41 protein-coding genes (1 of these 41 running past the window's edge) are annotated in these 42,544 nt (G+C 71.9%); 23 read left to right on the top strand and 18 right to left on the bottom strand.

Annotated features, from left to right (window positions below; all coding sequences use genetic code 11):
• Window positions 1–247 (top strand): hypothetical protein (locus tag ACLIBK_RS15640; RefSeq protein ID WP_415388208.1); only part of this gene is annotated, 247 nt, incomplete at its 5' end.
• A 589-nt stretch (window positions 248–836) separates the two neighbouring features.
• Here ACLIBK_RS15640 and ACLIBK_RS15635 read toward each other — a convergent pair.
• Window positions 837–2,153, bottom strand: a complete 1,317-nt coding sequence (locus tag ACLIBK_RS15635; protein ID WP_415388207.1) for a tyrosine-type recombinase/integrase — start codon at window positions 2,151–2,153, stop codon at window positions 837–839.
• Window positions 2,154–2,645: 492 nt separating this feature from the next.
• Here ACLIBK_RS15635 and ACLIBK_RS15630 point away from each other — a divergent pair, with 492 nt between their 5' ends.
• Entirely contained in the window at window positions 2,646–3,422 is a 777-nt protein-coding gene (locus ACLIBK_RS15630) for a CatB-related O-acetyltransferase (protein WP_415388206.1), read from the top strand.
• 310 nt (window positions 3,423–3,732) lie between these two features.
• Here the strand turns inward: ACLIBK_RS15630 and ACLIBK_RS15625 are convergent, their stop codons facing one another.
• A complete protein-coding gene (locus ACLIBK_RS15625) occupies window positions 3,733–5,100 on the bottom strand; it encodes an MFS transporter (RefSeq protein ID WP_415388205.1) in 1,368 nt (455 codons plus the stop codon).
• A gap of 391 nt (window positions 5,101–5,491) precedes the next feature.
• On the opposite strand from ACLIBK_RS15625, the gene ACLIBK_RS15620 reads away from it, so the two are divergent.
• Window positions 5,492–5,860 carry an SWIB/MDM2 domain-containing protein gene (locus ACLIBK_RS15620; RefSeq protein ID WP_415388204.1) on the top strand — a complete coding sequence of 123 codons (369 nt, stop codon included), beginning with the start codon at window positions 5,492–5,494 and terminating at the stop codon, window positions 5,858–5,860.
• Between the two features lie 207 nt (window positions 5,861–6,067).
• Here ACLIBK_RS15620 and ACLIBK_RS15615 read toward each other — a convergent pair whose 3' ends face one another.
• A complete protein-coding gene (locus ACLIBK_RS15615; protein ID WP_415388203.1) occupies window positions 6,068–6,889 on the bottom strand; it encodes an SDR family NAD(P)-dependent oxidoreductase in 822 nt (273 codons plus the stop codon).
• Window positions 6,886–8,148 (bottom strand): family 1 glycosylhydrolase, encoded by a 1,263-nt coding sequence (locus ACLIBK_RS15610; protein ID WP_415388202.1) that lies wholly within the window; start codon window positions 8,146–8,148, stop codon window positions 6,886–6,888. The genes ACLIBK_RS15615 and ACLIBK_RS15610 overlap by 4 nt, the downstream gene beginning before the upstream one ends.
• A 147-nt stretch (window positions 8,149–8,295) precedes the next feature.
• Here ACLIBK_RS15610 and ACLIBK_RS15605 point away from each other — a divergent pair, with 147 nt between their 5' ends.
• From ACLIBK_RS15605 to ACLIBK_RS15570, 8 genes are all read left to right on the top strand, one after another.
• Window positions 8,296–9,240 (top strand): 2-dehydro-3-deoxygalactonokinase, encoded by a 945-nt coding sequence (locus tag ACLIBK_RS15605; RefSeq protein WP_415388201.1) that lies wholly within the window; start codon window positions 8,296–8,298, stop codon window positions 9,238–9,240.
• Window positions 9,237–9,872: a 2-dehydro-3-deoxy-6-phosphogalactonate aldolase gene (locus ACLIBK_RS15600; RefSeq protein WP_415388200.1), complete on the top strand. Its 636-nt coding sequence runs from the start codon at window positions 9,237–9,239 to the stop codon at window positions 9,870–9,872. The genes ACLIBK_RS15605 and ACLIBK_RS15600 overlap by 4 nt, the downstream gene beginning before the upstream one ends.
• A gap of 28 nt (window positions 9,873–9,900) precedes the next feature.
• Entirely contained in the window at window positions 9,901–11,049 is a 1,149-nt protein-coding gene (gene dgoD / locus ACLIBK_RS15595; protein ID WP_415388199.1) for a galactonate dehydratase, read from the top strand.
• A gap of 241 nt (window positions 11,050–11,290) precedes the next feature.
• Complete coding sequence (locus ACLIBK_RS15590; protein ID WP_415388198.1) at window positions 11,291–13,084, top strand: SLC13 family permease; 1,794 nt, start codon at window positions 11,291–11,293, stop codon at window positions 13,082–13,084.
• 139 nt (window positions 13,085–13,223) lie between these two features.
• Window positions 13,224–13,379 carry a hypothetical protein gene (locus ACLIBK_RS15585; RefSeq protein WP_415388197.1) on the top strand — a complete coding sequence of 52 codons (156 nt, stop codon included), beginning with the start codon at window positions 13,224–13,226 and terminating at the stop codon, window positions 13,377–13,379.
• Window positions 13,372–14,295 carry a DMT family transporter gene (locus ACLIBK_RS15580; RefSeq protein WP_415388196.1) on the top strand — a complete coding sequence of 308 codons (924 nt, stop codon included), beginning with the start codon at window positions 13,372–13,374 and terminating at the stop codon, window positions 14,293–14,295. The genes ACLIBK_RS15585 and ACLIBK_RS15580 overlap by 8 nt, the downstream gene beginning before the upstream one ends.
• Entirely contained in the window at window positions 14,292–15,158 is an 867-nt protein-coding gene (locus ACLIBK_RS15575; protein WP_415388195.1) for a DMT family transporter, read from the top strand. Before ACLIBK_RS15580 ends, ACLIBK_RS15575 begins: the two co-directional genes overlap by 4 nt.
• Complete coding sequence (locus tag ACLIBK_RS15570) at window positions 15,155–16,033, top strand: MBL fold metallo-hydrolase (RefSeq protein ID WP_415388194.1); 879 nt, start codon at window positions 15,155–15,157, stop codon at window positions 16,031–16,033. The genes ACLIBK_RS15575 and ACLIBK_RS15570 overlap by 4 nt, the downstream gene beginning before the upstream one ends.
• Before the next feature lie 60 nt (window positions 16,034–16,093).
• On the opposite strand, the gene ACLIBK_RS15565 is transcribed toward ACLIBK_RS15570, so the two are convergent.
• The 5 genes from ACLIBK_RS15565 to ACLIBK_RS15545 form a co-directional block, all read right to left on the bottom strand.
• Window positions 16,094–16,495, bottom strand: coding sequence for a nuclear transport factor 2 family protein (locus ACLIBK_RS15565; RefSeq protein WP_415388193.1), 402 nt, complete (start codon window positions 16,493–16,495; stop codon window positions 16,094–16,096).
• 75 nt (window positions 16,496–16,570) lie between these two features.
• A complete protein-coding gene (locus ACLIBK_RS15560) occupies window positions 16,571–17,812 on the bottom strand; it encodes a pyridoxal phosphate-dependent aminotransferase (RefSeq protein ID WP_415388192.1) in 1,242 nt (413 codons plus the stop codon).
• Window positions 17,813–17,855: 43 nt separating this feature from the next.
• Complete coding sequence (gene fghA / locus ACLIBK_RS15555) at window positions 17,856–18,710, bottom strand: S-formylglutathione hydrolase (RefSeq protein WP_415388191.1); 855 nt, start codon at window positions 18,708–18,710, stop codon at window positions 17,856–17,858.
• Window positions 18,710–19,843 (bottom strand): S-(hydroxymethyl)glutathione dehydrogenase/class III alcohol dehydrogenase, encoded by a 1,134-nt coding sequence (locus tag ACLIBK_RS15550; protein WP_415388190.1) that lies wholly within the window; start codon window positions 19,841–19,843, stop codon window positions 18,710–18,712. Before ACLIBK_RS15550 ends, fghA begins: the two co-directional genes overlap by 1 nt.
• A gap of 13 nt (window positions 19,844–19,856) precedes the next feature.
• Window positions 19,857–20,525, bottom strand: coding sequence for an NUDIX hydrolase (locus ACLIBK_RS15545; RefSeq protein ID WP_415388189.1), 669 nt, complete (start codon window positions 20,523–20,525; stop codon window positions 19,857–19,859).
• Between the two features lie 264 nt (window positions 20,526–20,789).
• On the opposite strand from ACLIBK_RS15545, the gene ACLIBK_RS15540 reads away from it, so the two are divergent.
• The 8 genes from ACLIBK_RS15540 (at window position 20,790) to ACLIBK_RS15505 (ending at window position 27,443) form a co-directional block, all read left to right on the top strand.
• Entirely contained in the window at window positions 20,790–21,245 is a 456-nt protein-coding gene (locus ACLIBK_RS15540) for an SUF system Fe-S cluster assembly regulator (RefSeq protein WP_415388188.1), read from the top strand.
• Between the two features lie 11 nt (window positions 21,246–21,256).
• On the top strand, window positions 21,257–22,732 hold the full coding sequence (gene sufB, locus ACLIBK_RS15535) for a Fe-S cluster assembly protein SufB (protein ID WP_415388187.1): 1,476 nt from the start codon (window positions 21,257–21,259) through the stop codon (window positions 22,730–22,732).
• 5 nt (window positions 22,733–22,737) lie between these two features.
• On the top strand, window positions 22,738–23,487 hold the full coding sequence (gene sufC, locus ACLIBK_RS15530; protein ID WP_415388186.1) for a Fe-S cluster assembly ATPase SufC: 750 nt from the start codon (window positions 22,738–22,740) through the stop codon (window positions 23,485–23,487).
• Window positions 23,484–24,818, top strand: a complete 1,335-nt coding sequence (gene sufD, locus ACLIBK_RS15525) for a Fe-S cluster assembly protein SufD (protein ID WP_415388185.1) — start codon at window positions 23,484–23,486, stop codon at window positions 24,816–24,818. Before sufC ends, sufD begins: the two co-directional genes overlap by 4 nt.
• Window positions 24,818–26,062, top strand: coding sequence for an aminotransferase class V-fold PLP-dependent enzyme (locus ACLIBK_RS15520; RefSeq protein ID WP_415388184.1), 1,245 nt, complete (start codon window positions 24,818–24,820; stop codon window positions 26,060–26,062). Before sufD ends, ACLIBK_RS15520 begins: the two co-directional genes overlap by 1 nt.
• On the top strand, window positions 26,062–26,529 hold the full coding sequence (gene sufU, locus ACLIBK_RS15515; protein WP_415388183.1) for a Fe-S cluster assembly sulfur transfer protein SufU: 468 nt from the start codon (window positions 26,062–26,064) through the stop codon (window positions 26,527–26,529). Before ACLIBK_RS15520 ends, sufU begins: the two co-directional genes overlap by 1 nt.
• A gap of 136 nt (window positions 26,530–26,665) precedes the next feature.
• Entirely contained in the window at window positions 26,666–27,046 is a 381-nt protein-coding gene (locus ACLIBK_RS15510; RefSeq protein WP_415388211.1) for an SUF system Fe-S cluster assembly protein, read from the top strand.
• 13 nt (window positions 27,047–27,059) lie between these two features.
• On the top strand, window positions 27,060–27,443 hold the full coding sequence (locus ACLIBK_RS15505) for a HesB/IscA family protein (protein ID WP_415388182.1): 384 nt from the start codon (window positions 27,060–27,062) through the stop codon (window positions 27,441–27,443).
• Between the two features lie 39 nt (window positions 27,444–27,482).
• On the opposite strand, the gene ACLIBK_RS15500 is transcribed toward ACLIBK_RS15505, so the two are convergent.
• The 4 genes from ACLIBK_RS15500 to ACLIBK_RS15485 all read right to left on the bottom strand — a co-directional run bounded on the left by ACLIBK_RS15500 (window position 27,483) and on the right by ACLIBK_RS15485 (window position 33,622).
• Entirely contained in the window at window positions 27,483–28,466 is a 984-nt protein-coding gene (locus ACLIBK_RS15500) for an MBL fold metallo-hydrolase (protein WP_415388181.1), read from the bottom strand.
• Window positions 28,467–28,540: 74 nt separating this feature from the next.
• Window positions 28,541–29,917, bottom strand: coding sequence for a class I SAM-dependent RNA methyltransferase (locus ACLIBK_RS15495; protein WP_415388180.1), 1,377 nt, complete (start codon window positions 29,915–29,917; stop codon window positions 28,541–28,543).
• 31 nt (window positions 29,918–29,948) lie between these two features.
• Complete coding sequence (locus tag ACLIBK_RS15490; RefSeq protein WP_415388179.1) at window positions 29,949–31,184, bottom strand: acyl-CoA dehydrogenase; 1,236 nt, start codon at window positions 31,182–31,184, stop codon at window positions 29,949–29,951.
• A gap of 191 nt (window positions 31,185–31,375) precedes the next feature.
• Window positions 31,376–33,622, bottom strand: coding sequence for a DEAD/DEAH box helicase (locus ACLIBK_RS15485; RefSeq protein WP_415388178.1), 2,247 nt, complete (start codon window positions 33,620–33,622; stop codon window positions 31,376–31,378).
• Between the two features lie 218 nt (window positions 33,623–33,840).
• On the opposite strand from ACLIBK_RS15485, the gene ACLIBK_RS15480 reads away from it, so the two are divergent.
• Together ACLIBK_RS15480 and ACLIBK_RS15475 are read left to right on the top strand one after the other, a co-directional pair.
• On the top strand, window positions 33,841–34,569 hold the full coding sequence (locus ACLIBK_RS15480) for an alpha/beta fold hydrolase (RefSeq protein ID WP_415388177.1): 729 nt from the start codon (window positions 33,841–33,843) through the stop codon (window positions 34,567–34,569).
• Between the two features lie 127 nt (window positions 34,570–34,696).
• A complete protein-coding gene (locus ACLIBK_RS15475) occupies window positions 34,697–35,095 on the top strand; it encodes a methylglyoxal synthase (RefSeq protein ID WP_415388176.1) in 399 nt (132 codons plus the stop codon).
• Between the two features lie 30 nt (window positions 35,096–35,125).
• Here ACLIBK_RS15475 and parE read toward each other — a convergent pair whose 3' ends face one another.
• The 3 genes from parE to ACLIBK_RS15460 form a co-directional block, all read right to left on the bottom strand.
• Window positions 35,126–37,099, bottom strand: coding sequence for a DNA topoisomerase IV subunit B (gene parE, locus ACLIBK_RS15470; RefSeq protein ID WP_415388175.1), 1,974 nt, complete (start codon window positions 37,097–37,099; stop codon window positions 35,126–35,128).
• A gap of 109 nt (window positions 37,100–37,208) precedes the next feature.
• Window positions 37,209–37,757 (bottom strand): DNA starvation/stationary phase protection protein Dps, encoded by a 549-nt coding sequence (gene dps / locus ACLIBK_RS15465; protein WP_415388174.1) that lies wholly within the window; start codon window positions 37,755–37,757, stop codon window positions 37,209–37,211.
• A 91-nt stretch (window positions 37,758–37,848) separates the two neighbouring features.
• Entirely contained in the window at window positions 37,849–39,450 is a 1,602-nt protein-coding gene (locus tag ACLIBK_RS15460) for an MFS transporter (protein WP_415388173.1), read from the bottom strand.
• Window positions 39,451–39,499: 49 nt separating this feature from the next.
• Between ACLIBK_RS15460 and ACLIBK_RS15455 the strand changes: the two genes are divergently transcribed.
• Complete coding sequence (locus tag ACLIBK_RS15455; RefSeq protein WP_415388172.1) at window positions 39,500–39,841, top strand: Mpo1-like protein; 342 nt, start codon at window positions 39,500–39,502, stop codon at window positions 39,839–39,841.
• Between the two features lie 32 nt (window positions 39,842–39,873).
• Here the strand turns inward: ACLIBK_RS15455 and ACLIBK_RS15450 are convergent, their stop codons facing one another.
• A complete protein-coding gene (locus tag ACLIBK_RS15450) occupies window positions 39,874–40,539 on the bottom strand; it encodes a glutathione S-transferase family protein (RefSeq protein WP_415388171.1) in 666 nt (221 codons plus the stop codon).
• A 234-nt stretch (window positions 40,540–40,773) separates the two neighbouring features.
• Between ACLIBK_RS15450 and ACLIBK_RS15445 the strand changes: the two genes are divergently transcribed.
• Complete coding sequence (locus tag ACLIBK_RS15445) at window positions 40,774–41,991, top strand: polyhydroxyalkanoate depolymerase (RefSeq protein WP_415388170.1); 1,218 nt, start codon at window positions 40,774–40,776, stop codon at window positions 41,989–41,991.
• 37 nt (window positions 41,992–42,028) lie between these two features.
• On the opposite strand, the gene ACLIBK_RS15440 is transcribed toward ACLIBK_RS15445, so the two are convergent.
• Window positions 42,029–42,544 carry the 3' portion of a glutathione S-transferase family protein gene (locus ACLIBK_RS15440; protein WP_415388169.1) on the bottom strand. 108 nt of this gene lie beyond the right edge of the window, so the window shows 516 of its 624 coding nt (coding positions 109–624); its start codon lies beyond the right edge, outside the window; it ends in the stop codon at window positions 42,029–42,031.

Genomic DNA, 42,544 nt, shown 5'->3' with positions numbered 1-42,544 from the left:
TGCCATAGCGGCGCGCCTCCCCAAGAGCGACCTGGCGGAGGTTGCCGCCATGCTCGTGTTCGTGGCCAAAACCTCCGACGCAGCCCGAGACCTTGATGGCCTGCCGGCAGATACTCCGCATGTTTGGGAAGCCGGCTCGTACGCAGCCGATATGCTCGAACGTATTTCGAAATCCCGCAAACCTCGTGGGCGCAGGACATCCGAAGGTGACGGCGCCATTTCGGATGCCTGTCAGGATGTCGAGTAGCGGGCCGAAGGAGAGCTGAGCCACTTCTCAGAAGCCGGTGTAGCGAGCGAGGGCCGCCGCCAGTTCGGCAGCAGCCCTCCACTCACTTCCAAACCGACACAACACCACAAGCCAAGTTTTCTGCGGGTTACAGCCCGATTTCGAAGCGCCACACCGAAAATCCTGTTGCGGAACGAAAACGGCAAAAACCTAGGTAAGTTCTGGGTTGTGGCGTTGTGGCGGTCTGAAGCCCCCTCCCAGGGAAAAGAAGGGGTAGAGGAGGAGTCTAAGCACCTTTCGGGGCACCCCTCCGCCGGCGCGTTGGTGCTCCCATCCCGCTGCAGAACTGCCCCAAGGCCTCAATCAGCGGCCGGCGTTGCTCCAGCATGTCGGACCCGCGACAGGCCGCCCTCACCGGGTTCGCCGTCTCGTGCGCCAGCCCCCCCTCCGCCCGTAAGCCCGCCCCTGTCCGACCTGTCCGACCTGGTTTGCGCGAGGTCGGACAGCGGTTTTTGGCAGTTTTCCGCGGGCTGCCCGACCTGTCCGACCTGTCCGACCGGATTTGACGTGTAGCCGGTGCTGCACCGTCTTCCGGGCGACCGGTGGGCGGCTACGCCTCCCTTGCCCGCCGCAGCCGCGACACGTTCGCGGGAAGGGCAGGGGTCGCGCACCAAGCCTCCCATGCCTCCATCATGGTCCGGCGCCGGTCGAAGAGATCGCTCCGGGCATAGGCCGCTTCGGTCTTGTCGCGGACCACATGCGCTAGCGCCGCCTCGGCCAGATCCACAGGCTGCCCCGTCTCTCCCGCCCAGTCCCGGAAGGTGCTGCGGAAGCCGTGCCGGGTGACGGCGTCTCCCTTCGCATCCCGCCAACGCGGCGGCTGGTCCGGCTCTCCCTCGCTCATCCCGCGAATCAGCATAGCCATGGCCATGTTGGACAGGGGCTTCCCCCTCTTTACGCCCGGGAAAACGAAGGCCTGGGAGCCCTCCTCCTGGCCCGTGGGCGCCAGGGTGCGCAGCAGTGCCACCGCAGCTGGGGTGAGGGGCTTCCGGTGTGGGCGCTTGGCCTTCATCCGCTCGGCCGGCACGGTCCAGGTTCCCGCGTCCAGGTCCATCTCGGCCCAGCGCGCTCCAATCACCTCGCCGGTTCGGGCGGCTGTCAGGATCGCCAGTTCCAGGGCGCGGGCGGCCAGGCCTTCCTTACCCCTGAGAGCCACCATGAAGGCCGGCACCTGTTGCCAGGGAAGGGCCGGGTGGTGGCGCCTACCCTTGATCCCGCCAGGAACGCCAGCCGTCAGCAGCGCGGAAAGGCCGTCGCGCATGGAGGCTGGGTTGTCGCCGTCCCGCAGCCCTGCCGCCTTGGCGTAGCGAAACACCCGGTCCATCCGCTGCACCACGCGCTGGGCGGTCTCGCGCTTGGTGTTCCAAATCGGCCGCAGGGCATCGGCCACCTCCATGCGGGTGATGCTGGCGACCGGGCGACTGCCGAGGGACGGATAAGCGTAGGTGGCCAGGGTGCTGCGCCACTGCGCCCTGTGCTTGGGGTTGGAGAGCCCCTGCAGGTGCGTGTCCATGTAGCGGTCGGCCACGGCCTGGAAGCTGTTGGCCGCGACCTTGGCGCGGGCTTCGGCGTCGGCGGTCCGGGCGGTGTCGCGGGCCTCCATAGGGTCCTGCCCCTCACGCAGCCGCTGTGTCGCGGCAGCAGCCTTCCGGCGAGCCTCGGCCAGGGTCACACCGGGAGCCCGTTCCCCATAGGGACCGAGCCCCATCTGCCGTTCGCCGCGCTTCCCGTTGGCGGTCAGCAGCCCTGCCATGGAGTAGCGGAAGATCCACGCCTTGGTGCCGGCAGGGGAGACCTGCAGGTAAAGCCCACCCCCGTCCGGGTAGCGTCCCGGCTTGCTCAGGGCTTCGACGCCACGTGCCGACAATCTTCCTGCTGAGGGTGCCATCGTCCGCCCTACCCACGAAGAAGCGCGGTCTCTCAACCCCCGCGCCAACCCCCGCAGCGTACCCGGTTTGCCCTGAACGTGGACAGACACCGGCGGACGCTGAGGTTGCTAAAACCCTCCGAAGCAAAGGACTTTCTGGACAGCGGCGAACACCCCCGGACGCCACTTAGGCGGACATCCCCTCCGCCACTTTCCCAATGTTCAATCGAAACTTCAGCATGTCCGGGCTTCGGCCTGCTGGCCTCGGCGAGCCACGCACCCCGCAGCCTGACCGAGCTGCATGGGCACTTGGCGGGCAGGGCGACGTTTCTCCCGCATGTGAGGCCGGGCGCTTCCGATGAGCCCAGCGTTGCGGAACCTCGATCCATTCCGCCAACGGGGGCTGCGGCGCGCGGCCCGGCGGATTGCGCCGGGGGATCGCCGCTGTCAGCTTCCTGCGCGACACTGAGGGCGGGGCGCCGGAGGCAGAGCGTGATCGAAAGGGAGACGGATCACCACGTGTGGGTACGAACGCTGAAGCCCTTCCGGGACATGCTTCGGGACCACAAGATCTTCACGGCCATGGACATCAACCTGGACCGTTTCTCGGACCGCAACGTCGTGTGGTTCCAACGTGATTGCAGCATCGAACCTTATGTCGGCATCTTCCAGGGGGAGGTGCTGTGCAGCATGGGTGCGCTCAGCTACTCGAACTCGGCGCTGCACCCGGCACTGACCATCGGGCGGTACTGCTCCCTGGGTGGAAGGATAAACTGGCCGGGGGCGCGTCACCCGATCGAGGCCGTCAGCACCAGCACCGCCTTCTACTTCGGGCGCAGCTCCAACGTCAGCGCGGCCTGGGCGGATGCGGGGAGGACCCGGCCGCACACCGCGACCTACATCTATCCCGACAAGCCGCCGCCGGTCCTGGGAAACGACGTCTGGGTCGGCCAGGACGTCACCTTTCTCAACGGCGTGGTGGTGGGCGATGGTGCCGCCATCGGCACCCAGGCGCTCGTCAGCAAATCGGTCGAGGATTTCTCGATCATGGGCGGCAATCCGGCCAAGCACATCCGCCACCGATTCCCGGAGGGAGTCAGGCAGCGCCTCAAGGCGACGCGGTGGTGGCAGTACGGCATGGCGGACCTGCTCGACATGCCCATGCATGAGCCGACCGCGTTCCTGGAAGCCTTCGAGCGGCGCGGACCGATGGAGCCCTGGAACCCCGCTCCGCTGCGGGTCTGGGACGAGGTCCGCCGCATCGCCTGAGGCCGCATGGCCGTTCAGGATGGTCCGAGGCGGCGAGGGCGCGCGAGGGCCGTCGGTGCTCCTCGGTGCTACCCGACGCCGAGTGAAACACGGCCTCTCGCGCCGCGCCCGTCCTTGCTCCTGCCGGGACCATACGGCAGGCCTCGTCAGACCTCCCGCCGGCGGCCGCGGAGCATCGGGCCGATCACGTCGTCGCGCCAGGCAAAGCGGGGACGCCGCGACGCGGTGCGGGCGCCGCAACGGAGATCGCATCTCCGTAAGCTGAGATGTCTCATGGCAAGTTCAGGGCTGCGGGCGGGGTGCCCCGGGCTCAGGCTGCCAGCCGCCCCAAGCTGGCGGCAGCGCCGCCGGCGGCAAAGGCTGCGGCCGCCAGCAGCAGCGGCACGGTGGCGCCATCGCTGCCGAACAGGCCGAAGCCCAGCGCCACCACCGCCGCCCCCAGCGTGGTGCCGAGCAGCCGGGCCTGGGCCATCATGCCATTGGCCGCCCCGGTGCGGGAGGGCGGGCCGGAGGTCAGGATGGCGCGGTTGTTGGGCGTCTGGAAGAAGCCGAAGCCGACCCCGCAGAGCACCATCCGCCACACGATGTCCCAGTCCGCCGGGGCGGCCGGCAGCAGCGCCAGCGCCAGCAGCCCCGCGGCCAGGCAGCCCAGCCCGATGCTGCTGAGGATGCCGGCGGGGTAGCGGTCGGACAGGTAGCCGGAGAGTGGCGCCGCCAGCACGATCACCAGCGGCCAGGGGGTGATCAGCAGCCCCGTGCGCACGGCGTCGTAGCCCAGCCCGTGCTGCAGAAAGAAGGGCAGGGACACGTAGGCCACGGTTTGCGCCGTGTAGGAGCAGATCGAGGTCACCACGGAGAGCGAGAAGAGCGGGATCCGCAGCAGATCCATCGGCACCAGCGGGTGCGGTTGCGCCCGCTGCTGCCGCAGCAGCAGGGCCAGGATCGCCAGCCCGGCGGCAACTTCGGCCAGGCCCAGGGCGGGGGCATGGCCCAGCGCATCCACGCCCAGCACCAGCAGCACGATGCCGGCGGCGTTGAACAGCGTGCCCAGCGTGTCGAAGGGCCGGTGCTGCGGCGTGCTGGCGGGCAGGAAGTGCTGCGCCATCAGCAGCGCCACGATGCCCAGCGGCAGGTTCACGGCGAACAGCCAGCGCCAGTCCGCCACCAGCAGGATGCCGGCCGCCACGCTGGGGCCCACGGCGGTGGACACCGCCACCGTCAGGCCGAACAGCGCGATGCCGCGGCCGAGCATTCGGGCCGGAAACACCGCCCGCATCAGCACCCCGCCCACCACGGAGGCACAGGCGCCGCCCAGCCCCTGCAGCACGCGCGCCGCCACCAGCCAGCCGAGATCGGGCGCCAGGGCGCAGAGCAGCGAGGCCAGGGTGAAGATCAGCGTGCCCACCAGGTAGAGCGGCTTGGCCCCGAAGCGCTCGCCCAGCGCGGCTAGCGGCAACAGCGCCACGGCGGTGGCGAGCTGGTAGCCGTTCACCACCCAGACCGCGGCCGCGGGCGTGCTGCCGAGGTCGGCGGCGATGCTGGGCAGGGCGATGTTGGCGATGGAACTGTCCAGCGTGCCCAGAAAAGAGCCGAGCAGCACGGCCACCACCGCCCAGAGCCGGGCGGGCATGGGCAGGCCGTCATCGGCGGCGGGCAGGGGCCGGTTGGTGCTGTTCATCGCTGCTCGATCGGGGAGAAAAACGGCGTGGCGCGGGGTGGCGGGAAGCGGGCGGCGGATGCCGTGGTGCGGTGCGGCAAGGCCCAGACACCACCTCCGCCGGTCCGGCGCAACCGGGGGGAAACAGTGTCCGCCGCGACGCAGCCCCGCGGCGTTTCGTCGCCGGGCCATGCGCACCCGTTGCGGCCCGCCCCGGTCTTGATGAAGCTGCTCCCGATGTTCGAGGGGATGCCAGCCCCGAGTCGCATCTCCGGCCTGCCTTTCCGCGGGATGGCCGGTGCCCTGCCACGGGGGACGGGGCCGGAAACTCCCGGCTGCCCCTCCCGTTGCGCCTCAGCTTCCATCGCAACAGCTCAGCAAACCGCGAGCGATCCCGACCTGGAGTGTGTCGATGCCCACCAAGAAGTCCGAGAAGACAGCCGGAGACCAGGCGCCCGAGGCCGGCGAGCCCGCGAAGAAGGCCAAGAAGGAAGCTCCGCCCAAGGGCACCAAGGTCGCCAAGCCGGCCGCCGGCAACAAGCCCAACGCGCTGCAGCAGCCCCTGCAGCCGTCCGAGGAACTGGCCGCCGTGGTGGGCGAAGGCAAGCTCGCGCGCGGCGAGGTGGTCAGCAAGGTGTGGGAGTACATCAAGTCCCACAAGCTGCAGAACCCGGATGACGGGCGCGAGATCCTGGCCGACGACAAGCTCAAGAAGGTGTTCGGCAAGGACAAGGTGACGATGTTCGAGATGAACAAGCACCTCGCGGCGCATCTGAAGTAAGCCTCGGCGCTTCCCGGCCGCGACGCACCCGCGGCGGCCGGGGGCAGGCGGCCTTCGCCACGGGCCGGGACGTCGCAGAGCGGCGGTTGAAGTGCCTGCCGCCCCCGCGCTTCCCGGCTGCTGGCGTCCCGGCGTCCCTGGCCCGGGGTTGCCGGCCTCGTGGCGGGCGGGAGCCTGCTACGCCGCGGCGGCTCCGGGCCGGGCGCGTCACAACCGGGCCAGGCGGCCACCATCCACGGCCAGGGACGCGCCGGTCACGAAGCGGGCTTCCGGCGCGGCCAGAAAGGCGATGGCGGCCGCGATGTCGGCGGTCTGCCCGACCTGGGCGCGGTCCACCACCTCGACGCCGGACTTCACGTTGGGATTGTCCCACAGCATCGGCGTGTCCACGGCGCCGGGCAGCACGGCGTTGACCCGGATGCGCTTGCTCGCGCCCTCGATGGCGGCGGAGCGGGTGAAGGCCAGCACCGCGGCCTTGGCGGCGGCATAGGGCGCCACCTCCGGCGTGGTGCGCAGGGCGTGCACGCTGGACACGTTCACCACCGCGCCGCCCTGCGGCATGTGCAGGAAGGCCTGCCGGGTGAAGTACACGGTGCCCAGCAGGTCCACGCCGAGGACGTGCTGCCAGTCGGCGCCGGTGAACTGTTCCAGCGGCTTGAACAGCATCATGCCGGCATTGTTGACCACCACATCCAGGCGGTTCCAGCAGCGCAGGATCTCGGCGGTGGCGCGTTCCACCGCGGCCTCGTCCGACACGTCGCAGCGGAAGCCCACCCCTTCCGCGCCGGCCCTGCGCAGCGCCGCTTCCGCCGCGGCCAGGGTGGCGGGGTCGCGGCCGACCACGGCGACCCGTGCGCCTTCGGCCCCGAGGCGCAGGCTTGTGGCGAGGCCGATACCGGTGGCGCCGCCGGTGACGATCGCGACCTGCCCGGCGAAGCGGCCGGGGCAGATGGCGGCGGGGGCGGGCCCGCCGGCCTCGCTGCCCGGCACGCCACCGGTGCGGCCGGCGTCGTTGCTCGGTGCGCTCACGACGCGGCGGCCTGGGTGAGGGGAGCGAGGGGCAGCTGCAGGCACAGGCTGCGCGCTGGCAGCACCGCGCTCCACTGCTCGATCAGCCGCTTATAGGCGATGCCTACCGGCCGCGGCTGGCGGTCCAGGTCGTAGAGGCCGACGGGGTGGATGCGCCCGTGGTTCTCGCGCAGCGCGGTGTCCCAGTCGACCTGGTCGGTCAGCGAGTACCAGGTGAAGCCCAGCACCGGCATCGGCATCTCCCAGAGCAGCAGCAGGTTGGCCCATTGCTTCCACAGCCACGCCGTGGCCTCGCCGTTGCCGGTTTCCACCAGGTTGGTCTCGGTGTGCATCAGCGGCAGGCCATAGCGGGCGTGGTACTGCCCGATGATGGTGGCGTAGCCGTACACGTCGCCGGAGGCACGCGTGCTGCCGTCATCCTCCACCAGGTGCTCGTTGGTGACGTAGTAGTCGGTGCCGAGGATGCAGTGGCGCTTGAGGTCGGTGCGGCGGAAGCCGGCGTATTCCTCGCGCGTCATGCCGTTGTCCAGCAGGTACTCGTACATCGGCGCTTCCACCGCATGGCCGTAGTTCAGGTCCAGCGACAGGAAGCGTTCCGCGTTGCGCCAGCGGGCTTCCGGCCAGGCGGTAGGGGAGGCGGCGTGGTACTGCTCCGCGGACTCGCTCTGGATGAACAGCGCGTCGGGGCGGACGCGCAGGATGGCGCGCATGGCCCGGATATTGGCGGAAACGAGGTGCTTCATGGCGGTGACGAAGCCGCGCTCGGAGCGCAGCTGCTCGTTCCACCAGCCGTAGCGGCCGGAAAACAGGGCGCAGACATACATCTCGTTGACGGGGGTGTAGAGCTGCACCCAGGGAAAGCGGCGGGCGAAGGCTTCGGCATAGCCCTCGAACAGGCGCGGGAAGTCGGGGTTCTGGAAGTCGCCGATCCAGTCGGGCACGCCGAAATGGCACAGGTCGGCGATGGGGTAGGTGCCCTGGCCGCGCAGCGCGGCGAAGGTTTCGTCGGCGAAGCTCCAGTCGTAGCGGCCCTCGCCCAGCCAGGTGGTGTGCAGCGGCGCGCCGTAGCGCAGAAAGGTGCAGCGCAGCTCCCGCACCAGGGCGAAGTCCTCGGCCCAGCGGTGCAGGTGGTTGCTGGCGGCCATCTGGTCCACGCGGCGGCCGTTCACCGTCGGGTTGCTGTTCTCGATCCCGGTGGCGAACATGAAGGACGGCACGGCGTCGAGCGGCGGGCGGCCGGGCGCGGCGGGGTCTGGCATGGCGTCTCCTGTGCTGCCTCAAGCGCTGCACCGCCGCAGGGTTGCCGGACGAACTGTTACGGCGCCGGGGCGGGCGTTCGACACCGGCGCGCCGGCGGGGGCATGATGCGCCTTGCCCCGGACCGGGTCCGGGAGGGAGGGTGACGCATGGCCGCCGCGGAGCCGAAGCTGATCGCGCTGGACTGGGGCACCTCCTCGCTGCGCGCCTACCTGATGGGGCCCGGCGGCACCGTGACCGACACCCGGGCCGCGCCGCGCGGCATCATGCGCGTCGAGGGGGGCAACTTCGCCGCGGCGCTGGACGAGGTGGCGGGCGAATGGCAGCGCCGCTGGCCCGGGTTGCCCGCGGTGGCGGCGGGCATGATCGGCAGTGCCCAGGGCTGGGTGGAGGTCCCCTACCGCGAATGCCCGGCGGGGGCGGAGGAACTGGCCGCCGCCCTGGTGCCGGTGCCGGGGGCGGCGCTGCGGATCATCCCGGGCGTGGCGCAGTACGGGGCGGCGCCGAACATGATGCGCGGCGAGGAAACCCAGATCGCCGGCGCGCTGGCGCAGCGGCCGGAGTTGCGCGGCCGGACGCGCTTCGTGTTGCCGGGCACGCATTCCAAATGGGCGGAGGTGACGGAGGGCCGCATCCGGCGTTTCACCACCTTCATGACGGGCGAGCTCTTCGGGGTGCTGCGGCAGCATTCCATCCTCGGGCGCTTCGCGAAGCCGGACGCACCGCCGCCGGCGGAGGACGCGGCGCGGGACGCCTTCGCGCGCGGCGTGGCGGCGCTGCGCGACGGCAGCGGCAACGCGGCGCCGCTGCTGTTTTCCGCCCGCGCCCTGGTGCTGGCGGACCAGCTGCCGCCGGAGCTGAGCGTGGAATACTTGTCCGGCCTGCTGATCGGCGAGGAGCTGCGCTGCGGCCTGGCGGAAGGGCGGGACGGCCTCGCGCTGGTGGGCGATGCCGCGCTGTGCGAGCGCTACGCGCGGGCGCTGGCGATCTTCGGGGTGCCGGAGGTCGCGGTGCTGAACGACACCGCGCCGGCCGGGCTGTGGCAGGTCGCGGAACTGGCCGGGCTGTGCGGCGGGACGGAGATGGCCCGATGACGCTGCGATCCTTTCTCGACCGGCTGCCGCTGGTGGCCATCCTGCGCGGCGTGACGCCCGCGGAGGTGGTGCCGATCGGGCAGGCGCTGGTGGCGGCGGGCTTCGCGATCCTGGAGGTGCCGCTGAACTCGCCGCGGCCGCTGGACAGCATCCGGGCGCTGAGCGCGGCGCTGGGGCCCGAAATCCTGGTGGGCGCGGGCACGGTGCTCGACCCCGCGGCGGTGGCGGATGTCGCGGCGGCGGGCGGACGCATCGTGGTGATGCCACATGGCGACCCGGCGGTGATCGCCGCCGCGAAATCGGCCGGGCTGTTCTGCACGCCCGGCATTTCCACGCCGACGGAAGGCTTCGCCGCGCTGCGCGCCGGGGCCGACGCGCTGAAGCTGTTTCCGGCGGAACTGCTGTCGCCGCGCGTGCTGAAGGCGATGCTGAGCGTGTTTCCCAAGGGCACGGATTTCCTGCCGGTGGGCGGCATCACGCCCGAGGGCATGGCGGAGTTCGTGGCGGCGGGGGCGGCGGGCTTCGGCCTGGGCTCGGCGCTGTACAGGCCGGGCGCCGGCGCCGCCGAGGTCGGTGAGAAGGCGCGTGCCTTCGCCGCCGCCTGGCGGGCGCTGAAGCCGGCGGCGGGCTGAGCGCGGGCGAGGCGCGGGGAGAGCGGCGATGAAGATCACCAAGCTGACGACGTTTATCGTGCCGCCGCGCTGGTGCTTCCTGAAGATTGAGACGGATGAAGGCATCTCCGGCTGGGGCGAGCCGGTGGTGGAGGGACGCGCGCTGAGCGTGGCGGCGCTGGTGGGGGAACTGGCGGACTACCTCGTCGGCCAGGACCCGATGCGCATCGAGGACCACTGGACGGTGCTGTACCGCGGCGGCTTCTACCGCGGCGGCGCCATCCACATGAGCGCCATCGCCGGCATCGACCAGGCGCTGTGGGACATCAAGGGCCGCGCGCTGAACCAGCCGGTGCATCAGTTGCTGGGCGGGCCGCTGCGCGACCGCATGCGGGTGTATTCCTGGATCGGCGGCGACCGGCCGCACGACACGGCCGCCGCGGCGCGCGCCTGCGCCGAGCGCGGCTTCACCGCGGTGAAGATGAACGGCACGGAGGAGATGCAGTTCGTCGACAGTCACGCCAAGGTGGACGCGGTGCTGGCGCGGGTGCAGGCGATCCGCGACGCGCTGGGGCCGGATTTCGGCATCGGCGTGGACTTCCACGGCCGCGTGCACAAGCCGATGGCCAAGGTGCTGGCCAAGGAGCTGGAGCCGCTGCGGCCGATGTTCATCGAGGAGCCGGTGCTCAGCGAGAACGCCGAGGCGCTGCGCGACATCCGGCAGTGCTGCTCCATCCCGATCGCGTTGGGCGAGCGGTTGTTCTCGCGCTGGGACTTCAAGCACATCCTGGAAGCCGGCGTGGTGGACATCGTGCAGCCCGACCCGTCGCATGCCGGCGGCATTACGGAAACGCGCAAGATCGCGGCGATGGCGGAAGCCTACGACGTGGCTTTGGCGTTGCACTGCCCGCTGGGGCCGGTGGCGCTGGCGGCCAACCTGCAGCTGGACGCGGTGTGCTACAACGCCTTCATCCAGGAACAGTCGCTGGGCATCCACTACAACCAGGGCAGCGACCTGCTGGACTACCTGCGCGACCCATCCGTCTTCGATTACCGCGACGGCTTCGTGGCGATCCCCGGCGGTCCCGGGCTGGGGATCGAGGTGGACGAGGAGAAGGTGATCCGCATGGCCGAGGTCGGGCACCGCTGGCGCAACCCGGTCTGGCGCCACGCGGATGGCAGCTTCGCGGAATGGTAGGGCGCCGCTGAGGCGCCGCGGCCGGGTCCCGGCGGGCGCGGCGGGGCCGATCGCCGCGCCGCGACCGGCGCGGGTGTGGCGCCGGCGAAACACGAGGTGACGTGAGGGATGCGGCGCGCGACGGCGCTGCAACCCGGTTTTCCCGCCCTTGTTGATGCCCTTGCCGGAACCGACACCGGGAACTGCGCGCCGGGGGGCGGGACCGGCAGCGTGGAGAGCGGCACCCGGCCTGGGACAAAGCATGACACTGGACCAGGGGCTGGCCTTCGGCCTGCTCGGCGTCACCATCGGCCTGTTCGTGTGGGGGCGCTTCGCCTACGACCTCGTGGCGCTGGCGGCGCTGATGGCGGGGGTGCTGATCGGCATCGTGCCGGCGGCCCATGCCTTCGACGGGTTTTCCGACGACGTGGTGGTGATCGTCGGCGCCGCGCTGGTGATCAGCGAGGCGATCGGCCGTTCCGGCGCGGTGGAAACCATCATGCGGCCGGTGACGCCGCGGCTGCGCACGGCGGCGGTGCAGGTGCCCGTGATGGTGGGCGCCACCATGGTGCTGTCCATGGCCACCAAGAACGTCGGCGCGCTGGCGATCATGATGCCGGTGGCGCTGCAGCTGGCGCGGCGCACCGGCACCTCGCCGGCTGCGCTGCTGATGCCGATGAGCTTCGCCGCCATGACGGGCGGCATCGTCACGCTGGTCGGCACCGCGCCCAACATCATCATGTCGCGCGTGCGGGGCGAGCTGACCGGGCAGCCCTTCGGCATGTTCGACTATGCGCCGGTGGGGCTGGCGATCTCCGCCCTGGCGCTGCTGTTCCTCAGCCTGGGCTGGCGGCTACTGCCGGGCGGACGCAAGGCCGCGGCGTCCCTGCACGCGGCCATCAACATCGCCCAGTACACCGTGGAAGCGCGGGTGCCGGATGGCAGCGCCTCCGCCGGCCTCAGCGTGGCGGCGCTGGAGGAGCTGGCGGACGGCGAGGTGCGGGTTTCGGCGGTGCTGGGCGAGGGCGACCGGCGCGAAGGGCCCGCGCCCGCGCCGGACCGCGTCCTCGCCGCGGGCGAGGTGCTGCTGCTGCGCGGCGAGCCCGAGGACCTGGAGCGGCTGGTGTCGCGCGCCGAGCTGGTGCTGACCGGCGACGAGCGCGCCGGCGTTTCGGCCGAGGGCACGGACGAGATGGCCGTGGTGGAAGGGGTGGTGACCGCCGACAGCCCGCTGGTGGGGCGCACGCCGTCGCAGCTGACGCTGCGCTCGCGGCACGGGGTGACGCTGCTGGCGATCAGCCGGCGCGGCCAGCAGCACATCGTTGAAGCGCTGGCGAAGCTGCGGCTGCGGGTGGGCGACGTGGTGCTGCTGCGCGGCCTCGCGCCCACCATGCCGGACAACCTGGGCGAGCTGCGGGTGTTGCCGCTGGCGGAGCGCAAGGTGGCGCTGGGCGCCGGGCGGCGCAGCTGGATCCCGCTGGGCGTGCTGGCCGCGGCCATGGTGCTGGTGGCCGCCGGGGTGCTGCCGGTGGCGGTGGCCTTCGTGGGCGCGGTGGTGGTGCTGTTCATCCTGCGCGTGATGAGCACGCGGGAAGCCTACGCCGCGGTGGACTGGCCGGTGCTGGTGCTGCTGGCGGCGTTGATCCCCGTCAGCGAGGCGGTGCAGCGCACCGGCGGCACCGACCTGCTGGCCGGCTGGCTGCTGGCGGCGGTGCAGAACCTGCCGCCGGCCGTGGCGCTGGCCGTGACGCTGGTGCTGGCCATGGCGGTGACGCCCTTCCTGAACAACGCCGCCACCGTGCTGGTGATGGGGCCGATCGCGGCCACGCTGGCGCGCAAGCTGGGGCTGAGCCCGGACCCCTTCCTGATGGCGGTGGCGCTGGGAGCGGCCTGCGACTTCCTGACCCCCATCGGGCACCAGTGCAACACGCTGGTGATGGGGCCGGGCGGCTACCGCTTCGGCGACTACGCGCGGCTGGGGCTGCCGCTTTCCGTGCTGGTGGTGCTGGCGGGGGTGCCGCTGATCGCGCTGGTTTGGCCGCTCGTGCCGCACTGAGGTCGCGGGGCGGCGTGCTGCGCGCGGGGCAGGGGGCGCCCATGACGTGCGCCGGGGCGCCGGACGTGCTTGTTACCGGCGGTGGGGCGAAGGGTCGCCCCCTCGGGAAAGGCCGGCCGTGCCGCCGGGGTGCAGGGGTATGCGGGGTTCCGAGATTCTCGGGCAGGAGGCGATCCGGGACGACCGGTTGCTGGGGCGTTCGGCTGCCACCCTGTCGCGCCCGATGACGGCCGGGGCGGTGCGGCGGCACGGCACCGGCGCGCCGCGCCCGGATGCGGAAGCGGCGCTTGCCTGACGCGTCCGCAGCGCCGCCGCGCACCGAGAACACGGTGCGCGGCATCGGCACCATCGCCCTGGGCTTCGCCGTGATCAGTTGCTCCGACGCGGCGGTGAAGTGGGCGCTGCCAGAGGTCGGCACCGCGATGGCCATGATCTGGCGCGGCGTCTTCGGCATGTTGTCGATCCTGCTGCTGTCGCGGCTGTCCGGCGGGCCGGCGATGCGCTGGCAGCCGCGCAACGGAAAGCTCGTCGCCTGGCGCAGCGGGCTGCACTGCGCCGTCACCGTCACCTGGTACGTGGCCTGGGGACACGGCCTGCCGTTGGCGGATTCCTACGCCGTGGGGGCGGCGGCGCCGCTGCTGATGACGCTGCTGGCCATACCGATCCTGGGCGAGCAGGTCGGCTGGCGACGCTGGGCCAGCACCGGCTGCGGCTTCGCGGGGGTGCTGTTCATGCTGCAGCCCGACGGGGTGCTGTGGCGCTGGGAGGCCGGGCTGCTGCTGGGCGGCGTCGGCCTGCTGGCGCTGACGCGGATCTGGACGCGGGTGCTGGCCCGCACCGACGCGCCGCCCACGGTGGCGTTCTGGCTGCTGTTCGCGCACGTGCCGGTGGGGCTGTTGCTGCTGCCGCTGTTTCCGCCGCCCGCCTGGTGGCCCTCGGGCAGCACCGTGCTGGTGCTGGCGCTGCTGGGGACGGGCAACGGCGCGGCGCACCTGCTGTTCGCCCGCGCCTTTGCCCTGGCGCCGGTCAGCGTGCTGGCGCCCTTCGAATACACCACGCTGGTCTGGGGCATGCTGCTGGGGCTGGTGATCTGGGGCGACTGGCCGGTGGCCACCACGCTGGCCGGTGCGGCCGTGGTGGTGCTGGCGGGGCTGTACAACCTGCACCGCGAGCGGCTGCGCGCCCGTGAGGCGGCAGGGGTGGCGGCATGAGGCACGACCTGCGCCGCGGCGCGGCCCTGATGCTGCTGGCGATGTTTCTGCTGACGCTGATGGGCGCCCTGGTGAAGGAGGTGACGCAGCGCGTGCCCTTCGTGGAGGTCGCCTGCATCCGCAACCTGCTGACACTGCCGGTGGTGGTGGCGCTGGCCTGGCGGAAGGGCGGGCTGGTGTGGCGCACCCGGCGCTTCGGTGGCCACCTGGCGCGCGCGTCCACGGGGATCTGCGGCATGCTGATGGCGTTCTTCGCGCTCAGCGCCCTGCCGCTCGCGGACCAGACGGTGCTGTCCTACACGCAGCCGCTGTTCCTGATCCTGCTGGCGATCCCCGTGCTGGGGGAACGGCCGACGCCGCGCCGCTGGGCCGCCGTGCTGCTGGGCTTCGGCGGCGTGCTGGTGGTGGCGCTGGGGCAGGGCATCGCGGGCGGGCAGGCGCCGGCCTGGATCTACGGGCTGGCGGTGGCGCAGGGGCTGGTGGCGGCGGTGACGGTGCTGCTGGTGCGGCAGCTCTCGGGCACGGAAAGCAGCACCACCATCGTGCTGTGGCAGTCCGTGCTGATGGCGGCGCTGAGCGGGCTGCCGCTGCCCTTCCTGTGGCAGACCCCGGGCGGCACGGACCTGCTGCTGCTGCTGGCGATCGGGCTGGTGGGCGGGCTGGGGCAGGTGGTGCTGACGGAGTCCTACGCGTCCGCCCAGGTCTCGGCGCTGGGGCCGTATTTCTACAGCGGGCTGATCTGGGCCATGCTGCTGGGGCTGCTGCTGTTCGGCGAGCCGCCGGGCGTCGCGATGCTCGCGGGGTCGGTGCTGATCGTCGGCGCGGGGCTGATGATCCTGCCGGGGGAGTTGCGCAAGCCGTGACGGGCATCCCGTTCCTGCGCGAGGACGACCTGTCCCCCGGCGAGGCGCGCGAAGTCGTGCCGGGGGTGCGCCGGCTGCTCTGCGGCAATCCCGGCCCTTTCACCTTTCGCGGCACCAACACCTGGATCATCGGCGCCGGCACGGTGGCGGTGCTGGACCCCGGCCCGGCCGACCCGCGCCACACCGCGGCGATCCTGCGCGCCACGGCGGGCGAGCGGATCGCGCGCATCCTGGTGTCGCACACCCATCGCGACCATTCGCCCGGCGCGGCCGCCCTGCGCGCGGCCAGCGGCGCGCCGACCGCCGGCTTCGGCCCGCACGCCACGCCGCCGGGCGAGGGCGACGAGGGTGGCGACCACGACTTCCACCCCGACGAGACGCTGGCCGACGGGGCGGTGGTGAAGGGGGATGGGTGGCGGCTGCGGGCGCTGCACACGCCCGGCCACTGCGCCAACCACCTGTGCTTCGCGCTGGAAGGAACGGGGGTGCTGTTCAGCGCCGACCACGTGATGTCCTGGTCCACCAGCATCGTGTCGCCGCCGGATGGCGACATGGCGGACTACATGGCCTCGCTGGCGCGGGTGGCGGGGCGGGACGACCGGCTGCTGCTGCCCGGGCATGGGCCGCCGCTGCCGGAACCGGCGCCCTTCCTGGCGGCGCTGCTGGCGCATCGGCGGGAGCGCGAGGCGCGGGTGCTGGAGGCGCTGCGCGGCGCCGGGACGGCCACGGCGGCGGCGCTGGTGCCGGCGGCCTACGGCCCGGCGCTGGACCCGCGGCTGGCGCCGGCGGCGGCGCGCAGCCTGCTGGCGCACCTGCTGAAGCTGGCGCGCGAGGGGGCGGTGCGGCGCGAGGGGGACAGCTTCGTCGCCACCTGAGCGCCGCCCGGGCGCGGCAGCTCCCCGGGCCCATCCGGGCCGGGGAGCACGGTGGGTGGGTCAGCTCCGCGGCGGGTCGAGCAGCACCCAGAGGCGGGCGATCCTGCCGTCGCGGATCTCCGCCACGTCGGTGCCGGTGACGGCGACCGGCCCACCGGCCGGACCGGCCTGCCAGCGCAGCGATCCCAGGCCGTGATGTCCCACCGCGACACCCTCGGGCACGAAGGTGAACTTCGGCCCGAACTGCTGCAGGAGGTTGCCTGCGACCTCCGAGATTCCCGCCCGCCCGGAAACGACGTTGGTGGGCTCGAACATCACCGGATCGGCCACGAAGAGCTCGGCCAGGGCGGCCGCACGCTCGCCGGGGTCACGCTCGTTGAACACCCGCTGCAGGTTGGATCGCAGGAGGTGGTCGTAATCGGGTTCCGCCGGGACGGGGATCGCCGGGTCGGGGTCGGTCATCGCGTGCTCCTCCAGGAATGTGGCCGTGGCGCTGCGTCCGTCCGCGGGGCAGGACCCATGGCCCCCGGCGCTTCCTCAGCGCTGGAGGAAGAACCTTTCCAGCCGCGACACCGCTTCGCGCGCCAGTTCCGGCGACACGGCGAAGCACAGGCGCAGGCAGCCCTCGCCGTCCGGGCCGAAGGCGGTGCCGGGGGCGAGGCCGACGCGGGCCTCGCGCAGCACGCGCACGGCCAGGTCGCGGGCGCTGCTTTCGCCGTCCACGGAGAAGAACAGGTAGAAGGCGCCCTCCGGCGCGCGCAGGCGGATGCCGGGCAGGCGGGATAGGCCGTCGACGAAGATCGCCCGGCTCTCGGCGCAGCGGCCCACCATGGTGCGGATGAAGCTGTCGCCGCGTTCCAGCGCCACGATGGCGGCGTGCTGGATAAAGGTCGGGATGGAGGTGGTGTTGTACTGGTTCAGCTTGGCGAAGACCGGGTCCATGCCGGTGGGGAACACCACCCAGCCGGCGCGCCAGCCGGTCATCGCCCAGTTCTTGGAGAAGGTGTTGGTGACCAGCAGCCGGTCGTCCGGGCCGCAGACCTCCAGGAAGGAGGGCACGATCGCGTTGCCGTAGGTGAAGTGGTTGTACACCTCGTCCGACACGATCCACAGGCCGCGTTCCCGCGCGAACGCGGCCAGCCGTTCCATGTCGGGGCGCGGCATCACCCAGCCCGTGGGGTTGGAGGGCGAGTTCACCACGATGGCGCGGGTGCGCTCCGTCACCGCGGCGAAGAGGTCCTCCAGCGCCAGGGCGAAGCCGCCATCGGCGGTGCGGCGGAAGGCCACGGGGACCGGCACGCCGCCGTTGATGCGGACGGCCTCATTCAGGTTGGGCCAGGCGGGGGCGTGGTGCAGCACCTCGTCGCCCGGCTCCAGGATGGCCTGGAAGCCCTGCATGATGGCGTTCATGCCGCCCGAGGTGATCGAGAAGCGCGACGGCGCCACCTCCACGCCCCAGTGGCGGCGGTGGTAGTCGGCCAGGGCTTGGCGCAGCTTCGGCAGGCCGAGGGAATAGGTGTAGCGCGTGTGGCCGTCCCGCATCGCCGCCACCGCGGCTTCCGTCACGAAATCCGGGCTGCCGAGGTCGCCCTCACCGATCCAGAGCTTGATGACGTCCGGGTCCTCGCGCGCGAGGTCGGCGACCTCGGCGATCTGGCTGGTGCCCAGGCCGAGGATGCGCGCCGGCAGCGGCCGGCCCGGGGAGGCCGGTTCGGGCGCGGCGTCGGCGGCCTGCCCCGGCGGCAGCTGGGCAGGCGAAAGGTCCGTCTCGGCGCTCATGCGGGTCCTCGTGGGGTCCAGGGTGCGGAAGGCGGGCGCCGGGTCAGGCGCGGAGCCGTTCCGCGTGCCAGCGCAGGTGGTCCGGCACGAAGGAAGCGATGAAGAAGTAGGAGTGGTCGTAGCCCTCCTGCATGCGGAGGGTCAGCGGGATGCCGGCGGCGTCGCAGGCGTCGCGCAGCAGCCCGGGCTTGAGCTGGCCGTCCAGGAACGGGTCGGCGGTGCCCTGGTCCACCAGCAGCTCCGGCACCCGCGCGCCGTCGGCGATCAGCGCGCAGGCGTCGTGGCCGCGCCAGGATTGCCGGTCGGGGCCGAGATAGGCCCCCAGCGCCTTCTCGCCCCAGGGACAGTTCAGCGGCGACACGATGGGCGAGAAGGCCGAGGTGGAGCGGAAGCGGCCGGGATGGCGCAGCGACAGGGTCAGCGCGCCGTGCCCGCCCATGGAATGGCCGGAGATGCCCTGGCGGCCCATGTCGGCCGGGAACTCGGCCGCGATCAGCTCCGGCAGCTCGTCGGTGATCCAGGATTCCATGCGGAAATGCGGAGCCCAGGGGGCCTCAGTAGCGTCCAGGTAGAAGCCGGCGCCCTGGCCGAGGTCGTAGGCCGGGTCGTCCGCTACGCCCTCGCCGCGCGGCGAGGTGTCGGGCACCACCAGCAGCAGCCCGAGCTCGGCGGCGAGGCGCTGGGCGCCCGCCTTTTCCGTGAAGTTGGCCTCCGTGCAGGTCAGGCCGGACAGGAACCACAGCACCGGAAGGCCGCTGCTGCCGGGCGGCGCCGGCCCGCGCTCCGCGTCCGGCGGCAGGAACACGCCGAAGCGCATCGGCGTGCCCGTGGAACGGCTGTCGTGCCGGCACACCAGCTGGGTCCCGCCGAAGCAGCGGGTGCGCGACACGACCTCCATCAGAACACGACCACGGAGCGGATCGACTTGCCCTCGTGCATCAGGTCGAAGGCGTGGTTGATGTCGTCCAGCCCCATGGTGTGGGTGATCAGGCTGTCGATCTCGATCTTGCCCTCCATGTACCAGTCGACGATCTTCGGCACGTCGGTGCGGCCGCGCGCGCCGCCGAAGGCGGTGCCCTTCCACACGCGCCCGGTGACCAGCTGGAAGGGACGGGTGGAGATTTCGCGCCCCGCTTCCGCGACACCGATGATGATGCTCTCGCCCCAGCCGCGGTGGCAGCATTCCAGCGCCTGGCGCATGACGTTGACGTTGCCGGTGGCGTCGAAGGAGAAGTCGGCGCCGCCGCCGGTGATGTCCAGGATGGCCTGCACCACGCGGTCGTTCCCGACCTCGGTGGGGTTGATGAAGTCGGTCATGCCGAACTTGCGGGCCATCTCGACCTTGGCGGGGTTGAGGTCCACGCCGACGATCTTGTCGGCGCCCACCATGCGCGCGCCCTGGATCACGTTCAGCCCGATGCCGCCCAGGCCGAACACCACCACGTTGGCGCCGGGCCAGACCTTGGCGGTGTTGATCACCGCGCCGATGCCGGTGGTCACGCCGCAGCCGATGTAGCAGATCTTGTCGAAGGGCGCGTCCTCGCGGACCTTGGCCACCGCGATCTCCGGCAGTACCGTGAAGTTCGCGAAGGTCGAGCAGCCCATGTAGTGGAAGATGGTGTCGCCGCTGGCCTGGCTCCGCACCGGTTCGCAGTGGAAGCGGGACGTGCCGTCCGGCATCACGCCCTGGCCCTGGGTGGAGCGGATCGCCGTGCACAGGTTGGTGCGCTGCGACAGGCAGGACTTACAGTTGCGGCATTCCGGCGTGTAGAGCGGGATGACGTGGTCGCCGGGCTTCACGCTGGTGACGCCGGGGCCGACCTCGCGCACGATGCCGGCGCCCTCGTGGCCGAGGATGGCGGGGAACTTGCCCTCGGAATCCGCGCCCGACAGCGTATAGGCGTCGGTGTGGCAGATGCCGGTGGCCATCACCTCCACCAGCACCTCGCCGGCCCGGGGGCCTTCCACCCGGATCGTCTCGACGGTCAGCGGCTTGCCCGCTTCCCAGGCCACGGCGGCTCTCGTTTCCATGCGGATCTCCTCCTCAGCGTTCGGTCTTGCGCCGGTCCTGGCCCTGGAACCACGCCAGGGGCCGGGAGGTGCGCGACGTCTCGTCCATCGCCATGGCGGCGCGGAACTCTTCCAGCACGCGGGCCGTGATCAGGGCGAGCGTGTTCTGCGGGATCTCGTCCACCGGGTACCAGTCCAGCTCCTCCAACTCCCCCGTCCCGGCCAGCGTGCCGCTCGCGGCCTCGGCCGGGGCCAGGAGGAAGCGCGCGTGGAAGCGCACGGGCATGGTGGTCGGCGTCACGGCGCGGCAGAGATAGTCGAGCGGCGCCAGGGCGGGCAAGACGCCGCCCGTGGCAGTGGGCTGCCCCAGCACGAGGCCGGTTTCCTCGTGCAGCTCGCGCACCGCGGCCACCGCGAGGCCATGCGCCAGGGAGGGTGAGGCGCGGTGTTCCAGGGCGCGCCGGGTGGCGTCGGACAGGGGGCTGAGCACGCGGGCGCGGCGGTCGGCCGGGTCCACGCGGCCGCCGGGAAACACCAGCTTGCCCGGCATGAAGCGGTGGCGGGCGCTGCGGATGCCCATCAGCACGGAAAAGCCGCCGGGTCCCCGCCGCCACAGCAGCAGGCTGGCGGCGTCCCGCGGGCGCACCGGGCGGGTCCGGGCGGCATCGGCGGCCAGCAGCCCGGCCGCGAGGCGGTCAGCCATGCGCGGCGGTCCGGTCAGGATGGCGGCGAATGGGCGCGGCGGGACTGGCGCGGCGGACGGGAGTGCGGAACATGGCGCCCAGGCTCGCACCCACGGCCGCAGTGGGGAAGCCGGGGCGGCTGCCAGCCTCGATCCCGGCGGCCTCGCCGCAGCTGAGAAGTGTTCGCAAGCCATTGGTGTGGCTTGACAACAGGGGCGCGCATTCGCATTTGGGACATACCGGACCTGAGAGGTCTGGTTTCGCTTCACCGGGAAGGGCGCACCGTGCTCCGGTTGTCCAAACTCACGGATTACGCGGTTCTGCTGCTCGCCAAGCTCGGGCAGGATGGCGGACTGCGAACCGCCCCCGAACTCGCGGCGGCCACGGGACTGGGCGAGCCCACCGTGTCCAAGGTGCTCAAGATTCTCGGCCATGCCGGGCTGGTGGACAGCGCGCGCGGTGCGCGCGGCGGCTACCGCCTGTCCCGGCCGCTGGCGGAGGTGCCGCTGAGTGCGGTGATCGTGGCGGTGGACGGGCCCATCGCCCTGACCGCCTGCGTGGACGGCGCCACCGGCGGCTGCGAGGCCGAGGCGCTCTGCCCCGTGCGCGGCCGCTGGGACCCCGTGAACGACGCCATCCGCAAGGCCCTGTCCGGCATCACCCTGGCCGACCTGGCCCCGAACCCCTGTCACACCCACCGCCAGTTCGCCGCCATGGCCGAGCTGGCCGCCGACCGATAAGGACGCGCCCCATGCCTGCCGTCGCGGAAACGCTCGACGCCGTCCAGTCCGTCACGCAGTCCACCTACAAGTGGGGCTTCGAGACCGAGATCGAGATGGACATGGCCCCCAAGGGGCTGAGCGAGGACACCGTTCGCTTCATCTCCGCCAAGAAGGGCGAGCCGGAATGGCTGCTGGAATGGCGGCTGAAGGCCTATGCCGCCTGGCTGAAGATGGAGGAGCCCGACTGGGCCGCCGTCGGCTATCCCAAGATCGACTACCAGGACGCCTACTACTACGCGGCGCCCAAAGAGAAGGTCGGGCCGAAGTCGCTGGACGAGGTCGACCCCGAGCTGCTGAAGACCTACGCCAAGCTGGGCATCCCGCTGCGCGAGCAGGAGCGGCTGCAGGGCATCGAGGGGCCGGAGCCCACCGTCGCGGTGGACGCGGTGTTCGACAGTGTGTCCGTGGCCACGACCTACAAGGGCCGGCTGGAAAAGGACGGGATCATCTTCTGCTCCATCTCGGAAGCCGTGCGCGAGCACCCCGAGCTGGTGCGGCAGTATCTCGGCTCCGTGGTGCCGCCCAACGACAACTACTTCGCCGCGCTGAACAGCGCCGTCTTCACCGACGGGTCCTTCGTGTACATCCCCAAGGGCGTGCGCTGCCCGATGGACCTGAGCACCTATTTCCGCATCAACGCCAAGAGCACCGGCCAGTTCGAGCGGACGCTGATCATCGCCGAGGAAGGCTCCACGGTCTCCTACCTGGAAGGCTGCACGGCGCCGCAGCGCGACGAGAACCAGCTGCACGCCGCGGTGGTGGAGTTGGTGGCGCACACGGACAGCAGCATCAAGTATTCCACGGTGCAGAACTGGTACCCCGGCGACGAGAACGGCGTGGGCGGCATCTACAACTTCGTCACCAAGCGGGCGGCCTGCCGCGGCGCGCGCAGCAAGGTGAGCTGGACGCAGGTGGAGACGGGTTCCGCGATCACCTGGAAGTACCCGAGCTGCATCCTGCAGGGTGACGACAGCGTGGGCGAGTTCTACTCGGTGGCCATCACCAACAACCACCAGCAGGCCGACACCGGCACCAAGATGATCCATCTCGGCCGGAACACGAAGTCCACCATCGTCAGCAAGGGCATCAGCGCCGGGCACGGGCAGAACACCTATCGCGGCCTGGTGCGGATCAACCCGAAGGCGAAGAACGCCCGCAACTTCACGCAGTGCGACAGCCTGCTGATCGGCGACCTCTGCGGCGCGCACACGGTTCCCTATATCGAGAACCGCTGCCAGTCCGCGAAGGTGGAGCACGAGGCCACGACCTCGCGCATCGCCGAGGACCAGCTGTTCTATTGCCGGCAGCGCGGCCTGTCGCAGGAGGATGCCGTCGGCCTGATCGTCAACGGCTTCTGCCGCGAGGTGCTGAAGGAGTTGCCGATGGAATTCGCCGTGGAGGCGCAGAAGCTCCTCCAGATCAGCCTGGAAGGCTCCGTGGGTTAAGCGACATGCTGAAGATCGAAGGACTGCACGCCGAAATCGACGGCAAGGAGATCCTGCGCGGGATCGACCTGGAGATCCCGACCGGCGAGGTCCATGCCATCATGGGCCCCAACGGGTCGGGCAAGTCCACCCTGTCCTACGTCCTGTCGGGGCGCGAGGGCTACGAGGTGACCGCTGGGACCGCCAGTTTCGACGGCGTGGACCTGCTGGCGATGGAGCCGGAGGAGCGCGCCGCGAGCGGGCTGTTCCTGGCCTTCCAGTACCCGGTGGAGCTGCCCGGCGTCGGCAACGCCAACTTCCTGCGCACCGCGCTGAACGCCATCCGCCGCTCGCGCGGTGAGGCCGAGCTGGACGCGATGCAGTTCCTGAAGATGGCGCGGGTGCGCATGAAGGAGCTGTCGATGCCGGAGGACATGCTGAAGCGCGGCGTCAATGTCGGCTTCTCCGGGGGCGAGAAGAAGCGCAACGAGGTGCTGCAGATGGCGCTGCTGCAGCCCAAGCTGGCCATCCTCGACGAGACGGATAGTGGGCTGGACATCGACGCGCTGCGCATCGTGGCGGAGGGCGTGAACGCCCTGCGCGGGCCGGCATTCTCCTCGCTGGTGATCACGCACTACCAGCGCCTGCTGGACTACATCGTGCCGGACCGCGTGCACGTGCTGGCCAAGGGCCGCATCGTGACCTCCGGCGGGCCGGAGCTGGCGCACCGGCTGGAAGCGGAAGGCTACGGCACGGTGCTGGAGGAGGCCGCGTGACCGCGCTGGCGGCCGAGGCCCCCGTCCACACGCCGGGGGGCACGGGCTTCCTGGCGCGGCACGAGGGGCTGCGCGAGCGGCTGCCCGGGGCCGGGCTGCCGGCGGTGGCCGCGTTGCGCGATGCGGCGGCCGAAGTGTTCCGCACCACCGGCCTGCCGACGCGCCGGGTCGAGGCCTGGCGCTACACGGACCTGTCGGCCGTGGGCAAGGCGGAGTTCCGCGAGGCCCTGGCCGCGGTGGAAGGCGCCCCTGCGCTGCCGCAGGCGCGCTGCGCCGACCGCGCGGTGTTCGTGGACGGCCGCTTCCGCGCCGACCTGTCCACCTTCTCCGAGGCCGTGTCCGCCTGGGCGCGGCCGCTGGCCGAGGTTCTGCCGGAACTGGCGCCGCGGCTGGGCACCCCCGACGCGTCGCGCCCGATCGAGGCGCTGAACGCCATGCTGTTCGAGGACGGGCTGGTGCTCGACCTGCCGGCCGGCACGGCGGGCGGCGAGCTGGAGCTGGTGTCCGTGGCCACCGGCCCGGTGGCGATGGCCTTCCACCCCCGCCACGTGATCCGGCTGGGCGCGGGTGCCTCGCTGGTGCTGATCGAGACGGCGACGGGGCCGGCCGACAGCCAGCACCTGCACAACCCGGTCTTCGACATCGACGTCGCGGAAGGCGCCACGCTGACCCATGTGCGGGCGCAGCGGGAACCGCAGGGGGCCTTCCACCTCGCGCATCTCAACGTGCGCGTGGCGGGCGGCGGGACCTATGACGGCTTCGCGCTGAACGCCGGCGGTCGGGTGTCGCGCTGCGAGATCCACCTGCGGCTGGACGGGCCGAAGGCGGCGGCGCACCTCAACGGGGCGCAGCTGGCGGCGGGCGGGCAGGTGGCGGACATCACCACCTCCATCGACCACGCGGAGCCGAACTGCGCCAGCCGGCAGACGGTGAAGACCGTGCTGACCGGCCGTTCGCGCGGGGTGTTCCAGGGCAAGATCCTGGTGCGCCGCCCGGCGCAGAAGACCGACGGCTACCAGATGAACCAGGCGCTGCTGCTGAGCGAGCAGGCGGAGATGGACAGCAAGCCGCAGCTGGAAATCTACGCCGACGACGTGAAGTGCTCGCACGGCGCCACGGTGGGCGCGTTGGACGAGGAGCAGCTCTTCTACCTGCGCTCCCGCGGCATCCCGGCCGAGCCGGCGCGCGCCATGCTGGTGCGCGCCTTCCTGGACGAGGCCGTGGAAGGTGTGGCCAGCGAGGCGGGACGCGCCACGCTGGAGGAGGCCATCGCGGTGTGGTGGCTGCAGCACGGCGGCATCTCGGCGCCGCCGGAGGGGGAGGTCGCGTGATGGACGGCTACGTGACGCCCACGCTGGACGTGGAGCGTATCCGGCAGGACTTCCCGATCCTGTCCTCGACGCATCGCGGCAAGAAGCTGGTGTTCCTGGACTCCGGCGCTTCGGCGCAGAAGCCGCGCGCGGTGATCGATGCCATGGTGCGGATGATGGAGGCGAGCTACGCCAACGTGCATCGCGGCGCCTACCACCTGAGCGAGGCGGCCACCGAGAGCTACGAGTCCAGCCGCCGCGCGGCGCAGCGCTTCCTCAATGCCGCCGACGAGCGCGAGATCGTGCTGACCGGCACCGGCTCCACCCAGGCGATCAACCTGGTGGCGCATTCCTTCGGCCGCGGCGTGCTGAAGCCCGGGCAGGCGGTGGTGGTGTCGGAGATGGAGCACCACGCCAACTTGGTGCCCTGGCAGATGCTGCGCGACGACCACGGCACGACCCTGCGGATCTGCCGCGTCACCGATGCGGGCGAGCTGGACCTGGAGGACCTGGAACGGCACCTCGCGGACGGCCAGGTCGGGCTGGTGGCGGTGACGCATATGAGCAACGTGCTCGGCACCGTGACGCCGGTGGCGCAGATCGTCCGCATGGCGCATGCGAAGGGCGCTCGGGTGCTGATCGACGGCTCGCAGGGCGCGGTGCACCGGCGCGTGGACGTGCAGGCGCTGGGCTGCGACTTCTACGTCTTCACCGCGCACAAGCTGTACGGCCCGACCGGGCTGGGCGTGCTCTACGGCAAGCTGGACGTGCTGGAGCAGATGCCGCCCTTCATGGGCGGCGGCGACATGATCACCGAGGTGGGGCTGGAGCGCTCGCTCTTCGCGCCGCCGCCGCTGCGCTTCGAGGCCGGCACGCCGCCGATCATCGAGGCGATCGGCCTGCACGCCGCCATCGACTACGTCGAGGGCGTCGGCATGGAGGCGATCGAGGCGCATGAGCGCTCGCTGGTGGACCATGCGACGCGGCGGCTGAGCGACATCGAGGGCGTGACGCTGCTGGGGCGCGCGCAGGACCGCGGCGGCGTCTTCGCCTTCGCGCTGGACAATGCGCACGCGCACGACCTGGCGACGCTGCTGGACCGCGCCGGCATCTGCGTCCGCGCCGGGCGGCACTGCGCCGAGCCGCTGCACCGCCGCTTCGGGGTGGAGAGCACCTGCCGCGCCTCCTTCGGGATGTACACGACGCACGCGGAGGTGGACTACCTCGCGGACGCCGTGACCAAGGCACGGGAGTTCTTTTCCTGATGTTCGACGATCTTCGCGACCTGTACCAGGAAGTCATCCTCGACCACGGCCGCAAGCCGCGGAACTTCCGCCGGCTGGAGGATGCCGACCGCACCGCCAAGGGCGACAACCCGATGTGCGGCGATCGGATGGAGCTGTGGGTGAAGCTGGACGGCGAGGGGCGCATCGCCGACGCCGCCTTCCAGGGCAAGGGCTGCGCCATCTCGATGGCCAGCGCCTCGCTGATGACGGAAACCGTGCGCGGCAAGAACGCGGCCGAGGCGCACGAGCTGGCGGAGAAGTTCCGTGGCCTGGCGATGACCGGCACCTGCCCGGATTGCGGCGGGGCGCTGGAGGACGAGATGGAGCGGCTACAGGTGCTGGGCGGCGTCGCCGAGTACCCGAGCCGGGTCAAGTGCGCCACGCTGGCGTGGCACACGCTGAATGCCGCCCTGGATGGGGGCGACAAGGAGGCGTCCAGTGAATGATCTGTTCGACCGCCGTCCCGATGCGGCGCCGAGCGGCGTGGCCGAGCGTGTCGCCGCCGACCTGCCGCCGGTCGAAGTGCCGGAGCAGCCGGCGCGGCAGCGGCCGATCGCCCCGCCGTCCACCCCTGCGCCGCATATCGCGGCGCAGTCCTCCGTGACACCCGCCGCGCACGGCGTCTGGACGCCGGAAGGCGAGGTGCCGGCCGCCGCGCCCGCCGTCTCGGAAGCCGCGGTGTTCGACGCGCTGAAGACCGTCTACGACCCGGAAATCCCCGTCGACATCTACGAGATGGGGCTGATCTACGTGGTCGACATCGGCGACGACGGGCAGGTCAAGGTCGACATGACCCTGACCACGCCCTCCTGCCCTTCCGCGCAGGAATTGCCGAGCGCGGTGGAGGAAGCGGTCAAGGCCGTGCCGGGCGTGACCGGCGTGCAGGTCGAGGTCGTGTGGGACCCGCCCTGGGACCCGTCGCGCATGAGCGAGGATGCTCGCCTCGCCCTGAACATGTTCTGAGGAAGCGCGCACCATGAGCACCACCACGGGAACCCCCGCCAAACCGCGTCGCGCCCTGCCGCCGCTGATGTCGCTGTCCGACACCGCGGCCGAGCGGCTGCGCGGCCTCTACGCTTCGCAGGCGGAGAAGGGCGGCGAGGGCAAGCTGCTGCGGATCGCGGTGAAGACCAAGGGCTGTTCCGGCATGGCCTACGACCTCAGTTGGGTGGATGCCGCCGGGCCGGCCGACGAGGTGGTCACGGACAAGGGCGTCACCGTGCTGGTGGACCGCAAGGCGACGCTGTTCCTGATCGGCACCACCATGGACTACGAGCACAAGGCCATGTCGGCGGGCTTTACCTTCGTGAACCCCAATGAGAAGGGCCGCTGCGGCTGCGGCGAGAGCTTCCACGTCTGAGGCGTGAGCGCGCCCCGTTGCCGGGGCGCTCCGCGGGCGTCACACCGCGGCGGACCAGCTCTGCGGTGCCCAGCGGTAGCCGTTGCCGTCCTTGGCGACGTAGCCCAGCCCGGGAAACGGCCAGTGATAGGCGGCGATGCGCAGCCGCTCCGTCGCCGCCATGTCCAGCACGCGGCGCCGCGTGGCCTCCGCCCGCTGGGCATCCATGTCGAACACCGCGTGCCAGCCGGGATTGCGGACGAAGAGTTCCGGCCGGTTGGTGACGTCCCCGAAGATCAGCACCCGGGCATCGCCCTCCGTCACGATGAAGGAGGTGTGGCCGGGCGTGTGGCCGTGGGTTTCCACCGACAGCACGCCGGGCAGCACTTCCTCGCCGGGGCGGAAGCGGCGCACGCGGCCTTCGTAGGCCCCGAAGCGGCGGCGCACGTTGGCGAAGGCGGCGCGCTGCGCTTCCGGGGCGCGGGAGGCGGTCGCCTCGTCCAGCCAGTAGTCCCACTCCGGCTGGGGCACGATCAGCTCGGCATTGGGAAAGGCGCGGGCGTTCTCCGCCGTGGTCAGGCCGGTGACGTGGTCGCCGTGGAAATGGGTGAAGACGATCTGGCGCACGTCGCCCGGGTCACGCCCGGCGGCGCGCAGGTTGGCCGCCAGCCCGCCCGTGGTGGGGCCGAGCTGGCCGCCGGTGCCGGCATCGAAGGCCACGATGCCGTCGGCGCGTTCCAGCATCGGCACAGTGTAGGAGATTTCCAGGAACTCGGTGGGCAGGAAGGCGTCGCGCAGGGCGGCTTCCACCGCGGCCGGCTCGGCATTGCCGATGAAGCCGCGCGCGGGGTCGGGCCGGCGGCCGAAGCCATCATTGACCTGCAGCAGGGTGGCGCCGCCCAGCTTGCTGCGGAAGAAGCCCGGCGCCTGCCGCGCAGCCGGGGCGGCAGGTGCGGCGGCGGGTTGCGCCGCGGCGAGGCGGGGCAGGGCGGGCAGCAGCGCGGCGGCAGCCAGCACGGCTCGGCGTTGGGGCACGGCGTTCATCTCCCGGATCGACGTTCGAAGACCGAGGATGCGGGGAGGCCGGCCCGCCGGGCAAGCGGTGCTTTCGCGGCGGTTCAGGCGCCGCGGGCCAGCACCACCACGGATTCCAGGTGCGGCGACCAGATGAACTGGTCCACCGGCGTGGCGCGTTCCAGCCGCCACCCCGCCCGCGCGAAGAGGGCGGCGTCGCGCGACAGGGCCGAGGGATTGCAGGACACGTAGATCACCCGCGTCACCGTGCTGCGGGCCAGCAGGGGAGCCTGTTCCGGTGCGCCCGCGAAGGGCGGGTCCAGCACGGCGGCGGCGTAGGCGGCCAGCTCGGCCGGCGGCAGGGGCTGGCGGGCCAGGTCGCGGCGCTTGGGCGTGACCCGCGGGGCGCCGGCCCGGTGCGCGGCCGCGGTCAGGGCTGCCACGGCCTGCGCCTCACCTTCGAAGGCATCCACCCGGGCGCGGGCGGCGAGGGGGAAGGACAGGGTGCCGACGCCGGCGTAGAGGTCGGCGATACGGGCGCGGGGCGGCAGATCGTCCGGCAGCCCGGCCAGCACGGCGGCGACGATGGCGGCTTCGCCCTCCGGGGTCGCCTGCAGGAAGGCACCGGGCGCGGGGGCCACGGCGGTGTCGCCCAGGGTGATCGCGACGCCGCCGGATTGCGCCGCGGTTTCCGGCACCCCGTCGCCCTGCGCCCAGGCGATGCGGGGCAGGCCCTGCGCCACGCCGAAACCGGCCAGGGCCTGACGGTCCGCGGTGGTCAGCGGCGCATCGGTGCGCAGCAGCAGGTCCGGGCCGGTGTCGAGCAGGTTGAACAGGGCCGAGCCGTCGCGCCGGAAGCCGCGCAAGCGGCCGAGCAGCTCGCGCAGCGGCTCCAGCAGCGCGAAGAGGCGCGGGTCCAGCACGTCGCAGTGCCGCATGTCCACCACGCGGCCCTCGCCGCGGGCGTGGAAGCCAATGGCGATGCCCTCCGGCCCGCGGCGGATCGCCAGGTCGGCCCGGCGGCGGGTGCGGGGCGGGCAGGGAGCGATCGGGGCCACGGCGGGGTCGGGGAAGCCGGCGCGTTGCAGCGCCTCGACCAGGCGCTGCCGCTTCCAGGCGGCGTAGCGGCCGAGGTCCCAGTGCTGCAGGGCGCAGCCGCCGCAGGTGCCGAAATGCGGGCAGGGCGGTGCTACCCGCTCCGGGCTCGGCGCCAGGATGGCGGTGGCTTCGGCCAGCACGGTGCCGGCGCGGCGCCCGGTGGGGCGGGCGAGGACGCGCTCGCCCGGCAGCACGAAGGGCAGAAAGGCGCTGCCTCCATCCGGCAGGGTGGCAACGCCGTCGCCGCCGCTGCCCATCCGCGTGACGGTCGCCTCCACCGCGGCGGAAACGTCCGGCGCGGCGCCGGGCGGGCCGGCGGCGGTCGGACGACGCGGTGCGGTCCGGCCTGGCCGGCGGCTCGGGCCTCGGGCGGCGGTGGTCATGCTGGTGCTCCGCCCCCCGGTCCCCGCAGGGTTACGCCCCGAAGGCGTTCAGCCCGGTCTGCGCGCGGCCGAGGATCAGCGCGTGCACGTCGTGCGTGCCCTCGTAGGTGTTCACGGCTTCCAGGTTCATCACGTGACGGATCACGTGGTACTCGTCGGAGATGCCGTTGCCGCCGTGCATGTCGCGGGACACGCGGGCGATGTCCAGCGCCTTGCCGCAGGAGTTCCGCTTCACCAGGGAGATCATCTCCGGCGCCACGCGGTGCTCGTCGAACAGGCGGCCGACGCGCAGCACGGATTGCAGCCCCAGCGTGATCTCCGTCTGCATGTCGGCGAGCTTCTTCTGCACCAGCTGCGTTTGCGCCAGCGGGCGGCCGAACATCTTGCGGTTCAGCGTGTATTCGCGCGCGGCGTGCCAGCAGAACTCGGCGGCGCCCAGCGCGCCCCAGGCGATGCCGTAGCGGGCGCGGTTGAGGCAGGCGAAGGGGCCGGCCAGGGACTTCACGCCGGGCAGGCGGTTCTCCTCGGGGACGAAGACCTCGTCCATCATGATCATGCCGGTGGTGGAGGCACGCAGGGAGAACTTGCCCTCGATCTTGGGGGCGGTGAGGCCCTTCATCCCCTTTTCCAGGATGAAGCCGCGCAGGGTCCCCTCGTCGTCCTTGGCCCAGACCACGAAGACGTCGGAGATCGGGGAGTTGGTGATCCAGGTCTTGGAGCCGGACACGAGGTACCCGCCGTCGACCTTGCGGGCCCGCGTACGCATCGAGGACGGGTCGGAGCCGGCATCCGGCTCGGTCAGGCCGAAGCAGCCGACCCATTCGCCGGAGCGCAGCTTGGGCAGGAACTTCTCCTTCTGCGCCTCGGAACCGAAGGCGTAGATCGGATACATCACCAGCGAGGACTGCACGGAAAAGGCAGAGCGGTAGCCGCTGTCGACGCGCTCGACCTCGCGCGCGATCAGGCCGTAGCTCACGTAGCCGACGCCGGCGCAGCCGTAGCCTTCCAGCGTGGCGCCCAGGAAGCCCTGCTCGCCGAACTCGTTCATGATCTCGCGGTCGAAATGCTCGTGCCGGTTGGCTTCCAGCACGCGCGGCATCAGCCGGTCCTGGCAGAAGGCGTGCGCGGCGTCGCGCACCATCCGCTCGTCCTCGGTCAGCTGGTCTTCCAGCAGCAGGGCGTCGTCCCAGGAGAACGGCGGCGTGGAGCGCGGACGCGGGGCGAGGGGAGCCTCGGGCTCGGCGGCGACGGGGGCCACGACGTTCATGGGATCACGTTCTCCTGGGTTCGCGAGGATGGCGCTGCGGCACCGCCAGGGTGCTGCCGGCTGGATCGGGGCGGACCCCGGGGCGATGCGGCCGGGCGGCAGGGTGCTGCGGTCCGGCGGGGCAGGCAAGCGTCGCGACACGCGTGCGGGGCGGCACGGTGGCCGCCCCGGTGTTCACGGGTCGCCCCGTGTCAGGCCGCCTCGGCGTCCGGGCCGGTCGGGCCTTCTTCCGTGCGGCGCGGGCGCGGGATCGGGATCAGCATGAAGGCGGGCACGCTGTCGCCGAAGCCGCGCACGGCCGGGCCGAGGTCGTCGTTGCGGTCGCGGTATTCGCGGCGCTGGCGGTCCTCGTAGCGCGGGGCGGGACGTTCCTCCGACCGGGGGGCACGCTCCTCGCTGCGGCCACGGCCGCGGGACGCGTCCTCGCCGCGGGGACGCTCGCTGCGGAAGTTGTCGCGGCCGGCGGGTTCGCGCGGCGCGGGCTCGGCGGCGAAGTCGCTGCGGCCGGCGCTGCGCGGACGGGCCTCGCCGCGGTCGCCGCGGCCGGAAGACTCGCTGCGGCGGCTCGGCTCGCCGCGGCGGGGGAACTCCTCCGGGCCGCGGCTGCGCTCCTCGGTGCCGCCGCGGACGCGCTCGTCCGGGCTGGTGCGGCTGCGCTCCTCGGCACCCTCGCGGCCGCGGGCCTCGCCGCGCGGGGCGCCGCGACCGCGGCTGCGCTCGTCGCGGCCACCTTCGCGCCGGCCGCGGCCGCCGCGCGGGGACCGCGCCGCGGCTTCCACCTCGGCCGCATCCACGGCCTCCAGCCCCGGCACTTCCATGCGTGGGATCGGGGCGCCGGTCAGCTTCTCCACCGCCGCCACCAGCTTGGCATCGTCGGCGGTGGCGATGGTGAAGGCCTTACCCTCGCGCCCGGCCCGGCCGGTGCGGCCGATGCGGTGGACGTAGTCCTCGGAATGGAAGGGCACGTCGAAGTTGAAGACGTGGCTCAGCCCGCCGATGTCCAGGCCGCGGGCCGCGACGTCGGAGCAGACCAGCAGGCGCAGCTCGTTGTTCTTGAACTTCGCCAGGGTCGCGAAGCGGGCGGACTGGTCCATGTCGCCGTGCAGCGCGCCCACGGAGAAGCCATGGCGGCTGAGCGACTTGTACAGGATGTCCACGTCGCGCTTGCGGTTGCAGAAGATCAGGGCGTTCTGCACGTCCTCGGACCGGATCAGCCGCCGCAGCGCCTCGCGCTTGTCGTTGGGCTGGCACAGCACCAGGCCGGTGGTGATGGTGGTCGCGACCGAGGCCGGGCGCGACACCGTGATCTCCTTGGGATTCTGCAGGAAGGCGTCGGCCAGCTTGCGAATCTCGGGCGCCATGGTGGCGGAGAAGAACAGCGTCTGGCGCAGCGGCGGCAGCATGGAAACGATGCGCTCGACATCGGGGATGAACCCCATGTCCAGCATGCGATCGGCCTCGTCGATCACCAGGATCTTGCAGTCCGCCAGCAGGATGCGGCCGCGCTCGAACAGGTCCAGCAGGCGGCCCGGCGTCGCGATCAGCACGTCCACGCCCTTGTCCAGCACGGCGCGCTGGTCGTTCATGCTCTCGCCGCCGATCAGCAGCGCGTGCACGAGGTTCAGGTGCTTGCCGTACTTCACGAAGTTCTCGGCGACCTGCAGCGCCAGCTCGCGCGTCGGCTCCAGGATCAGGGAGCGCGGCATGCGCGCCTTGGCCCGTGACCCCGCCAGGATGTCCAGCATCGGCAGGGTGAAGCCGGCGGTCTTGCCGGTGCCGGTCTGGGCGCAGCCCAGCACGTCGCGGCCCATCAGCACCACCGGGATGGCCTGTTCCTGGATCGGCGTGGGGGTGACGTAGCCGGCCTCGGCGATGGCGCGCAGGATCGGCTCGCCCAGGCCGAGGCTGTCGAAGCCGACCACCGGCTCCAGCTCGGGCTCTTCCTCATCCTCGGAAGCGCTCTCGTCGGACACAGCGTCACCGGAAGCGCCTTCGTCGGAGGCGTCCTCCATCGTGTCCGGCTGGTCGGCGGCAGCTTCCGCGGCGTTACCGGCGGAGTCCGTCGTCGCGTCATCCCCGGCGGGCGGGGCGTCCTCGTCGGGCAGCGGGCCGGCGACCTCGGCGGCAAAGGAACCCAGCTCGGCCGCGGTGGCACCGCCGACGGGGCCGTGGGCTTCGGGCAGGGTGTCGCCGTCGGTGGCGGCGCCTTCCGGCGGCACGTCCACATTGGGGACGGCCGCGTCCTCGTAGAACTGTTCCGGCCGTTCCTCGGTGGTTTCTTCCGCGGGGTTCTCGGGCGGCTCGGCCGCGGGGGCGGCGGCATCGTCGCCGATCACCCGGCGGGTGGTTTCCTCCGGCGTGCCCGTCACGGCGGGGTTGAGGTCGTTCGGCTGTTCGGCGGGGTTCGCCGCCTCGGGGACGTCGCGCGGTTCGCTCAAGAGAACTCGGTTCCTGCGGCACCCGGCGGCGAACGCCGGGTCGGTTGTGGCCGCGGCCTTTCCGCGGCTCCTGCTGGTGTCGCCCTGCGGGGCACGCGTCGGACGCGGCCTCGGGCCGCGCCGGAGCCCCGGCGACGTCGGGCATATGCGTGGCCCGGTGCGCGAAAGCAAGGATTTCCGCCCTGGACGGGTCCGGCGGCGGCGCTTATCGACCCGGCGTGACCGATCGGACACCGCTGATCCTGCTTCCCGGGCTGCTCTGTGACGCCCGGCTGTGGCGGGACCCGGCCGCGGCGCTGGGTGACATCGCGGTGCCCGTGGTGGCCGACCTGTCGCGCGGCGATTCGGTGGACGCGCTGGCGGCGCGGGTGCTGGCCACGGCGGATGCGGCGGGGTTCGGCCGCTTCGCGCTGGCCGGGCTGTCCATGGGCGGCTATGTCGCCCTCGCTGTGCTGCGCCAAGCGGCGGAGCGCGTGGAGCGCCTGGCGCTGTTCGACACCTCGGCCCGGCCGGACAGCGACACCCAGGCGCGGCGCCGGCGCGGCCTTCTCGCCCTGGCCCGCCGCACCCCGCCCGGCGGGCGGTTCCGCGGCGTGACGCCCCGGTTGCTGCCGCAGCTGCTGCATCCCGACAACCTGTCCGGCCCGCTCGGCGCGGAGGTGATCGCGATGGCGGAACGCCTCGGGCGGGATGCCTTCCTGGACCAGCAGGCGGCGATCCTGGGGCGGCCGGATTCGCGGCCGATGCTGTCCGGCATCGCCGTGCCGACCCTGGTGGCGGTGGGGGAGGCGGACGGGATGACGCCGCCCGCCCTGTCCGCCGAGATGGCCGCCGGCATCCCCGGTGCGGAACTGCGGACGCTGCCGGGCTGCGGCCACCTGCCGCCGATGGAGTCGCCCGGCCCGGTCGGTGCGCTGCTGCGAGACTGGCTGCTGCGCCCGGCCTGATCCGCGGCCGGCTCCGCCCGGCGATTGGGTTCGGCGGCGGAGCGGCCCAGGCCCTGCCGCCGCGCGATGCGCCGGAACCGGGCAGCCACCTCGGCCGGCCGGCGTTGCAGGAGGCGAGGAGACCGCCGTGACGCTGCTGAACATCGCCCTGATCGCGCAGGACACCCGCAGGGATGCGCTGGTGCAGTGGGCGGAGCGCCACCGGGCGCTGCTGTCCGGCCACCGGATCGTTGCCACCGGCGACACCGGAGGCCGGCTCAAGGAAGCGATCCCGGAACTGAAGGTGGAACGGCTGCTCGGCGCCTCGCAGGGCGGCACGCTGCAGGTCGGGGCGCGGCTGGCGGAAGGGCGGATCGACGCGCTGGTCTGCCTGGTCGATCCGGATCGGGCGGAGCCGGATACCGCGGCGCTGCTGCGGCTGGCCATCCTGCGCAACGTGCCGCTGGCGCTGAACCTCGCCACTGCCGAGGCGCTGGTGACGCTCTGGCCGAAGGTGGTGGTGCTGGCAGGGGCGGAAAGCGCCTGACGGCGGCCCGGGCGGGCCGCCGCGGGTGGATCAGGCGTCCACCGCGTCCTCGTCCAGCTTGTTGGCGTTTTCCTGGATGAAGCGGAAGCGCAACTCCGGCTTGCGGCCCATCAGCGCTTCCAGCAGTTCCGCCGTGCGGGCCCGGTCCTCCGGCGGCAGCACCACCTTGAGCAGGGACCGCTTGCGCGGATCCATGGTGGTTTCCTTCAGCGACATGGGCGGCATCTCGCCCAGGCCCTTGAAGCGGCTGACTTCCACCTTCTGGCTCGGCTTGAAGGCCTTCTTGCGCAGGCGTTCCAGGTCGGCATCGTCGCGGGCATAGACCGAGACGCTGCCGGATTGCAGCCGGTACAGCGGCGGCTGCGCCAGGAAGACCCGGCCCTGGCGCACCAGTTCCGGGAGTTCCTTGTAGAAGAAGGTCATCAGCAACGCGGCGATATGGGCGCCGTCCACGTCGGCGTCCGTCATGATCACCACGCGGCCGTAGCGCATGCGGGTGATGTCGAACTTGTCGCCGGCGCCGCAGCCCAGCGCCTCGATCAGGTCGCGCAGTTCCTGGTTCTGCCGCAGCTTGTCGGCCGAGGCAGAGGCGACGTTGAGGATCTTGCCGCGCAGCGGCAGCACCGCCTGGGTCTGCCGGTCGCGCGCCTGCTTGGCCGAGCCGCCGGCGCTGTCGCCCTCCACCAGGAACAGCTCCGTCGACTCCGCGTTCTCGGAGGAACAGTCGGCCAGCTTGCCGGGCAGCCGCAGCCGGCGCGTGGCCGACTTGCGCGGCGTGTCCTTCAGCTCGCGCCGGCGGAGGCGGTCCTCGGCGCGCTCGATCGCCCAGGAGAGCAGGTTGTCGGCGTTCCGGGTGTCGCCGGTCAGCCAATGGTCGAAGTGGTCGCGTAGCGCGTTCTCGACCAGGCGGGCGGCCTCGGGCGAGGTCAGCTTGTCCTTGGTCTGCCCCTGGAACTGCGGGTCGCGCAGGAACACCGAGAGCATCGCCGTCATGCCGCCGAACAGGTCCTCGGCGGTGACGGTAGCGGCGCGCTTCTCCTTCTTCAGCTCGCCGTAGGCGCGCAGGCCCTTCACCAGCGCCGCGCGCAGCCCGGCCTCGTGCGTGCCGCCCTGCGGGGTGGGAATGGTGTTGGCATAGGCGTGCAGGAAGCCCTCGCCCTGTTCCAGCCAGGTCACCGCCCATTCGGCACGGCCCTGGCGGTCGGGGAAGGGCACGTCGCCGGACCAGGGGGCGGGCACCACGGGGGAGCGGCCCTCGATGGCCGCGGCCAGGAAGTCCGACAGGCCGCCGGGGAAGTGCAGCGTGGCCTGGGCCGGCACGTCCTCGGCCGCCAGGGACGGGTCGCAGCTCCAGCGGATCTCCACGCCCCGGTACAGGTAGGCCTTGGAACGGCATAGCCGGTACAGCCGCGCGGCGGAGAAGTGCTGCTTGCCGAAGATCTCGGCATCCGGCTTGAAGCGGAACTGGGTGCCGCGGCGGTTGTGCACCGGGCCGGCGTTCTTGAGCTTGGAAACCGGGCGGCCGCGCTCGTAGCTCTGGGTGAACAGGGTGCGGTCGCGGGCGACCTCCACCTCCATCCGCTCGCTCAGCGCGTTCACCACGGAGGAGCCGACGCCGTGCAGGCCGCCGGAGGTCTCGTAGGCCTTGCCCGAGAACTTGCCGCCGGAATGCAGGGTGGTGAGGATCACCTCCAGCGCGCTCAGCTTGGGGAACTTGGGATGCGGGTCCACGGGGATGCCGCGGCCGTTGTCGCGCACCACCAGCCAGTCGCCGGCTTCCAGCGTCACCTCGATACGGTCGGCATGGCCGGCCACCGCCTCGTCCATGGCGTTGTCGATGATCTCGGACGCCAGGTGATGGAGGGCGTTCTCGTCGGTGCCGCCGATATACATGCCGGGGCGGCGCCGGACGGGCTCCAGGCCTTCCAGCACCTCGATGTCGGCGGCGGAGTAGCTCTGCTGGGCGGGGCCGCGGGCGTTGCGGCCGCCGAAGAGGTCGTTCATGTTGTGTTCCGGTCCCCCGCCCGGAACTTAAGGCGGGCGGGGGGGAACTGCAACCGGGAAGGGCGGGCCGGGCGCATGGCCCGGCCCGGGAAACCCGGTGGCTGGCGGCTCAGCGACCGTCCTTGCCCTCGTTGCCGTGGCCGTGCAGGTGGGCTTCCAGCATCCACAGGTTCTTGTCGATGGCGCGGCTGATCTCCGTGAGCAGGTCGGAGGTATCGGCGTCGCCGGCGTCGTCCGTCTCGTCGATGCCCTGGCGCAGGTTCTTCGCCACGGCGGCGTAGCGGTCGGCCAGCTCGGACACATGGTCCATGCTGTTCAGCAGCTCGGCGGGATAGGGCGGCAGGCGGGTGCCGGCGGCGATGCTCTGGCTGGTGCCGTTGGGCACGCCGCCCAGCTGTACGCAGCGCTCGGCCAGCATGTCGGTCTGCTCGTTGAGCGCGGTGTAGAAGACTTCCAGCATCTCGTGCAGGCCGATGAAGTTGGAACCCTTCAGGTTCCAGTGCGCCTGCCGCGTGGAGTTGTAGAGGTCGACCGAGTCCGTCAGCAGCGCCTGCAGCGTGCTGATCGAGGTTTCCTTGGCGTTGTCGCCGAGGTCGTTGCGGGTGCTCCAACGGCGGCCGGAATGGTCGCCCCGGGCGGCGGCAGGCTGCTTGGCCATGAAATGGTTCCTCTCAGTATCGCGAGACTGAGCGGATCCGGGACGTGGTCCCGATCCGTCGAGGCGCCAGCGCCCCGGGACGCCGAAGGTTTCAGGGCTCCAGGTTCAGGTATCGGCGCGCTTCCGGTGCCTCTTCGCCGCGGTGCAGCCGGGCGGCGCGGGCCAGCACCACGGCGTCGTGCTCGGTTTGCCGGGACTCCTCGCGCAGGTGCTCGCCCCAGGATTCCACCGCCCACATCTCCATGAAGCGCTCGGGATGGGCGACGTCCTCGTACAGGCGCCACACCACGGCACCGGCGCGCAGCCGCACGCCCCGCACCTCCCGCATGGTGCGCAGGAAGCCATCGCGTTCGGGCGCCGGCACCAGGTAGTGCACGGTTTCCAGCACCCGCCCGGACCCGGCGGCGAGGATCGCGGCCAGCTCGGGCGCTACCGCCTCGGGCACGGGCGGGGCGGCTGCCGCCGCCCGGGCCGCCGGGGAGACCGGGGGCGGGTTCTCCATGGGCAGGCGGCGCAGCAGCCAGGCACCCACCGCCCCGAACAGCCCGAAGCCGGCCAGGGTGGCGGGAATGCCGAAGGCGGCGCCGGTCAGCCCGGCCAGGGTGGAGCCCAGCGCCATGGCCCCGAAGGTGGCAACCTGGAACACGCCCATCGCCCGCGCCCGCACCCAGGCGGGGCAGGCCAGCTGGGCGGAGGCGGTGAGGGTGCTGGCGGCGGCGATCCAGCAGCCGCCGTAGATCAGCATGGCGGCCCCGGCCGGCAGCCAGTGGGTGGAGAAGCCCAGCGCGGTCAGGGCCACGCCCATGGCCGCCGTGCCGGCGATCAGCAGGCGCGAGGAGTTGAAGCGCGCCCGCAGCCGCGGCAGCACGAAGCCGGCCGACACGGCGCCGATGCCCATGGCGGCCAGCATCAGCCCGAAGGCTTCCGGCCCCAGCCCGAGCTGCCGGCGCACCAGCAGCGGCAGCAGGCCCCAGACCGCGGCGCCCGCGAAGAAGCTGACCACCGCGCGCAGGATGGTGCCGCGCAGCACCGGGCTGGCGGCGGTGAAGCGCAGCCCCGCCCGCACCGCCGGCCAGAAGCGCTCATTGGGCAGGCGGCCGCGTTCCGGCTGGCGCCGCCAGGCCACCAGGGCGCCCACCAGCACCAGCACGCAGGCGGCGTTCATGGCGAAGGCGGCCTGCGGCCCGGCGAGGCCGATCAGCACCCCGCCCAGGGCGGGCCCCACGGAGCGCGCCAGGTTGAAGCCGATGCCGTTGAGCACGATCGCCTGGGCGAGGTCGCTGCGCGGCACCAGTTCCGGCGTCACCGCCGCCCAGGCCGGGAAGTTCACCGCCGTGCCGATGCCCAGGGCGAAGGTCAGCGCCAGCAGCCCCCAGGGGCCCACCACCTCCAGCGCCGCCAGTAGGCAGAGCAGCAGTGCCACCCCGGTCATCCAGAGCTGGGCGGTGATCAGGAAGCGGCGGCGGTCCACGATGTCGGCCAGGGCGCCCGCGGGGGCGGCCAGCAGGAACACCGGCAGCAGGCTGGCCGCCTGCACCGCCGACACCATGGCCGGCCGGTCGTCCAGCGAGGTCATCAGCCAGCCGGCGCCGGTGTTCTGCACCCAGCCGCCCATGTTGCTGAACAGCGTGGCGACCCAGAGCAGGCGGAAGTTCGGGTGGCGCAGGGGCAGGAAGGCGGCGGGCAGAGGCATCGGAACTCGTGCGTTGCGGGGGCCGGGGCAACCGCCTAGCCTGCGCCCCATGGCGACCCGTCATGCCAGCTATGCCGAGTTCTGGCCACACTACCTGCGCGAGCACGCGAGCCCGACCACGCGCCGGGTGCATTTCCTGGGCACCGCGCTGGGGGTGCTGCTGCTGGTGCTGGCGGCCCTGACCGGGCGGCCGTGGCTGCTGCTGGCGGCGCTGGTGGCCGGCTACGCCTTTGCCTGGGGTTCCCATATGCTGGTGGAGCGCAACCGGCCCGCCACTTTCACCCACCCGCTCTGGTCGCTGTTCTCGGACCTGCGGATGGCCGGGCTGATGCTGACCGGGCGGCTGGACGAGGAGCTGCGCCGCGCCGGGGTGGAGAACGGGCCGCGCTGAGCCGGTCGCCGCGGCGCTGCCCGTCCGGGCGCTCAGCGGCCCGAGATGATCTCCAGCTCGTTGATGGTTTCGTCCGCTTCCTCGGCCGCCGCGGCCGTCCAGGCCCGCATGTCAGGCAGCGCCAGGATGCGGTCGCCATAATCTTCCAGGGTGCGGTCCAGCCGGACGTCGTAGCTCCGAAGCCGGGTGACCACGGGAGCGTACATGGCGTCCGCCGCGTTGGGTGCCGGGCCGAACAGGAAGGGGCCGCCCCATTCACGCAGGCAGTCGCGCCAGATGGTGGCGATGCGGTCGATGTCGGCCCGGGCGCCGGCCCAAACATGGAAGCCCGGCCGGTGCGCCCGCAGGTTCATCGGCAGGGAGGAGCGCAGGGCACTGAATCCGGAATGCATCTCACCGGACACGGAACGGCAGCGGGCGCGGGCGGCGCGGTCGCTGGGCAGCAGCCCGGCCTCGGGGCGGATTTCATGCAGGTATTCGGCGATGGCCAGCGTGTCCCAGACCGCCAAACCGTCATGCTCCAGGCAGGGCACCCGGATGGAGGAAGCCTGCAGCAGCAACTCGGCCCGCGCGGCCGGGTTATCGGTGGCGACCCTTTCTTCCCGGAAGGGCAGGCCCGAGAACCGGACCAGCAACCACCCCCTCAGGGACCAGGATGAGTAGTTCTTGCTGGTGATCAGGAGCTTCGCTTCGGCCATGTCGTTCCCCTGCTGCCGCCGTTCCGGTGGCGGGTCCCGCTCCGGAGCAGGCACTCCAGGAAGCGCCTTCGGTGCAAGCGCCGGGCCACGCGACCCCCGCCGCCGGGGGGAGGGCCGCCACATTGACGGGCGGCATCGCCGAAACGACCTGAGGGGACTATGTTCGCGGCAGCCGCCGCACTCCGTGGGGCAGGAGCCGGTGACGCTCGTCGCACAGCTGGAAAGCCCGACCCGATGATCTACAATGCCTATCAGGCACAGCAGGACTTCTTTTCCCCGTTCCAGACCTTTGCCCGCGGCTCCAGCCGGGTCCTGAAGCAGTTCGAGGGCGCGGTGCCCGAATTCTTCCAGCTGCGCCGCTTTGTGGCCGCGCTGGAGGTGATGGGTGGCTACCGCACCACGCATGAGCGTCCCGCCTTCGGCATCACCACCTCCCGCTTCGGCAACGGCACCGTGGAGGTGCGCGAGGAGGTGACGGCCAGCACGCCCTTCGGCTCGCTGCTGCGTTTCCGCAAGGACACCGACCAGCAGCAGCCGCCGGTGCTGCTGGTGGCCCCGATGTCCGGCCATTTCGCCACACTGCTGCGCGGCACCGTGGCCACCATGCTGCCGGACCACGACGTCTACATCACCGACTGGCACAATGCCCGCGACGTACCGGTGGCGGCCGGGCGCTTCGGCTTCGACGATTTCGTGGACCACGTCATCGGCTTCCTGGAAGTCATGCCGGCCGGCGCGCACGTGGTGGCGGTGTGCCAGCCGGCGGTGCCGGTGCTGGCGGCGGCGGCGCTGATGGCGGAAGACAAGAACCCCTCCGCGCCGCGCAGCCTGACACTGATGGCCGGGCCGATCGACACGCGGGTGAACCCGACGCGGGTGAACCGCCTCGCCAGCTCGCGGCCGATCTCCTGGTTCGAGCAGAACCTGATTTCCGACGTGCCCTGGCGTTACGCCGGCGGCGGGCGGCGCGTTTATCCCGGCGCGGTGCAGATCTCGGCCTTCATGAACATGAACATGGAGCGCCACGTCCAGGCCTATGCCGACCAGTTCCGCAACCTCGTTTCCGGCGACACGGAGCGTACGGACGCGCACCGGCGCTTCTACGACGAGTACCTGGCGGTAATGGACCTGCCGGCGGAGTTCTACCTGGAAACCGTGAAGACGGTGTTCCAGGACCACGACCTGCCGCGCGGCACCCTGACGGTGCGCGGCCGGCCCGTGCGCCCCGAGGCGATCGAGACCATGGCGCTGCTGACGGTGGAGGCCGAGCGCGACGACATCTGCTCAGTGGGGCAGACCATGGCGGCGCTGGAACTGTGCCCCAACGTGCCGGCCCGGCTGAAGCGCAACCACCTGCAAACCGGCGTCGGGCATTACGGCGTGTTCAACGGCCGCCGCTGGATCAACGAGATCTATCCGCTGGTGCGGGAAACGATCCAGATTTCCAGCTGAGAGCCGGAGGCGGCGGGGCTGTCCCGCCGCCCGTCCTTCACGTCAGCGGGTGGTCGACGTATCGACGGAAGCCGTCCCGTGACTGCAGCCTCGCGTACCAGGCAGCCAGTTCCGGCAGCTCCGCCCGCTCCACCGGCAGGGCGAACCAGCGCTTCGCGAAGATGCCCAGCGCGATGTCGGCCAGGGAAAAGTCGCCGCAGATGAAGTCCTGGCCGCGCAGCTCCGCGTCCACAATACGCCAGAGACGCTCGGCCTCGTCGCGCGCCTTGGCGGCGGCGGGCAGGTCGCGCTCCGCTTCGGGGGTGCGGATAAAGGTCAGGAAGATCTGCGTCATCGGCCGCCCCAGCGTGCCCAGCTGCCAGTCCATCCACTGGTCCGCCTTGGCCCGCCGGTACGGTGCGGCGGGGTAGACGGCAGCGCCGGCCGGCCGCGTGGTGGCGAGGTGGCGCAGGATGGCGTTGCTTTCCCACAGGGTGAAGCCGTCGGCTTCCTGCAGCGTCGGCACCAGGCTGTTGGGGTTCATCGCGAGATAAGCGGGCTCCCTGGTGCCGCC

Source organism: Roseomonas sp. BN140053, assembly GCF_047690175.1.
Classification (GTDB): domain Bacteria; phylum Pseudomonadota; class Alphaproteobacteria; order Acetobacterales; family Acetobacteraceae; genus Roseomonas.
Note: the sequence above shows the minus strand (reverse complement) of the source record. Positions and strands in the feature narration are given on the sequence as shown.

Bases quoted from the DNA above. Each gene is read 5' to 3' on its own strand.
- ACLIBK_RS15625 (WP_415388205.1), bottom strand. From the start codon at position 5,100: ATGAACAGCACCAACCGGCCCCTGCCCGCCGCCGATGACGGCCTGCCC.
- ACLIBK_RS15620 (WP_415388204.1), top strand. From the start codon at position 5,492: ATGCCCACCAAGAAGTCCGAGAAGACAGCCGGAGACCAGGCGCCCGAG.
- ACLIBK_RS15610 (WP_415388202.1), bottom strand. From the start codon at position 8,148: ATGCCAGACCCCGCCGCGCCCGGCCGCCCGCCGCTCGACGCCGTGCCG.
- ACLIBK_RS15605 (WP_415388201.1), top strand. From the start codon at position 8,296: ATGGCCGCCGCGGAGCCGAAGCTGATCGCGCTGGACTGGGGCACCTCC.
- ACLIBK_RS15600 (WP_415388200.1), top strand. From the start codon at position 9,237: ATGACGCTGCGATCCTTTCTCGACCGGCTGCCGCTGGTGGCCATCCTG.
- dgoD (WP_415388199.1), top strand. From the start codon at position 9,901: ATGAAGATCACCAAGCTGACGACGTTTATCGTGCCGCCGCGCTGGTGC.
- ACLIBK_RS15590 (WP_415388198.1), top strand. From the start codon at position 11,291: ATGACACTGGACCAGGGGCTGGCCTTCGGCCTGCTCGGCGTCACCATC.
- ACLIBK_RS15585 (WP_415388197.1), top strand. From the start codon at position 13,224: ATGCGGGGTTCCGAGATTCTCGGGCAGGAGGCGATCCGGGACGACCGG.
- ACLIBK_RS15575 (WP_415388195.1), top strand. From the start codon at position 14,292: ATGAGGCACGACCTGCGCCGCGGCGCGGCCCTGATGCTGCTGGCGATG.
- ACLIBK_RS15565 (WP_415388193.1), bottom strand. From the start codon at position 16,495: ATGACCGACCCCGACCCGGCGATCCCCGTCCCGGCGGAACCCGATTAC.
- ACLIBK_RS15560 (WP_415388192.1), bottom strand. From the start codon at position 17,812: ATGAGCGCCGAGACGGACCTTTCGCCTGCCCAGCTGCCGCCGGGGCAG.
- fghA (WP_415388191.1), bottom strand. From the start codon at position 18,710: ATGGAGGTCGTGTCGCGCACCCGCTGCTTCGGCGGGACCCAGCTGGTG.
- ACLIBK_RS15550 (WP_415388190.1), bottom strand. From the start codon at position 19,843: ATGGAAACGAGAGCCGCCGTGGCCTGGGAAGCGGGCAAGCCGCTGACC.
- ACLIBK_RS15545 (WP_415388189.1), bottom strand. From the start codon at position 20,525: ATGGCTGACCGCCTCGCGGCCGGGCTGCTGGCCGCCGATGCCGCCCGG.
- sufB (WP_415388187.1), top strand. From the start codon at position 21,257: ATGCCTGCCGTCGCGGAAACGCTCGACGCCGTCCAGTCCGTCACGCAG.
- sufC (WP_415388186.1), top strand. From the start codon at position 22,738: ATGCTGAAGATCGAAGGACTGCACGCCGAAATCGACGGCAAGGAGATC.
- ACLIBK_RS15520 (WP_415388184.1), top strand. From the start codon at position 24,818: ATGGACGGCTACGTGACGCCCACGCTGGACGTGGAGCGTATCCGGCAG.
- sufU (WP_415388183.1), top strand. From the start codon at position 26,062: ATGTTCGACGATCTTCGCGACCTGTACCAGGAAGTCATCCTCGACCAC.
- ACLIBK_RS15505 (WP_415388182.1), top strand. From the start codon at position 27,060: ATGAGCACCACCACGGGAACCCCCGCCAAACCGCGTCGCGCCCTGCCG.
- ACLIBK_RS15500 (WP_415388181.1), bottom strand. From the start codon at position 28,466: ATGAACGCCGTGCCCCAACGCCGAGCCGTGCTGGCTGCCGCCGCGCTG.
- ACLIBK_RS15495 (WP_415388180.1), bottom strand. From the start codon at position 29,917: ATGACCACCGCCGCCCGAGGCCCGAGCCGCCGGCCAGGCCGGACCGCA.
- ACLIBK_RS15490 (WP_415388179.1), bottom strand. From the start codon at position 31,184: ATGAACGTCGTGGCCCCCGTCGCCGCCGAGCCCGAGGCTCCCCTCGCC.
- parE (WP_415388175.1), bottom strand. From the start codon at position 37,099: ATGAACGACCTCTTCGGCGGCCGCAACGCCCGCGGCCCCGCCCAGCAG.
- dps (WP_415388174.1), bottom strand. From the start codon at position 37,757: ATGGCCAAGCAGCCTGCCGCCGCCCGGGGCGACCATTCCGGCCGCCGT.
- ACLIBK_RS15460 (WP_415388173.1), bottom strand. From the start codon at position 39,450: ATGCCTCTGCCCGCCGCCTTCCTGCCCCTGCGCCACCCGAACTTCCGC.
- ACLIBK_RS15455 (WP_415388172.1), top strand. From the start codon at position 39,500: ATGGCGACCCGTCATGCCAGCTATGCCGAGTTCTGGCCACACTACCTG.
- ACLIBK_RS15450 (WP_415388171.1), bottom strand. From the start codon at position 40,539: ATGGCCGAAGCGAAGCTCCTGATCACCAGCAAGAACTACTCATCCTGG.
- ACLIBK_RS15445 (WP_415388170.1), top strand. From the start codon at position 40,774: ATGATCTACAATGCCTATCAGGCACAGCAGGACTTCTTTTCCCCGTTC.